Genomic DNA, 57,671 nt, shown 5'->3' on the forward strand with positions numbered 1-57,671 from the left:
ACTCCCGGGCCGATGTCCTTGAGCAATCATTACCGGCGTCCAGCCAGACCTGTTCTTGTGGTTCCATTTGTCGGGATCCGCACCCTGCGCTGTTAAAAATTCGACCACCTTGGGAAAATTCCGGTAGCCCGCGCCGTGCATGGCTGTCTCCTTATTCTTGTCGACTGTATTGACGTCCGCCCCCAGGGATATCAAGTACTTCAGCGTCTCGATTACTTCTGGTTCCAGTCCCGCTTCTTCGCCAACCGCTCGGACGCCGATCCCGGCACAAGCCATCAGTGGTGTGCAACCGTCAGCGTTACCTTTCAATGGATCCGCGCCTTCAGCGACCAGCAACTTAATCAGCTCGATGTCGGCAGTCTTGCCTGCCAAAACCAGCGGCGTCGCACCGGTGTGATTCAAAAACGCTTTGCCTGACTTTCCTTTCTTGAGCGTCAGATTGACGTCCGCACCTGCATCGATGATCGCTTGGATGAATTGCATCGAAGTCATATTTCCCGATCCGCGTCGTCGCGGATCACCATCGGGACCTTCGCCCCAGTTTGGTTTGCGAACCGAAACGATCGCATGCAATGGCGCAAAGCCGCTTCGCTGATCATTTACATTAGCTCCTTGTTCAACCAAGAACATCGCCAATTCAAAATGTCTACTTTCGATCGCCATGATCAGTGCGGAGGTTCCGCTGCGCGGCACGCGACCACCTGACTTCTTGGGCTTCATCACCGCATTCACATCGACACCGGCTTCGACCAACCGTTTTGCCACCTCCAAACGTCCTTCGCGTGCCGCAAACATCATTGCGGTAAAGCCCGCATTGCTGGTCGCATTCAGATCAGCACCACCGTCGATTAGCGCGCTGACAGCATCGAAGCTTCCTTCCGCTGCGGCCCACATCAGTGCGGTTTGATCATTGCGACCGTTTTCGTTTACTTTGGCCCCGCCTGCAATCAACTGCCGAACCGAGTCTGCGTTGCCTGTTTTTGCTGCGATCATCAGCGGTGTTTCGCCACTGGGCATCTTTGCGTTGACCTGGGCACCAGCATCAAGCAGCTTCCTCAAGATCGCAGCGTCACCGAGTGAGCAAACGATCGAGAGCGGCGTGACTCCGTATCGAGTCTGGGCGTTTACATCCGCTTTGTTGGCGAGCAACAGATCAACTGCATTGGCATGTTGATGGTAGACCGCCCAATGCAACGCCGTCATGCCATCGGCTTGCGGCTTGCTCGCGGCGGCATCGTCAATCCGTTTCGCCAGTGCTGACCAATCTTTTGCCTCCGCAAAATCTGCGATAGAAACAGTGGGTTCTTGAGAAATCCCAATCCTGCCTACCAGACAAGAAAAAAGCAGCAACAGAAACAAAGTCAAATAGCGGATCAAATAGTTCATTGTCGAAATAGTTTTGATTTTTCGTGCAAGGTTTCGCGTTGGCTTAAGATTATAGCCTCAGGAGACCCATTCAACGTGATCAGTCCAGAAACACGAGCGAGCTTGATCCTGCGATTAAGCGACCCAGCCGACGACTTGGCGTGGGCCGAATTCTTGCAGGTCTACGAACCCATGCTATTTCGGCTCTCATCACGGTGGGGGCTGCAGGAGGCTGATGCTCGAGAAGTCGTCCAAGAAACCCTGCTGGCGGTTTCAAAATCGATCAGCAACTTCGCCAACGACCAACACGACGGTAGTTTCCGCCGATGGCTAGCCACGATCACTCGCAACAAACTGGCTGATCATCTAGCTCGGCGGTCACGTCAAGAATCCGGCAGCGGCGACACAGATGTTCATCGATGGCTGGACCAGCAAGCCAGCGATGCGTCGTCGGCCAGTATTTGGGATTGGAACGAAAAGCGACAAGTCTTTGCGTGGGCAGCCGAATCAGTACGTTCGCAAGTGAGCGATCCAACTTGGCAAGCGTTCTACCGCACCAACGTCCAGGGCGAGAGCGTCAAACTAGTGGCAGAAGAATTGGGCATGCGTGAAGGGATGATTTACGTTGCACGCAGCCGGGTGATGTCGCGGTTGCGCAAAGCCGTCCAGCTTTGGACCGATTCCTCTGACGAGGTGTTGTCATGAAATGTGATCCTGACGTCCTGCAAACACTTGTCGCGCAGAGCATTGATCCCTCTGAAGATGTCGAAGCGATCGCAAGCCATGTCGAAACCTGCGTTCGCTGCCAACAGACTTTGGTGGATTTGGGTGGCAAAGCACATTGGTGGGACGACGCAAAAGAATGGTTGCTCATCCCTACCGATAGCGTTGCCGCGTCGGCACAGTCGCATCCCCTGCCGCCGATCGACCTGAGTTTTCTGGAATCACCAACACACCCCGAAATGCTCGGTCGAATTGGCCGGTACGAAGTCGAATCAGTACTCGGCCGTGGCGGTATGGGAGTCGTGCTTCGTGCGCATGACAGTGATCTTCATCGCACCGTCGCGATCAAAGTTTTGGCTCCAGAGTGGGCGGCGTCGATCCCAGCAAGACAGCGATTCGCCCGCGAAGCTCAATCCGCCGCCAGCGTCGCACACGAAAACGTGATTCCGATTTACAACGTCGAAGCCGACGCAACGTTACCCTTTTTGGTGATGCGATACGTGCCTGGAATGACTTTGCAACGCTGGGTGACTTCCAACGGACCTCCCGATGTCGCGACGATTCTTCGGGTCGCTGGGCAATTGGCCGAAGGCTTGGCGGCGGCTCACCGGCGAGGGCTGGTGCATCGTGATATCAAGCCGGGCAATGTGATGGTGGGCGAAAATATCGACCGCATTTGGCTGACGGATTTTGGGCTCGCACGCGCAGCGGACTCCGTCACATTGACGCAAACGGGCATCATCGCCGGCACACCCAACTACATGAGCCCCGAACAGGCTCGCGGCGAAAACGTCGACCATCAAAGCGATCTGTTCAGTCTCGGCTGCCTATTTTACTTCCTATCAACGGGGCAACCGCCATTCGAATCCGACAACACGCTGGCCGTCTTGCACCGAATCGTATCGTGCGATGCCGCACCACTAACGACGCACCGCGATGATTTGCCGCCCGCATTCGTCCGATTGGTTCATCGACTGCTCAGTCGCCCAAAATCCAGACGACCAACGGATTGCAATGCAGTGATCGACGAACTCAAGACAGCACAAACGGAACTGGAAGCGGGTCGAACAGCGAGAGCCCCCATGTCAAAACGAACGCGCCGTTTTCTAGTGGCCGGCGGGCTCGTTGCCTGCTTTGGGTTGGTCGTTTCCATGTCGCAATGGCTGACGTCAACCCAAGCCAACAATTCGATGCAGCGACAAACCTACTTCAGCGATCGAGAATCGTTTACCTCGTCGCGCCCGACCGCGATTTCGATCGACCCTTACATCAGCCAAGCCGCCAATCAAATCGAAAATGCAGCTTGGATTGATTCTCGCCAATTGGAGAGCCGCATCGAAACAATCGACGTTTTGGTGGATCGTTTGCGAAGAGCGGATCCCACATATGGCACACCAAGTGCCAAATTGAGCGATCATGCTTGGAAAAACGAAGTCGATCGTTTGGAGAGACTCATCAAACAATCCAGACAGAGATAGTGCTATCGCGTCGCGGGACTACGTTGTCTCACACCCCGGTTCGCGAGGCCAAAGTGACGTTGGCAACTTCACCACTCAATGGATCGTGCCATCTCATCGCGATTCAAGTCCCACTCTTCACCCATTTCATTTCAGGAAATACTCATGAAATTCCTACTCGCCGTTTGCCTGTGTCTCGCCACTTCCAGCGTTTGGTCGCAAGCACCTCCGGCCGATGCCAAAAAGCCAATTGCCAACCCGTTTGATCAACCCATCGGCGACGGCGGTCTCGGTGGTGGAATGGATATGGGAATGGGAATGGGAATGGATATGGGTATGGATATGGGAATGGGCGGCGGCATGGGCATGGAGGTGAAGCCGTCGCCGGATCAACTTTTCCGGGCCAACCTGCCGCGTGCAATTCAGCAACTCAAGAAATCCAAAACGGCCGAAGAGCGAACGGCTTTGCAAAAGTACATTCGCCAAGCCTTCGATCAACGCTACGATCGCATGATGGAAGATCGGAAAAAGGACATCGCTCGACTTCGCAAAAGCCTGACTGAGCTGGAAAGCGACTTACAACGCCGCACTGCCGCCAAAGACCGCGTCGTGGGGCTCCAACTTCAAAGCGTTCAACTGGCCGCCGAAGGCTTGTTGGAGCTAAATGACTTGCAAGGTGTTGGGGGAAGGGGCGGGATGGACAGTATGGGAATGGAGATGGGATCCAACTAGCCTCCGCGTAGCCGCTTGCCATTCGTATCAGATAGTTTGTTTAAACTATCGCCATGGCCCCAACTGAACTGACGAATGATGGCGAACAACCTCCCGGCGACATCAGCCAGCTGCTAGGACGTGCAGCTGCCGGTGATGACGCAGCTGCGTCCAAGCTCTTACCGCTCGTTTATGAACAGCTTCGCGCGGTCGCGCAGCAGCGAATGGCATCGGAAAATCCTGGCCATACACTGCAAGCGACGGCATTGGTCCACGAAGCATTCTTGCGGCTCGCCGGTCCCCGTGAGCTTCCTTGGCAGAACCAAGCTCATTTCTACGGGGCCGCTGCCGAAGCCATGCGCCGTATCTTGGTCGATCACGCCCGTAGCAAAAATCGCGTTAAACGCGGAGGAAATGCGGAAAAGGTCATCTTGAACGTCGTCGATCTGGCGACGGCGGAAAACCCACAAGAAATTTTGGCGCTCGACGAAGCCTTCCGACGCTTAGAACAGCAAGAGCCCGAAACAGCCCAAGTCGTCAGCCTGCGATTCTTCGCAGGACTGAGCGTCGACGAAACCGCTAAAGCCCTCGACCTTTCTCCCAGAACCGTCGATCGACGCTGGAAATTCGCACGTGCTTGGCTGTTTCGTGAACTCAATGACGATTCGTAAGACGTGTATTCGTCAGCCGCTGGCGATAGCCACGGGCACTTATCGGAAAACCCCAACCAGGGCCTGACCAAGCAAGAGCGGAAAGGCCCGTGGCTAGCGCCAGCGGCTCAAAGACAGCATCATCCAGAGAGAACCCACCAAATGAACAAAAAAACTTTCAATCAGATTATCCTCAAGCACAGTCTCCTGTGGGGATGGGCGTTCATCACACCTCCCGTCGTCATGGTCGTGCTGGATGGTTTTGACAAACACACGCCAAACAACATTGCATTGTTCAGCACGTTCATGCTGATGATTCCCTTCCTCTTTTCCACCAAACTGATTACGTCAGCGTTAAGCCCGTTGGTCACCAACGACGAGGCAGAATGATGCGAGGCGCAAAAGCAATCTTTGAAGAAGTCTGTGACTTGGAAGAATCTCAGCAGCGATCTGCTCTGGACCGGTTGTGTGGTGACAATGCCAGCTTGCGCAACGAGGTCCAGTCACTGCTGGCAGCCCAACACGACGCGGGCGAATTTTTGAATCAGCCAACACTTGGTTCCGCGGACTCAGGACTTGCTCCAACTCTCGATACCGTCGATATCGCTGAAACGGCAGGCAGCCAAGTCGATCGATACAAGCTGCTAGAAAAGATTGGCGAAGGCGGTTTCGGTGTCGTCTACATGGCCCAGCAAGACGAGCCGATTCGCCGCCGAGTCGCGCTCAAAATCATCAAACTGGGAATGGACACCCAACAAGTTGTCGCCCGATTTGAGGCCGAACGGCAAGCGTTGGCCATGATGGACCATCCTAATATTGCTCGCGTGATCGACGGTGGCAGCACGGAAACGGGACGCCCCTACTTTGTGATGGAGTTGGTTCGCGGAGATTCGATCACGGCGTACTGCGATCAAAAACGACTCCCGCTACGAGAACGGCTTCAGCTTTTTCAACAAGTGTGTCGTGCGATCGAACACGCACATCAAAAAGGCATCATCCATCGCGATATCAAACCCAGCAATGTGCTGGTGACGATTTCGGACGACCAACCGCTGGTCAAAGTCATCGATTTTGGAATCGCCAAGGCGACCAACGCAAGCCTGACCGACAAGACGCTGTTCACTCAGTTTCGGCAGCTGATCGGCACGCCACTTTACATGAGTCCCGAGCAGGCCGAACGATCCGGCGTGGATATCGACACACGCACGGACATCTACTCGCTAGGTGTTTTGCTCTATGAAATGCTGACCGGCCGAACGCCGCTAGATCCACAGAAACTGAACTCAGCTGCGTTGGGCGAACTCCAACGTATGATCTCCGAAGACGAACCCTCCAAGCCTTCCGTGCTAGTCTCTTCCGCGATCGGTGATTTTGCACAAATCGCGCAGGCACGATCGGTTGATGCTTCGCGGCTAGGCAACTCTCTGAGCGGCGACCTGGACTGGATTGTCTTGAAAGCTCTCGAAAAAGACCGCTCGCGCCGTTACAGCGGTGCCAGTGTCTTCGCGGCCGACATCGATCGATATCTCAACGATGAAGCCGTCGAAGCGACTCCCCCTAGCCGCACGTACCAGCTGCGCAAATTTGCAAGAAGAAACCGTGGCATGTTGGCAACAGCAGCAACGCTTCTGGTCGCCTTGTTGTTGGGCTTGGTCGGCACCAGCGTCGCCGCGGCTTGGGCCATCAAAGAAAAACGTCTCGCGACCGAAGCTCGCCTGCTGGCTGAACAGAATGCGAACACTGCCGAGCGAAACGAAAAAAGTGCCCGCCGGGCGGCTTTGTTGGCCGGGGCGTCACCGATGTTGCCCGAAGCCGATGCACGAGCGTTGGCGGGAAGCTGGAAAGCCGAGATCGCTGAATTAAAAAAGCGTGTTGGAGTGGAGCACGTTGATGCAACCAAGCTCCAAACGCAGTACACGTCCTGGTTTGCGACGTGGCTCTCGCAGCACCAAAAATGGGATGAAGCCAAGTCACTCATCGACGAAGTCTATCCGTTGGCAAAACAAAACATTGGCCCGGACGATCCTGCGTTCATGTCTCTGTGCAACTTAAGATACAAAGTTGGATTGGCCACCAACGCGACCAAGAACCAGTCTGCTGACACCTTTACCGATCTATTCGCGTCGATGACAGCGATTCATGGCAAAGACAAAGCCGCCGTTTTGCTGCCAGAATACGCGGGCGCCCTCGCGTCGGCAGGGCGCAATGACGAAGCCTCCAGAGCCATTGCGAAATTCGTTGCTTATCGATCCAAGCAGTCGACACCATTAACAATACTGGAAAACACGCGAATTGATATCGCTATCGAGCAGTTAATCGATTGGGGGCAAACGCATCCTAAACTTATGCAACAACTCAAAAGGATTCGGGACGTCGGCATCACCACGGACCAAAACGCATCCGTCGATAATGACGATGAGCTAGCCAGTGATCTGAAAAAGCTCCAAGGTCGCTGGAAGGAGATCACAACGTCCAGCACGAAGCTCACGATGACACAAGAATTCGACGGGCAAACGAGCACGACTTTTTTCGTCGACCAGGACAGCAACATCGATCGAGGGCACAGCGCCCGATTCGCGTTGACTCGCAGCGGCAGCGTGAAAGTCCTGACCAGCTACATCGGGAAGTCTAAAAACAACGGAATGTCGTTTGTCTACCATCTCGACGGTGACACGCTCAGTATCGTTTCCAAAATGTTGAGCAATCACAACAGTCTACCAGTCGTCGAATTCCACCAATGGAAAAAGACGAAGTGACAGCGAAACTCAATGTATCGATGATGCCGACTAGCTCGCTCCTGCTCCTCCCTGTCAGCCGCTGGCGCTAGCCACGGGCACGGGCACGTATTCAGCGTCCCCAAGCCCCCCCTGCCGTTCCAGATCAGCTCTGAAGGCAGCGTAAAAACGCCTGCGTCACATCCCGATCAGGGCAATCCAACACAGAACATCAAAACCACGCTCTCTCTAAAGCGTGACAGGCTCGAACAACTCGTCGCTGGTCCCGTTGCTGTCTGCAAAGGAATCCATCTCAATGCCAACCTTGTTCAGCAACGTCAGATGTAAGTTGGCCATTGGCGTTCCCTTGTCGTATTGCTTGTGCATTCCACCACGCATGTTGCCGGCCGCTCCCCCGGCAACCAGGATCGGTAGATCGGTATGGTCGTGCGCATCGGGATCTCCCATGCCGCTGCCATACAAGTACAGCGAGTGATCCAGCAGCGATCCATTGCCTTCGTTCGTCGCGGCCATCTTCTCCAAAAATTCCGCGAAAAGCGAAACATGAAACTGATTGATCTTGGCAAGCTTTTTCAGTTTGTCGGGATTGTTACCGTGATGCGAAATCGGGTGATGCGGCTCAGTAACACCGATCTCAGGGTAGGTCCGCGTGCTGGCTTCGCGCGCCAACTGAAACGAAACCACTCGTGTGATATCGCCTTGAAACGCCAACAACTGCAAATCAAACATCAGTCGGGCATGGTCCGCGTACGCCGTTGGCACACCAACCGGTCGATCCAAATCGGGTAGCGGATTGTCCTGGACACTGGCTTCGGCGCGTTGAATGCGTCGCTCGACTTCGCGAATGCTTTGAAAGTAATCGTCAACTTTGTTTTGATCGCCTGCGCCGAGTTGCTTCTTAAAGCGTTTCATTTCCTCGGTCACGCTGTCTAGCAAACTGGCGCGACGCTGAAGAGCCGCACGGCGATCATCTGTCGAACCACCTTCGCCAAACAAGCTTTCAAACACAATTCGCGGATGCGCCTCGGCAGGAAGCGGCGTCGTTGGCGAAGACCATGACAAGTTGTTTTGGTAAACACACGCGTATCCGTTGTCACATTGGCCAGCGTTGTTCAGCAAATCCATCGCTAGCTCTAACGATGGCAGTTGCGTTTGTTGACCGATTTTCTTGGCGGCGATCTGGTCCACCGTGGTGCCCAAAAAGTAGTCGCTGCTCTCCGTACGTTTAGCGGTCGCTGCGCTCAAGAAAGCCGAATTCGATGTGGCGTGGGATCCAGGATAAGCATTCTTTAGCTCCAATCCAGAAACAACCGCGACCTGTTCTTTGACATTCTCAAGCGGCTGGAGAGTGAAGGGCAGTTCGTTCAAATCATCACCGGCGGGCATCCATTCTTTCGGGTTAAAACCCATGGGAGTGTAGATGTACCCGATTCGCCGCAACCGCGAAGGCGCGGCGGCGGTCGCAGCAATGGCGGTTCCTGCGGGTACCATTGCATCGAGCAGTGGCAACGCAAACGCGACTCCGGCCCCTCGCAAGAGAGTCCGACGAGAAAGCGACTTTCGATTGTTCATGGCGGAGTCTGGCATAGCGTCGATTGAACTAAGTGAAACGGGATACTCGCGTCGTCCTACAGTGCTAATCGTTTTCGGAACGGCGTGCTTTGAACGATGCCCAGGACAATTTGGCTGAACTGATAGTCTTTATCGGCAGCTTGGTTAACGATCTTGCGGATTGCCGGAGCATCAGTGGGTTCGATACCGCGTCCGAGTGCAAACGTCATCAGCTTTTCGGTCATCGTGCCAACAAACATTTCCGGACGTCTCATAATACCTGCTTCCAACGCCGCGACGCTATCGATTTTTTGCCCGTCAGGCAGTGCGCCCGACGAATCGATCGGAATTCCGTCGTCAAATGTTCGCCAGCGACCAACCGCATCATAGTTTTCCAACGCAAATCCGACCGGGTCCATCAAGTTGTGGCAGCTGGCACAGGCCGGATCCTCACGATGTTGAGCCAATCGCTGTCGCACGGTGACCTTTTGAAAAGCGACCTTTTCCTTCAAGCTAGGTACGTTGGGCGGCGGGGGTGGCGGAGGCGTACCGAGAATGTTTTCCAAAATCCAATTGCCGCGAATCGTGGGCGACGTCCGAGTCGCATAGGAAGTCACCGCCAAAATGCTTGCGTGCCGAAGAAGCCCGCCGCGATGGTAGTCATTCGCTGCCAGAGAAACCGGACGAAAATGGCTGCCTTTGACATGAGGAATCCCGTAGTGCTTGGCCAAACGCTCGTTCAGAAAAGTTTTTTGGCTCGTGATCAAATTCAAAACACTCTGGTCTTCTTGTACAACGTCTTGAAACAGCAACTCCGTTTCTTGCCGCATTGCCTTTCGCAAGTTGTCGTCAAAATCGACGAAGCGGCGCATGTCGGGCCGAAACGAATCCAAGTTTCGTAGGTACAACCACTGAGCGGCAAAATTGCCGACCAACGATCGCGACCGTGGGTCAGCGAGCATTCGTCTTACCTGTGACTGAAGCACGTCGCGATGGCCAAGCTTGCCTCGTTCGGCTAGCTGAAGCAGTTCTTGATCAGGAATCGAACTCCACAAAAAGAACGACAGACGCGACGCCAAAGCAAGATCCGAAATCGGATACACATCGCCAGGCTCCGCCGAGGCCGGATCCTTTTCGGCGCGGAACAAAAAGTGCGGATTGACCAGTACGGCCGAAAGAGCCGTCTCGATCGCGGGCTCAAACCCGTCGGACTCAAACCGCTGGGCAAAGAACCTCAGCGGCACTTCCAAGTCACCGTCGGTAATTGGCCTGCGATAGGCCAATCGCATCAGGCGGCTGAGAATTCGTCGCGCACACCTGTTTGCTTCTTCCGGGGACTCCGTCTCTGGCCGGCAAGTAAAGACACTGCGGCGACTGGGCGTGTCCCCAGGTCCTTCGGGATTGAATGGACCGACGATGGAGACTTCAAAAATTGCGGGCGACTTTCGCGGATGGCGATGACGGTTAAAACTGGCATCGAATGGCTGCCGTCGTGTTTCGCTGAGCGAAGCGGATTTGATGGGAAAGGTAACGCCGATCGCATGCTGGCCCGCCGTCACACGAAACCGCTTTTTTAAATTCGCATCGACCAAAGTGTCGTCTTTCGACCACCCCTTTTTTGTTTTGGGAGGCGACACCGAGAACCGATGCACCAATTCTCGATCAACCAGAACATCGATGTCGTGCGAACCGTTCAGACCTTCGATATTCTCGTCGCGGTCTCGCATCAGTCGCAGTTGAATTTCGTACTCTCCGGCGATTGGAAACGATCGACGGATCAAAGTGCCGCCACGAGTCCCCAACGGCAACCCTTGGACATGGTGTTCTTGAGTTCGGTCAGGCGGCAAGCGAATCGTAAAGCCACCGGGACTCAGTTGCTGCCCACCGACAGCGATTCGACTGATTCGCTCAGCAGCACCTAGATATCGGTTTAACAACAGCGGTGACAGTTCGCCGACGGTCACGTTATCAAAACCATGGCTCAATTCGTCGGCAGGCAACAGATCGTTGACGTTGACTTCGACATGAAGCAGATCACGAATCACGTTGCGGTACTCGGTGCGATTTAGTCGACGGATCGAATCGGTCCGTCCCGGCTGCGGGTTGGCGATCGCTTTCTGATCCAGCATCGTTTCCAGCTCCGACAGTGCGGCGACGTACTGGGCCTCCGTCGGCCGCGACGTTGCTTCGGCAGGCGGCATCTGCCTACCGCGAAGTCGCTTGGCGATGATCTCCCAGGCGGAAACATCCCAGTCGACAATGCGTTTCTGAACATCGGTACCAAAACCTTCCAGGTCCAACCCTGCTTCCGCTTCGGCGGAGTTGTGGCAATCAACGCAATAATTTTCCATCATTGACACAAACGACGAGAGCGAATGCTCCTGTGCGCTGACGGGTCGCCCCCCCAAAAAAACAAACAGCAGCAGACAAACGGCAAAGAGCGGTTTCATCGTTAGGATCGAACTTGTCATGGAATGAAAACGGCTGCCAAGGGTCGCGGGAAAACCAATAGTTTACCTCAATCCCAACGTCCACGATTGGCCAAACGGCATTGACTCGGACTGGATGGACGGGAAGCCGGTCGCGACAATCGCACAGTGCGATCACAGCACCTAGAATGCTAATAGCCTATCGTCACCCCAAAACCGTCCTCCAAAAAGCGGCCAAACCCAATGCCTATCACCAAAATCCTCTTGTCCCTCTCGATTTTTGCATCGGCTCTGATGCAAGGTGAAGTCGCGTCGGCCGAAGTCTTCGAATTGCGAACTTACACGACCAACGAAGGAAAACTGGATGACTTGAACGCGAGATTCCGCGATCACACCGTCAAACTTTTTGAGAAACACGGAATTCGTTCACTCGGTTATTGGGTACCGACTGACGAGAAAAAGTCCCGCAACACGCTGATCTACATCATTGCCCACAAAGATCGTGCGGCAGCCAAGGCGTCCTGGAAAGCCTTTCTAAGTGATCCCGATTGGAAAGCCGCCCACGAGGCCTCCGAAGCCAACGGGCCTATTTTGGCCAAAGCTCCCGAATCGGTTTACATGAACGCGACCGATTACTCAAAGGGGGTTTCGAAGGGCGAATCCGATGACGATGCCGTCTACGAACTGAGGATCTACAAGACGGCCGAAGGCAAACTCGTGCCTTTGGATGCTCGCTTTCGCGACCATACGATCAAGTTGTTCGACCAGCATGGCATCCAGTCCGTTGGCTACTGGCACCCAGCTGATCAACCCGCAGCCAGCAGCACCCTGATCTACTTGGTCCGGCACAAAACTCGTGACGGTGCTAAAGTCGCTTGGCAGTCATTTTCCAAAGATCCCAATTGGCAAAACGTCGCGAAGGAGTCGCAGAAGAATCATGGCAGGTTGCTAAGCGAGCGGCCCACGTCGATCTACATGGTGCCAACGAACTATTCAGCGATGCAATAAGCATAGACCTCTTCGATAGCTGCAATGCGTGACGGATCGGCAAACTCCGTCTCGCATTTGCAACAAATTTGCAGGCAAGCCAACCTGGCTTGTGAATTGGTGCTCGCAAATTTCAGCAAGGCAAACAATGTTTAAGCGAAAACGATGGATCATTCTGCTGCTGGCCGTGCCGCTGTTGGCGTGGATCGCATTCATCAATTTCCCAGGTCGGCAGCACCCGTATTCGCCCTCGATTGATGAAGCGTCTGATGACGTATCCGCGAATCAAACTGAGCAAGCGGACGAACCTGGCACAATCGACCAAGTGCTTAAAGAGCCTGCGAGCACGCTACCGTTTAACATCAGCTTGGTCTATTCGCCCAGCTACCTGATCAATGTCGGTGGCCTTGAACGCATGCACCCCTTCGACATCAAAAAGTATCAAAGGATCTGCGACGCGTTAGTAAAAGACGGAGTTTGTGAACACAAGGATTTCTTGTCTCCGGAACCGCTTACCAATGACGACCTCTTGCTGGTGCATACTCCAAAGTATTTACAGTCACTGGCGTCGCGGACAAAAGTAGCCGGCTACTTGGAAGCTCCGATCTTGATGCTCGCGCCCGTGTCGTTGGACACGGCAATCTTGCAACCGTTTCGCCATGCAAGCGGCGGAACGTTATTGGCCTCGCGAGCCGCCATCCGATCGGGAATTGGGATCAATTTGGGCGGCGGCTATCACCACGCCAAACCGCATACAGGTGAGGGATTTTGTTTGTTCGCCGATGTTCCGATCGCTATTCGCCGTCTGCAAGCCGAAAAACTGATTCAACGAGCCGTCGTGGTCGATGTGGATGTGCATCAAGGCAACGGAACGATTCTATGTTTGCCCGACGACGACACGACGTTTACGTTTTCAATGCATCAACGTGGCATTTACCCGTTGCCAAAGGAAAAAGGCGACCTGGATATCGAACTGCCAAGCGGAATGAACGACGATGAGTACTTGAGAGAACTATCCGCACAGTTGCCTGCGGTTTTAGACCAGTCACAAGCCGACATCTGCTTTGTCGTCGGCGGCTGCGACACACTGGACGGTGATCCCTTGGCGTCGCTTCGAATGACACACCAAGGGATTGTTCGTCGCGACCAAATGATCATCGACGAATGCATCAAACGAAACATCGCCGTTGTCTTCACGCTTTCGGGCGGCTACAGCAAGGATGCTTGGAAAGCTCAATACGAAAGCGTCAAAAACTTAATCAATCGACAGACGCTAGCCGCGCCCTGAATCTGAAACAGACGCGTCCGTCTTAGACTTGGTACTCTCGATCCTTGACGATTCCCGGCTGTGGAATCGGATACTTGCCTTCATCATCGGACGTCACGGGCGCGGGTCCGTCAGGAGTCATTTTGTCGGCATCGGGAGCAAACTCATGCTCGCAGTTAAGCATTTGATCGTACGTGATTTCTTGTCCGGTGTGCGCGGCCATGCGTCCCATGCTGGTCACCAAACTTGCTTCCACTCCACGGGGCACTTCGTTGTACGGCTTGTCGTTGACGATCGCATCGAGTAGGTCGTCCCACTCCAGTTGGTACGGATTCTTTTCGGGCTGGGGGTACTTCCAAACGATATCTTCATCCACTTGATTCTGTCCGCTGAAGATTCTCACTTTGCCGGGTTTGTGGCCAGACATGCTCACAAACGCGCTGCCCTTGCTGCCGTGGACGACGCTGGACATGTTGTTTTGGCAACCTAACATCGTGCGACCGTCGAAAAAGAGTTTCGATCCGTCGTCGTAGGTGTATTCGACCGAGTAGACGTCAAAGTTTTGATCAACAAAGTCACGGCGATAGTGGCGTCCACCGACGGCTTGTGCTTTGACAGGCCAAGAATTTTTCATCCACGACGTTTCGTCAATTTGGTGAATATAAAAATCGCTGAACATCCCGCCGCTAGCCCAAAGGAAACTGTGGAAGTTCTGAATCTGGTGCATCACTTCGGACATATCGTCCGGCTTGGGCTTTGAAAACGCCGATGCCGATTGTCCCTGCATTCGGTAAGCTCGCATCGCGATGATGTCGCCAATTTGCCCATCGCTAATTCGCTTGTGCAACTCTTGTCGACCACGGCAATGGCGGACCATCAAACCCACAGCGCACTTCAGATTTTTCTCGTCGGCTTTCTTTGATAGCTCCAGCATTCGCTTGGCGCTGGGCCCATCGGCGATCAGCGGTTTTTCCATAAACACGTTTAGCCCAAGATCGATGGCGTGTTGGAAATGCACCCATCGAAACGCAAGCGGCGTGGCAAAGATGACGATATCGCCTGGATCAAGCGCTGCCATGGCTTCTTTGTAGGAATCAAACCCGATGTGCTGACGATCTTCGGGAACATCAACCTTCTCGGGCGTCTCCTCGAATTTGCCACGCAATGCTCCCAAACTTGATTCCATTTTGTGGGGAAACACATCCGCCATCGCGACCAACCGTGTTTGAGCATTCTTGACCGACAGGGCTTGAGAAGCAGCGCCGGTGCCTCGTCCACCACAGCCGATCAAAGCGACTTTGATCGTATTGGCGTCTTTCTTTTCTTGACCGTAGACGTAGGGTGCCGTCAATGTGCTCAGCGCCGTCGCGGCGCCGGCAGTCTTCATAAAGTTACGGCGATCAGAAGGTTGCATGGTGGGATTCCTTGAGGTGGGAATTGACTCGAACGTTCTAGCCTGCAAACGACAGGCTAGCGGTTCGCATTAATAAGATTGGTTCAGCGAGATCATCATTCTAGTACCGCATGCCACTGGCGCTGTTCCAGTAGAAGTACATTTCTTCGACCGAGGGGACTTTAAGTGGCCGGATGACGCGAAAACCTATCCAAGGCGCGTCGGTGTGGTACCAGATACTCTGCGGAAGCTGCGGATCGGTTTCCTTCCACGCTTCATCGGACCCAACACGGGCGGCTGAGCGCAGCTGGTCAAATTCATCGGCCCAACCGCCGCCGCGTGCCGAACGTGGATAAAGCTTGGAAGGTTTGACGTACGGATTGCTCGGATTGTCTTGGATCAGTTCAAAATAGTTTTCCGTGAACTTGTCTGCCGTCCATTCGCGGACGTTGCCGTGGATGTCGAACAAGCCCCAGGGGTTCGGTTTCTTCAAACCAATTTTCTGGTACTTCTCTTTGCTGTTGGCAGAGTACCACGCGTAGTCGGCCAGCTGTCCGTTACCGAAGGAATACGGTGTCGTGGTGCCCGCGCGGCAAGCGTATTCCCATTCTGCTTCGGTGGGCAATCGATAAAAGTGACCGGTCTGGGCACTCAGCCATTGGCAATACTTGTTGGCCGCGTGCTGAGTCATGCTGATGGCGGGATAGCCCAACTGGCCCATCCCAAAACTCATCTCCGTATACGGTGGTGTCGGCTGCGAAACGCCATCGACAATGGTGTGAACGTTGGCATCGTAATCTTTGCGCGCACCATGCTTTTCGCGCGAAGCTTCCGTAATCATAAAGGGTTCGTACTCGTCCCAAGTCACCTCGTACTTGCCGATCCAAAACGGATCGACGCTGACTTTCGTCTGCGGACCTTCGATCGGCGAACGAAACTTTTCGTCTTCGGGACTGCCCATCAAGAATGTTCCGCCTTTGATGGCGACCATCTGGAAAGGTGCTTTCGTTAGCGGCACGGCACTTTTATAGTCAGCCATGTCGGCTTCGGATTCGACCTTCGATGTCGCAAGGATTTTGGCGTGAATCTGTGCAACCAATTCGATGTCATCGACAGTCACTTGCGGCCCGACTTCTTTGGCCTTCTTTTCCAGCTTCAAATCAGCCGGCCAGATCGCACCTTGGTCAATCCACATTCGTAGCGTCTTAGTCATGCTGCTGGGCAACGGCCCACCGGAATTTTTGGGCGGCATCAGTGAATCGTCGTTTTTGCCCGCCACGGTTGTCGTATAAAGCGAACTATCAGCGGCATCAAACGCTGTGATCGCACCGCTATCGAACGCCATTTCACGCGTCGTCAAATCCAGCCCGCCTTCGGGATCATCACCGCTGTGGCAGGAAACACATTGTTGTTCCAGAATCGGCTGAATGTTTTTAACGAAGTCGATGCGCGGCTGAATCTTAATGGGTTTGTCACTGTCCCACTTTGCGCCACTAGCGACCCATTTGCGAAGCAATTCGATTTGCGATGGGTCAAGCGGTTCGTCTGGCGGCATGATGTCCGCATCATCATGTGCCAACATTGTGCTGGTCAGTAACGTGCTGTCGGTGGGATTGCCAGGCACGAGAGCGGGACCGCTCGCACCACCGGCCAAAGCACCAGCTAGCGTGTCCAACCGTAGTTCACCTTCGGCCTCCTTTTCCCCGTGGCAATGAACACACGCCGATGCCAGCAGAGGTTGGACAGGCGCAAAGTCAACGACCGGCTCCTGTGAATTCACCCGTGAAACAAAACAGAGAACGAGGATGCAGAAGGCAGAAAGCGATTTCATAGCGAATTGGCAGAGTGAATTAATTGAAGTTTGCAGTTTTGGGTGGGAAGCATTTATTCAAGAAGCATCGGACAACTGAATCCGAACGGCGGGGCGATCCCCATTGTAAACAAAGCGATGGGCAGAGCGGTGCTTTCCAAAAAAGCCCCTGTTCAATCCTTCAATGCCGCGTGCAGAATCTCGGCAGGGTGCATTGCTCGCTTGCTAGTCCCGTCGTGGATTTGATGTCGGCAGGAAGTCCCCGGTGCGGCAATCAGAGTTTCGGCATCAGCGTCCCGCAACGCTGGAAACAAAACTAGTTCGCCAATCTGCATGGACAAATCGTAGTGTTCTTTTTCGTAGCCAAACGAACCCGCCATTCCACAACATCCGCTCGGAATGACCGACACCGAGTAGTTTGCCGGCAAGCTAAGTGTATCAATGATGGACTGACTATCGGTCAGTGCTTTTTGAAAACAGTGTCCATGCAGCAGCACACTGCGAGACTGGTCGGTAAACGAGTCGCTGTTAATCCGGCCGTCAGCGAATTCGCGAGCCAAAAATTCTTCCAACGTGAAACAGTGTTCGGCGATTTGGATTGCCGAAGCTTTCAGTTCGTCGGTCGCCAGATCGATTGATTCATCCCGAAAGGTCAAGATCGCGGAAGGCTCGATTCCGACCAGCGGCACTGATTCGTTGACAAGATCCGACAGCTGCGTGGTATTTCCATTGACGATCTCCTTGGCTTTTCGCAGAAAGCCCTTGGACAACCAGGTTCGGCCGCTTTCTGAGATTGGCGACAGTTCGACCTTGTACCCCAAGGACTCCAATAGTTCGACGGTTTTGATCCCGATGTCGGCGTCAGTGAAATTGGTGAACTCGTCGCACAACAAAACCAGTTGGCCAGTCTTTCCAACATTCACGCTGGGTTGATGTCGATCGAACCAACGACGCAGAGTGGTGCGGGCAACTTTGGGTATCGTGCGTTCTGGGTGAAAACCAATCATGCGGTTCATCACTCGGCGCAGTGCTTTTGTACCAACGATCGCATTCCACGCCCACGGAACCACCGAAAGTAGACGTTGGGACTTGGCAAAGTTGGCGATCATCTTCGCTCGCAACGGGCTTCCATTGGCGTCGTAGTAGTGCTGCTGAAATTCCGCCTTCAACTTTGCCATGTCGACCGTCGACGGACATTCTTTTTTGCATCCTTTGCAAGACAGGCAAAGGTCCAGAACATCTTTCAACTCTTCGTTGTCAAACGGATTGTCGCTGGCCGCATGAGTCATCGCGTGACGCAACATATTGGCCCTGGCGCGAGTGGTGTCCTTTTCGTTTCGGGTCGCCATGTAACTGGGGCACATCACGCCACCGCTGAGTTGTGTTTTGCGACAGTCGCCCGACCCGTTGCACATTTCCGCCGCGCCCAGCACATCAATCGTCGACGACCAATCAAACACCGTCTTGATCGGCTTGACTTGATGTCCGGGGGTGTAACGCAACTGCCCATTCATGGGCGGCGTATCGACAATTTTTCCGGGGTTAAACACACCGGCCGGATCCCAGCTTTGCTTGATTCGTTTGACCAGATCGTAATTCTTTTCGCCAATCATTTGACACAAAAATTCACCACGCAGTCGACCATCGCCGTGTTCGCCAGAGAGTGAACCGCGGTACTCTTTTACAAGCGTCGCGATCGTCTGTGCAACCTCGCGAAACAGCTGTGTGCCTTCGGTTGTTTTCAAGTTCAGAATCGGACGGAGGTGGATTTCGCCGCTACCAGCATGAGCGTAATGGACGCACTGGAGCTGAAAGCGTTCGTTTAGTATCTCGTTAAACTCGGCGATGTACTGCGGCAAATCATCGACATCAACCGCAGTGTCCTCGATCACCGGCGCGGGCTTGGCATCACCGGGCAAATTACCCAGCAAGCCGAGGCCAGCCTTTCGGAGGTTCCAAATTTTGACCGTGTCACTTCCGAACAAAACCGGAAACGCCGTGCCCAATCCGGCGGATCGCAGATCACTTTCGATCTGGTTGGTCATCGACAAAATTTCGTCGCGATCTTGACCGCGAATATCGATGACCAGAATTGCCCCTGGGTCGCCCTGAATAAAAAACCGGTTTTCGCGATGCTCGATACTCCGCCGCGTGCATTCCAAAATGTAGCGGTCGATCAGCTCACACGCGTAACAATCGTGCTGCACCGCAATCTGAGTTGCCCGCAATGCCTCGTCGACGTCATTGAAGTGGACGCACAGCAAACCGTTCTCCGGTGGCGGCAGTGGCAGACAACGCAATTTCATCTCGGTGACAAAACACAAAGTCCCTTCACTTCCGGCGATCAACTTTCCAAAGTGAAACGGTTTGTCGCTGGATGAATCAATGCAATTCGCGTCCATCAACAAATCGATGGCATAGCCTGTGTTGCGTCGCGGGATACTTGGCTTGGGAAATTCCTTGGTGATCTCATCTCGCGTTGCTTGATCAGCAAGCAAATCACGAATGTCGCGATAAAGCTGTGTCTCGACCGAATCGGGTCCGTCACATTTGGCCGCGAACTCTTCAGCATTCAGTGGACCAAAGACAGCCTGACTGCCGTCGGACAGCAGCGCCGTGACCTCCAAAACATGATCGCGTGTGCTGCCGTATTTAATCGAATTGGAGCCGCACGAATTATTGCCCAGCATGCCACCCATCATCGCGCGGTTCTGAGTCGACGTTTCGGGACCAAACAACAAGCCATGCGGCTGCAACGCCAAATTCAATTCATTGCGAATCACCCCCGGCTCAACGCGCACCCAGGATTCGTCTGCGTTGATCTCCAGGATCGCGGTGAACTGCCGCGACACGTCGACTACGATTCCCGATCCGACCACCTGGCCAGCCAACGACGTCCCGGCCGTCCGGGGAATCAGCCCAACGTGCTGCTCGTTTGCAAAGCGGATCAGCTTGCGCAGATCGCTTTCGTTTTTCGGAATTGCAACGGCAAGAGGAAGCTCTTGATAGGCCGATGCGTCTGTCGAATAGATCTGCCGCATCAATTCGCCGCTATGAAGCTCGCCGTCCAAGTCACTGGACAGACGAATCAGCGCATCAGGGGTGACGTTCAATGGTCGTTCTTAAATTGAAAGGCGGGTTTGCCAGTGAAGTCGGTGCTAGTGATCGTGGGACACCAATGGCGTTCGATGTGCTGAGCGATCAAACGATTGCCATCGAAGTGACTGACATAAGGACTCATTCGTGAATTGTACATCGTGTCCGTCATGTCACGCATCAGGACCACATTTTGCCCCTGATAGATCATCTGTCGAATCGAAAACGGCCGCCCCAAAACACACATGTTGGTGTGGACGCCCAAAACGACAACGTTCTTGATTCCCTTTTGTTTCATCAGATAAAACGCTTCGGCGCTATCCGTGATCGCGTCTTGATCGTCGATGTCCAGCGTCGCGATTTGCCTTGACCAAGCGTTGTAGGTTTTGCACGGTGGATCACAGTCACAGCCGCCATCGGAATCATCGATCGGTAGCTGCGGTTCTTTGTCGGCGTCAATGTGACACCATCCCTGCAACGGGATTTGCGTCTGAATTTTCGGCGCCGACTGTGCCAGTTTGCGCATTGGCGTTTCTTTGTAAAAATCCAAACAGCTGCTGGGGCAATGAATGATCAGGCAACCTTTCTTGCGTGCCGCGTGCAGTACTTCGTTCATGCGAGGAGCCATTTCGCCCACTCGCCGCGTGGCCCCTTTGCACCAGTGCCGGTCCCACATGTCGCATACAACAATGGCAGTTTCGTCTGCGTCCCAAGCAAGCGTTTCGTTGACGGTTTTCCATTTCGATCGATCGCCGTCGTCGCTGATTCGCTGCGAGCGGGATGCCAACGAAAGATTCTCGGCCTGGGCGTCGCGAGCAACCATGCACACGGTTAACAACAGGCACAGGCTTAAGAGACGGACAGTGACGCGAACAAGAGATTTCATGGGCTCTCTTTCAAAAATGGTAAGGCGTAATCGAAAAACGCTCCGGCGATAGGGCCAGAGCGTTTCGTCGTAGTATCAAAACAGATCGGCAACTAAGCCTTTTTTCGTTTTTTCTTTTGCTTCTGTTCTTCCAGCCATGCGTCGCTGTAAGGCACGTATTGTCCTGGCACAGGAACAGGATACTTTCCGTCTTCACCTGGCATGGCTGGCGGGTCTGAATCCAACGTGTAGGAATCGATTCCCGGGCATAGATTTTTGCCGCCAGCGAGTAGATCGTCCCACTTCACGATCTTGCCACTGTAGCAAGCTTCGCGACCAAGGATCGCTGTGAATGTCGAGTGAGCACCGTACTCGCCTTCGTTGTAGATCTCGCCACGCATCAGAGCTTCGATCAAATCGTGCTGTTCTTGCTGGTGACCGTTGGGGTTCAGTTTCTTGTCGAACGACCAAGCGTTGGGGCCTTCGATTTTGCCGCCGGACAAGTCAGCCGTGCCTTTGGTACCGTGCGCGTATTCCGCGACGTGAGTCCAAGAGCCTTTCAGATGACGTCCCTGGCTGAACATCTTGGTTCCGTCGGAGAACGTGTACTCACAGAACGTGTGGTCAAAGATCTGCGACTTCGTAGCGTCGCCATCCATCCGCTGTCCACGACCACCCATGCCGTTACATTCGACGGGATACTCGCCTTTGACCCAGCAACCGACGTCCAAGTTGTGAATGTGTTGTTCACAGATCTGGTCGCCCGAAAGCCAGTTGAAGTGGTACCAGTTATTGGTCTGGAAACCCATTTCCGAGTGATCTTCTTGACGGTTGCGGTACCAAATTCCGCCACCATTCCAATAGACACGCAGTGCCAAGACGTCGCCGATCGCGCCTTCGTGAATCCGATCAATCGCTTGCATGTACATCGGTTCGTGGCGACGCTGCAGGCCAATGCCGACCATCAACTTTTTCTTCTTGGACTCTTCGACAGCGTCCAAAAATCGTCGTACGCCGGGAGCGTCCGAAGCAACGGGTTTTTCGCAGAATACGTGCTTGCCTTGCTGGACGGCATATTCAAACTGTTGCGGTTTGAACCCAGGAGGCGTCGCGATGATGACCAAATCGCAGTCGCTGTCGATTGCTTTTTTGTAGCCATCAAAACCTGCGAACTGACGCTCGGGTGGGCAATCGATCTTGGCGGCATTCTTGCGCGACAGGCTGGCGTGCGCACTTGAAATTTTGTTCTGAAAAGCGTCCGCCATCGCTACCAGTTTGACGTTGCCTTTGGTGTTAAAAATGTTCTGAGAAGCTCCGGAGCCACGGCCACCACAACCGATCAAAGCGATTTTGATTTCGTCGCTGCCCTGAGCGTGAGCAGTGCGTGCAATGGTGCTTGTCAGAGCGGCGCCGGCAGCCACTGCGGTTGATTTTTTCATGAATGAACGACGTGTTGTGTCTTTATCCATCAGTAGTCCTCAATAAGGGAGACTTGGAGGAAATTGGTAGGTTGTTTGCGGAACAAGATTGTAGCCGGAATTGATCGTGAATTGGAACAATCGACAACCGATTTGAGCTCGCAGCCGATAATTTCCGCAATCAATCGCTGCAATCCGACGTGCTGCATTGGCTACGAAGCGTTCGGTGGAAGTTCGCTGATCCCCACCAGGGTAGCCGTATCCAACGGCCGATCGATCCCTTTGACAGTCATCGGCTCGTTCTGGCTCCATTCGAACCGATCCCCAACGGCATCGACGACTTGTTGCGACACCACGACTTTGCCGCCATCCGCCCGATCGCACAAACGCGAAGCGGTGTTCACGGTGCTGCCGATCGCCGTGTATTCCATCCGCTCAGGTGTACCGACCGTCCCCACAATTGCATCGCCGGTGTGAATCCCGATGCCAATTTGCAGTTCACTGTTTCCGTAGTCCTCAATGGTCGCACCTAGTTTCTTTTGAATTGCCCAGGCAGTTTTGACGGCGCGCTCTGCATGGTCGGATTGATCCGTGGGCGCGTTGAAGAGGACCAAGATCGCGTCGCCAATGAACTTATCGACCGTGCCGTCTTGTTCGAACGTACAATCGACCATGACTTGCAAGAATTCGTTCAGCCTGTCCAAGACCGTTTCAGGCTGGTTACTCTCCGTAAAGCGAGTGAAGCCGCGGATATCAGCGAACATCACCGTCACGTCGCGTCGCTTGCCACCGACAGCAATGCTCTGCAATGCCCGTTTAGAAATCAAATCCGTTACGACGGCGCGAGGCACGTATCGACCAAACAGATCGGTCATTCGATTTCGCCATCGAACTTCGTAGCCGTAACGAACCACTCCAGTCAAAACTCCGGTCACGGCAATCACCGAAGGCGCGACCGCCATGTCGGTAAACCAATTGCCCCGATACGCGATCATCGCCACCCCCATGTAGCCCAGCAAAACGGCCAAGCCGCTTAGCACGGCAAACTTCACGCTCCCGCGCCCGACCAACAAACTCACCAACAGCGCCAGCACCAAGACGGTTGACCAGTAGACCCAAAGCGGAAACGGTTGCATGATGCGATCGTTGATCAAGGTTTGCACCGCTAAGGCCACCAAGGCAGTGATGTCGACCTGCGAGCGCTGGCTGGGCAATTCGAATTGACGTTCCGGGCGAACGAAGTCCGTGTCGACTCCGATCAGAACCAATCGGTCTTTTACCAGCGCTTCATCGAAGTCACCCTTCGCTACTGCTCCGTAGTCCAGAATGGGAAATGAATCCGCTCGCTGGGTATGATCAATCCAAAATCCAGCTGGCGATGCTTGAACCACTTCACCTTCGAACGGAACCCAGGGGATACTTAGGGAACCGACTTGGTACGGCAACAACTTGAACTCCATCTCCGACTCCGGCAGCAGGTTTTCCATCACCGGATGGTAATACAGCCACACATCAACGATTCCACTATCGCTGAGCGCTTTTGCGATTTCGTCTTCGGTGGCGATGGGCAGACCCTGTTGACGCCGAGCCAGCCATATCACCATCGATTCACGAAGCGCGAACAGATCGTGGTCCGCGAACGGTGACAGTCGACTTTGGTTTGTGACATCGATCGGATTGCGAAACCCAATGCTTTCGTGCCGTATGTAATCGTCGAATTTGCGGACGGACTCGTAGTCGATGGTGCTACTAAGAAGCACGTCTCGAACCAGCTTGCCTCGAGAGCCTTCGATTGCCGCCATCATTTCCAGTGCTGGTTTGCATTCGGCTTCGAATTGTTCCGGCAAGAGCGACGTGATGAGTCGCGGGTCGGCAACCGCTTTTGCGCCCGCAGCGAGGAGATTCTCGTAGACTTGTTTGTCCGTTTCGATGTTGGCGGCGGTCCCCAGTCTTTCGGCGCTTGCTCGTCCGTATTGCACAATGACGACGTCGCCAGGATCCGACCGCATTCCAAGCCGCGGCCCGGTATCCGAATTCATCAAATAGTCCGAAGCAGATCGCGTGACGCCGCGAGTCCACCGACCACCGAAATAGATCAATGAAGCGCCGATGCTTCCCGTCAGCAGCCCAATTGCAATCAATAACCAAGGAGCTGGCAGTCGTCGCGTTGAACCGGATGAAAACAGATTGAGCATGAGTACAGGGTCGCAAAGTGTCAGGCGAATCGCAAAAGCTGGCGTAAAGGGACCTTTATCAGACCCCGCGTGCACCCCCCATGCATTAGATGCACAAATGTACTTCCGTCGATAAAGCGAGCTTTGACACCATTGTGCTTGATCTGGACTCGCGGGCGATACCCTGCCTAAACTCCGCTTCAGTCCCTCATTCTTTAGTCGTCAAGCAAGGAAGCTCGATGTCTACCAACCAACATGCTCATCATGAGTCAATCGTCGTCACCGGAGTCGGCGTTGTAACGCCTGTTGGTTCCGACCGGGACGCTTTTTGGCAAAACGCTTGCAGCCAAGATACAAACTCAGCAGAAGCAGTATCCCTCCACGGGCGTGCTGATTTCGATGGCAAGATCGACGACTTTGGACCGCTGGCCAAAGACACGAAACGCGTGATTCGCAAATCGCTGAAAATGATGAATCGCGAGACGCAATTGGGTGTTGCCGCTGCCCAGCACGCCATTACCGAAAGCGGGTTGTTGGATGCAGGCTATGAACCTGATCGCGTCGGCGTTTGCTTTGGTGCGGGCAACGTCGAAATCCGCCGTAGCGACTTTCAAGCCGGCGTGGATGCTTGCCAAGACTTGATGCAGCAATTCGATCCTGCGGTCTGGGGACAACTGGGCATTCCACACATCGATCCACTTTGGATTTTGCGTGTGTTGCCAAACATGCCCGCATGCCATACCGCGATTGCAAACAATCTTCGCGGGCCCAACAACACCATCACGCAAGCCCGCGTCGCGACGAACATGGCGTTTGCCGAGGCACGAAACGCGATCCTCGATGGCGATGCCGATGCCATGGTCGTAGGCGGAACGGGTACCAACTTGCTGGAGACCATTCCAAGCGATGCGGATGAAATCAATCGACCAGCCGAAGCAGCGGCGGCCTTCGTGATCGAGCGACTCGGACACGCCGCAAAACGGGGTGCCCCCAACTACGGCGAAATTTTGACAACCGGCAGCGCCACCGCCATCGCATCCAACCACCAAGCCAACCTTGCCGAAGCGATCGCGGGTGCAATCAAAAACGCTCTGCACTACACACACTTAGATCCTCAGTCCATTGCTGCGATCCAGATGAACCGGCAAGAAACCCGATTGCGGCACTTTGTCGACGGTCTGGGTGATGCCGCAGCTGGCAGCAGCGCACTGAACATTGCCACGATGCTGCTTGCTTTTCAGCGCGAACAAAACGTTCCTCCGTTGGCTTGCAATATCGACACCCTCGAGAGCGGCCTGGCAAGTTGCTTGATCATTCGCAACTCAAAAGTTGATTCCTATCACAGGAGTGCGGCGTGAGCGCTACCAATTCCTACCGTCCCCGCGCCAATCAAGGTCGCCGCGTCGTTGTCACTGGCATCGGTGTCGTGACGCCGCTCGGTTCCACGATTGATACGTTTTGGAATGGACTGACGAACGGTCGGTCGGGCATCAGCACGATCTCCAGTTTCGACGCCGACAACTACCCGGTGCGAATCGCCGCAGAAGTAAAAAACTGGACTTTGCAAGACATCGGAGAAAGCCCGCGTCAGTGGCCACGTTGCCCCCGGCAAACCAAGTTTTCGCTCGGAGCAGGCATCAGTGCCGTCAACGATTCTGGCATTGCACAATCGATTGACAATCCCCACCGCTTTGGCGTTTACCTCGGCTGCGGCGAACCGTTTGTTCCCTTCGATTCATTCACGCAGTCGATGTCGACGGATGACGCACCAACCAAACCGCTGCGTGTTTTCGATCCTGACATCACGCAGCAGTATTCGCCCAACATGCCTGCCCTACAATTGGCAGCGCGTTTTGGTGCCCGCGGCCCCAACCTGAACTGTATCGCCGCCTGCGTGTCAGCCACCCAGGCCATTGGCCAGTCCATGAGAATGATTCGTCGCGGCGACGCCGACGTCATGCTCTGCGGCGGGGCACACAGCTGCATTCACGAATTTGGCGTAACCGGCTTTTCGCGATTGTCAGCGCTGAGCCAAAAGAACGACTCGCCAACCGAAGCGTCGCGGCCCTTTGATCGCGACCGAGACGGTTTTGTGATTGGCGAAGGGGCCGCAGTCTTGGTCGCCGAAGAGTACGAACATGCTCGCAACCGTGGCGCAATGATCTACGGTGAAATCACAGGCTATGGCGCCGCACAAGATGCTTACCGGGTGACTGATACGCATCCAGAAGGACGGGGAACGATCTCCGCGATGAAGCGTGCTCTTGCCGACAGTCGCTTGGACCCCAGCGACCTGGACTACATCAACGCCCACGGCACCGGCACGCAGCTAAACGACAAAGTCGAAACAGAATCCATCAAACGCGCGATCGGTCCGCACGCGTTTAACACACCGATCTCCAGCATCAAAAGCATGCTAGGACATTCCACAACGGCCTGTGGCGCGATCGAGTTGGCTGCCTGCCTACTGGCCATGCAAAGTCACGTGATCCCGCCCACGATCAACTTGCAAAACGCCGACCCAAACTGCGACTTGGACTACGTCGCAAATACGGCACGCGACCACCAGTGCCAGCACATCCTTTCCAACAACATCGGTTTCGGCGGCCAAAACGCGGCCCTGGTGATCTCCAACATCAGCCAAAGCGTCACCGGAACCGTCCGCCGCGCTGCCTAGCGTTCTTTCAGTGCGATTCGTCGGCCTGACCGACCGCTACTTTGTGTCAATTGTCTGCCCTACAATCTGCGCTTTGCACCGACTGCCTGCATTGCTGAGAGAGCACATGATTACGCGTGAAGCCACGGTTCTGTTGACGCCTGAGTCGGAAGACTTGCGTTTCCTGCCCGAGGGTCCCTACCGCAATCCAAATGGGTTGCTTTCGTGGGTGTCGATTCAACACGGCAAAGATTCCGTCGTCGGCGCTGTCAACTTGCTGGACCTCGACACCGGTAAAAACACAACGTGTCATCATCCAGGCCGTCCCGGATTTGCGTTTCCAACTGACCGCGAAGGAGTCTTTGTCGTCGGTGCAGAACATTCGCTTTGGCTCTTTGACACCAAATCAGGCGAAAGCAAAGCGTTTGTCGATGGTGTCGACGCCGGAGTTGACGGAACCGTGATCAACGACGGACTTTGCTACGACGGACACTTGATCTTTGGCTGCAAGGACTTCGCCTTCGAGGACCACAAAGGCGGTTTGTATCTGCTGCGTCGAGGCGAAACCGAACTGGTGCAATTGGACAACACACAGCTTTGTAGCAACGGAAAATTCATCGTCGCCGATGGCGATAAGCGAACACTTTTCGACATCGACACACCGACGCAGAAGATTACGGCTTGCGAAATCGATTTTGCGGCTGGCAATCGAGGCGAACAACGGACGATTGTCGACCTGACCGATGGCGAGGTTTACCCAGACGGCATGATCGCAACACCGGACGAAAAAAGCCTGATCGTCGCGATCTTCAATCCGCACGATGCGACGGTCGGTGAAGCCCGCCAGTACGGGATCGCCAGCGGTGAACTGGAGGCTGTCTGGCACACACCCGGCTCTCCTCGCGTGACTTGCCCACAGCTGATCGAGCACGACGGCAAAATCAAATTGGTTTTGACGACGGCGGACGAAGGCATGGACAGTGACCTCCGCGCTAAAAACCCCAACGCTGGTTGCTTGTTTGTTGGCGAGACCGATTTCACCTCGCTCAATGACAATCCAGTGTGGCCCGTGCCAGCGGAAATTTCCTAATGCCCGAAATTCCTATCAGCAGCGACCAACCGGCCGATGTGCCGACGTTTCGATGCATCGTCTATGTTTGGAAAACCGATTCCGGCACAGCTGCGCGAGTGATGAATCTAGACGGCATCGAATGCACGGCGGCAAGCGAGCGCGACGCGTTGAGCAAGATTGTTCCTGCATTTAAAAAGCGTCTCGGAGAACTGGTTCAAAGCGGCGAAGAAATCCAGTGGACCAAACCTCCGCCGCTCGCAGACGGACAGCAAAAACGATTCATCCCGGTGCATCTCTAGTCACCAGGTGTGCACTGCGACAGACGCTATCGAACAACTCGGCCCGATGCCTGTCCTGCTGCCAGCGCGTCGACTTCGGATCGACTGGCGTAGTTAAAATCGCCCGGGACACTGTGAGCCAAGCACGACGACGCGACAGCAAAGTTCAGTGCGTCTGCCGGCGAAACGTAGTCGTCGCACGTCAACGCAAAGATCAATCCTGCGGCAAACGAATCTCCGCCACCGACGCGATCGACGATGTTGCGGATTTCATAAGGCTCATATCGCCCGCTGTTCTGCGGGGCAAATTCCGCTTCGTCGCTGCCTGCGTCGTACAGCATGGCGCCCCACCGATTGTGGGAGGCGGACAAACTTTCGCGTAGCGTCGTCGCGACCATTTGCACGTTGGGAAACTCAGCCACGATCTTTCGAGCGACGTCGGGATAGCGGTCAACATCCAACTGTCCGCCATGAACGTCGCTTTGCCCGGCGCGAATCCCCAAAACATCGCCACAGTCTTCTTCGTTGGCGATTAGCACGTCGACGAAGGGCAGGATATTTCGCATCACGCGCCCCGCTAGTTCACGATTGGTCGCTGATTCATCCCACTGCCAAAGCTTGTTTCTGAAATTCAAATCGCACGAAACCGTCAGACCAGCATCCTTGGCCGCTGTGACCGAATCAACTGTGGCCTGCGTTGCAGCGGCCGAAAGCGCCGGTGTGATCCCGGTCACGTGAAACCATGTTGCTCCAGCGAAAATCCCTTGCCAGTCGTAGGCGGCTGGATCGGTCAAACTGATAGCCGAGTGATCGCGGTCGTAGATCACACGACTAGGACGTTGGTTTGCACCTGTTTCCAAAAAGTACAAGCCCAATCGCCCGTATTCAGTACGAATGATGTGGCTGGCCATGCCGGTGGCCTGGAGCGACGCGATGCACGCATCGGTCAGTTCGTTGTTCGGTAGCGCTGTCACAAACGAAGACTCACCGCCAAGCATCGCAATCGATGCCGCCACGTTGGCTTCGGCGCCCGCGAAAGAAACGTTCAACGTTCCGGGCAACCCCTGACGCAAACGCGTGAACCCAGGAGGAGTCAGCCGTCCCATGATTTCGCCAAACGTGACAATTCGATTCATTGTTTTGTGTTCCTCAAGTTCGGTGGTGACGCGTCAGCAAAAGGCACGCTCACGGCATCCGTGATGATGCCGCGGATTCCACTGGCCACGCCACAGATCGATACCGCTAAATTGTTTCCTGGGTTTCTTCTCGGAGTCGATCAACCTCGCGGCGTGCTTCTTTGGCATTGGCGGCAATCGATTCCCATTGCTGTTCCGCGATCAGTTGCCGTGTTGCGATCCAAGATCCGCCTACCGCCGGCACGATGGGTGATCGCAGGTAGTCGACCATGTTCGCTGCATTGATTCCACCCAGCGGCACGTACTGCAATCCCAGGTGATTGTACGGCGCAGAAATACTACCTAGATACTTCATGCCGCCGCTGGCCTGCGCAGGAAAAATTTTCAGTTCGCGGCATCCAAGCTCAACGGCCGCTTCGATTTCCGAAGGCGTCAAAATCCCAGGCGCAAAAGGCAGCCCCTGGTCCTGTGCACTCTTGACGACCCCTGGACTGAACCCCGGAGCAACACCAAAAGCAGCCCCCGCATCGGCGACGACTTTGATCTGATCAGCCCGCAAGATCGTTCCGACTCCCGCCATCATCTCGGGCACTTCGGAGCGAATTCGTCGGAGAGATTCGATCGCGGCATCGGTTCGCAGGGTCAGCTCCATCACGTCGATGCCACCGGCCAACAGTGACTTGGCGAGCGAAACTGCATGGGCAGCATCATCGATGACCAGGACGGCGATCACGCCGCAGGACCGAATTCGTTGGAGCGTATCGTTTGGAAATAGTGAGTTCATGCTACATTCATTGGATCAAGATTCTGCGACCACAGAGAAAATACCATGATTCGATATTCATCGCTGATCCCCAGTTCATCGACCGTGCGATATTCATCGCTGGCGGGCACACTCGCCATCGTTTTCTGTTCACTGCCTGGCTTTGGCTGGGCCCAAGAAGCGGACAAGGATCGACCGCAAATTATTGTGACAGGCGCCGCTCTGAAAATTCATGCTGCCAGCCCGGTCGTCGATGGACACAACGACTTGCCTTGGGAAATTCGCAAAACGGATGGCCGATTCAAACAATTCGATATCGCCAAATCTCAACCACAGTTCCACACCGACATTCAGCGTCTGAGAACTGGCGGAGTTGGAGCCCAGTTTTGGTCCGTTTACGTTCCGGTATCGACCACCCGTCAAGGCAGCGCGTTGTCGACCACGCTGGAACAAATCGCGTTGGTCAAAGAAATGTGCGATCGATATCCCGACACTTTTGAATTGGCCCTCAATGCGGCGGACGTTGACCGAATTCGCGAAGAAGGAAAAATCGCTTCGATGATTGGAGTCGAAGGCGGGCATAGCATCGAAAATTCGCTCAGCGTCTTGCAACAACTTTACAAGCAGGGTGCACGCTACATGACGCTGACCCACAGCGAGTCACTGGACTGGGCTGATTCATGTACGGGCGAGCCAAAGAACGGCGGACTGTCGGAATTTGGCGAAGAAGTCGTCCGAGAGATGAACAAACTGGGGATGCTGGTCGACATTTCTCACGTCTCGGCTGACTGCATGCGTCACGTGTTACGTGTGACCGATTCGCCCGTGATATTTTCGCATTCATCGGCTTTCGCGATCGCCAATCATCCTCGCAACGTGCCGGATGACGTTCTAAAACTGACGCAGAAAAACGGGGGTGTCGTGATGATCAATTTCTTCAATGACTTTATCAATCCCTACGATGCGATGCGGTCGACCGAACGGATCGCAGTCAAGAACGGGCTGCGAGCCAAGTTCCCGGACGACGAAGAAAAATCCGATGCGGAGCTCAAAAAATGGGAACTCGGAAATCCGCGAAGCGATCGCTGCACGGTACACGATGTCTTGGATCACATTGACCATGTCGTCAAAGTCGCCGGCATTCAGAGTGTCGGCCTAGGAAGTGACTTCGATGGCATCCCTGCCGTCCCCAAACAGCTTGAGGACGTTGCCAGCTACCCGGTCATCACTCAAGGAATGCTGGACCGCGGCTACAGTGAATCAGACATCAAGAAGGTGCTCGGCGAAAACGTCATGCGAGTTTTCCGAGCGGCAACCAAGTAGCGATCTGGCGACGAATGCGTCCGCCGTTTTACCCTTCGCAGCTCGCTTGGATTGCATCAACAACTTATTTTCGCGAGGGCAAAGTATGCCGCAGGCGAGTGGTCTGATGGTTTGTAAAACGACTTGCGCATCGCATGGTGGAACGGGAGATCGTCGCCTAACGCAACCAACCACGTAGCACGGCGAGGTCTTTTTTGATCGCAGCCAAGTGAGCCGGCACCAAATCGGGATCGCGGTGGTCGAGATACTCTTCGTGAAGTGAAATCGGCCCGGCGTAACCGGTCTTGGCGAGCATCTTGAAAAACGATTTGTCGACATAGCCTTCGCCTAAAGGCACGTTGGTGACCTTCTTGTTTTGGATGGCAAAATCTTTGACATACACCATCCCCAAGTTGGGCTGAATCGCACGAAAAGCGACCGGCCAAGTGGACGTGCCCTCAGCGGTGGCGTGGCGAATGTCAAAGGCAACGCCCAGATCGGTAGGCTCGATGTCCCCCATGACTTCGCGGAGATCCCAGATCGAGGCCCCAAGATATTTGGTGCCAGCGTGGTTTTGATACAAACCTTGCACGCCATATTCGTGGTTCATCGCGGCGAGCTGTTTCAGTTTGGGCCGCCACTCTTGCCATTGCTCCTCAAGGGACAGATCAAAATCGTAATGGAAGTATTTCATTCGATAACGCTGGATGCCTAACGTACCAAGCGTCCGTAAGAACTTTTGCGTCAAAGGGTCGTCTGGATCATTGATATCGGACGTCGCCAACGTGATCTCAAGATTTCGTTTCTGCAGGGCGTCGACCAGCTTTGGTAATTCATCCGCGATCGCCTGAGTTTCGATGTGGCCGCCTTTGCGAATCGGAGCTTCGATTCCGTCAAAACCTAACTCAGCGATCTTGTCGGCCAATTCGTCAAACGAAAGTGAATTGAACGGTTTGGTGAACACGCAAATTTTGTTCTTCGACGATGCATCTTCCGCCGTCGCCTGTTGCGGGCGGAGCAGGGTACTGGCCATCGCCGAAGCAGCGGTGGCGGCAAGAAATCGGCGGCGGCCAAGTGTGAACTGGTTCGATGGCACGTTCAGGCTCCCAGGGAAAGGTAGGCAAAAAGATCTTGAATTTGTTTGTCGGTCATGTCTTTGATGACATCGTCGGGCATCAGGGACGTTTTCAGTGCCCTAAGCTGTTCGATGCCTTCGCGGCTTATCACCATTGTTTGATTGTCCGCGTTACGCAATGTGACGGTCTTTGGATCTTGAGCGGCGATCATACCGGTCAGCGCACGACCGTCTTCGGTCAGCAACAGGTACGACTGAAAACCTTCGCGTATTTCTAAACTCGGTTCGACGATTCCGTTCAACCAAAAATCCACTTTGCCGCGTTCATATCCGTCCAGCGGCGGACCAACTTTTTTTCCTTCTCCGAAAAGCTGATGGCAAATCCCACAGCGTTTGGCAAACAGCACTCGCCCTGCGGCGACGTCGCCCGGTTCGGCAGCGACCACTGATTTCAGACGTTTCATCTCGGCAATCTTATCGGGCGAAGCGACTTGAAGCGCCTTTCCAAATACCTTTTCGACGCCAGCGACAATTTCCGGGTCGTCATAGCTGCGAACCTGCTGAATCACATCCGGCGGAATTTGTTCCCGCTTGATGCGCCACTCGGACAGTTCATCCAGCAATACCTTTGCCCACTGAGGTCGACTGGCCAGGGTCCGACACGCCGTCGCGCGCAGCCCATGTTCGGCAGAAATCTTGCTGCCCATCGCAGACACCAATGACCGGGGGATCGAATCGTTGTCGTACTGTCCTAAGGAACGAATCGCGACTCGCTGCAAGGCAGGCTCGCTGGTCCGACTACCAGTCGCCAAGCCCAACAGCGACTTGATCGCATCGGGTCGATTGACTTCGCCAAAAACACTGGCGAGCTCCAGTCGCAGTCCTAAATCAGCCGAGGGATTGGTGATGGCTGCGATTGCCTGTTTGATCGCTTTTTCGTCTCCCTGACGCAGCCCTAGCACCAAATTCGATTCACCCATTTCCGCTTGGTACTTCGATAGTTCGGTGGTCAATACATCGGGCAGTTTTGGAATCGCCCTTCCTTGAAAAGCACGGTTGAGCCCCGTGATCAGTTCTGCTTTGGATTGGTCATCGGGTGCTAGTTCCATCAATCGGGCGGCTTGCTGCAAATCAGCTTCGGTTCCGCTAGCTGCGTAACGCTGCATTAACCGAGCGATGATGTGACGCTGGACCATGGGCTGTCTCCAAAACACCGGATCGGAGAAAAGATCGGCAACGTGCTGGTACGACTCTGCATGCGCCTCCAATGCCCACCAATTCATCAGCGGCAAATGCGGATCGTCCGCTTGGTCGTCGCCTGCATTTTCGTCGCGACTGAAAAGCCCCGGCAGAATCCCGAACGCATCGTCGGCGTTCATTCGTTTTGCCGACGCCGCGAGCTGACTTCGAACCTGCAGGTCGGTTTCGTTTCTGGCCAGCGCAGCCAACTGCGGGTGACTTTCGTGGCGATCACCTAACAACCGTACAATCCAGCGGCGGATGTCTGCGTCGGGATGGCGGATCCACTTGCCAGCCCGATCGACTGACAATTCTCCGATTAGATTTAGCGCCCAAAGTGATTCCAAGGACGCGTCGTTGGTAATGCGATCATCCAATTGCTGGACGATTGTCTTGTCGCCTCGTGCTTGGTCGCTCTTTTCGCCCCGCCAGCCAAGCTCCAGTACCGCTCGCTGTCGCACCCATTTATTCGGATGATCAAACAGAGCAATCAGCTGGTTGCTGGACAACTGATGCAAATCGCCTTGGTCGTACGCGGGATTGGAACCACTTGGCATCACGCGATAGACGCGACCGCTTTCTTTGTGCCAGTCGTCGATAGGGCTAACGTGACTGAGCCGCGTGTCGTACCAGTCGGCGATGTAGACCGCGCCGTCAGGACCAACGCCGGCGTAGACGGGACGAAACCATCGATCAGGGCTCTCCAACAAATTCGCGTTGTCTTCGGTGCGATACGTGGATCCGTCTGCGATTCGCCGGCTGTCCCAAACCAAGTTGTGCATCGCATTGGGCGCGATGATGTTGCCATTGAACTCATCGGACAACAGTCCACCTTCATAAATGCAAAACGCTTGGGGAAAACGTCGCCCATCGCCTTTGAATTTCATCGGCGAAAAGTAACCGAAGGCGTAGGGATTGGTTAGCGGTCCGTGTTTGCCCCAATTCTTGGCACTGTAGCTTCCTTGCGGAAAGTACCAACCGCGCGTGTTGCCGCCATTGGTTCCTGTGAAAACGCGGCCTTTCGAATCGATGTCCAAACTGAAAGTGTTGCCACCGCCTTCGGCATAGATTTCAAACACTTTCGTCGTGGGGTGATAGCGCCAAACACACTGTCCTTGGAATCGAACTCCCTTGGTCACAGCCGAACTTACATCGCCGACCGTTGTGCTGCCATTGCATCCGTACAGCCAACCGTCCGGACCGAACATCATGCTATTGGCTACTGAATGGGTATCCTGCAATCCGAACCCGGACAGATGAACTTCGGGATCACCATCGGGAACATCGTCTCGGTCCGCGTCAGGATAAAAAAGCAGATACGGTGGATTCAGAACCCAGATGCCACCGCGGCCAACCGCAACGCTACTGGCGATGTTCAGACCTGTGATGACGTCTTTTTGGGTGTCGTATCGTCCGTCGCCATCGGTGTCGCTGTGCACGGTGATCTTGTCCAACCCCGGCGTGCCATGTGGCGGCGGATCGGGGACCCGATCAAAGACGGCTCGAAGATGTTGGTCGTAACGAACGACTTTCAGTCCAGCGGGAAATTGGTACTGCTTGTAGTGCACGACCCACATTCGGCCACGAGAATCCCAGGACAGAAACAGCGGCTGCGAAACATGGGGCTCGCTGGCAACCAATTCGATCTCCAACCCTTCACGCACGTCGAATTCACTTACTGCCTGGGAGGCCGCCGTCGGGTCGGATTCGTCGGCCATGACTCCGCGACCCCCGTAGGTCTTCATGATCTCGGCGACCTTTTCGTTGCCCGCACGCGTCAGATCTAGTTTTGTCAGGTCTTGCGACAACGATCGTCCCGCGACGAAAGAAACCACTGCGAGACAAAGGGCAAAGCGAAGCATTCAAAAATCCACGGAGATAGAGGAACTGCGACAAATTGTAGCTAGGCAAAATCTCCAGCGCGCAGCGACAACGATGTGAACTGCAAACCAGCGAGCTCCGACTAAGCTAATTGCCGGTTGTTGCCGATGGACTAAATGGGAACGCTGCGGCTAACCGCTTGGATCTCCCGGGCATGATTTTTATGCCACTTGTCGGGATGAAATTAGCGCCGCATTGAGATATCCTATGCCCGTCCGGTTCGGGATAATCCTGTCCTACAACCGATGAATGGACATTTTTTAACATTTCCGGAGTCACTCGTTAATGCAATTGGTAACCGTCGCGATGGTGTTGGCCAACACGATATTGGCTGAAAGCATAGCGGCGCGAGGCATTGCGATCGCGATCACCGGAATGGCGATTGTTGCTTTTGCTCTTTTGCTGATCATCGCGTTTATTTCGGCCTTACCGAAACTTCTGGCGATTGTCGAACGCTTCGTTCCCGAGAGCGAAGACCCGCATGTTCGGACTGCCAATTCGCAGTCGCATCCTGAAAGCCAGGTGGCCGACGACGATGCGGTATTGGCCGCGATCGGTTTTGTTCTGCACTCACGTCTGCAAAACAAAGATTGACTCGCTAACGAAATGAATTTTCCCGCTCGCCGCAACTCCGCCGCTATCGAATTTACCCATGGGTACTTGCCCATGCAGGCGCAAAGACTGGAACGACCCTGATGGAAATCCTGCTGGAATTTATCAAGACGACCGGATTCTTTTCGATTTCGTTCGGCAACGCCATCATGATTCTGATCGGAATCGTGTTTATCTTTTTGGCGATCACCAAAGACTATGAACCATTGCTGCTGGTCCCCATTGGGATGGGAGCGATCGTTGGCAATATTCCTGTGATCGAAGGCATGGGACTCAGTGTTTACGACGCGCATCATTGGATCACCGACGAAAACGGTGCCATCCAGTACATTCCCGGCAGCGTGCTGAGCTACATCTATTTTGGGGTCAGCCAAGGCCTCTATCCGCCGCTGATTTTTTTGGGCATCGGCGCGATGACCGACTTTTCCACGATGCTGTCCAACCCCAAGCTGATCTTGCTGGGCGCGGCCGCTCAAGTCGGCGTCTTTGCAACGTTTCTGGGGGCGCTGTTCCTTGACTTCAACTTCAACGAGGCCGGAGCGATCGGCATCATTGGAGGCGCGGATGGGCCAACGGCAATTTTCCTGTCATCAAAACTTGCACCGCATTTGCTCGGCGCGATCGCGATTGCGGCTTACAGCTACATGGCACTGGTTCCCGTCATCCAGCCCCCGATCATGAAACTGCTGACGTCACGCGAAGAACGTCGGATCAAGATGAAACCGCCGCGCAAGGTGTCCAAACGGGAGAAGATGATCTTTCCCGTTGCGGCGTTCCTGATCTGCGCCATGATCGCACCGGGTGCCATCGTCCTGCTGGGCATGCTGTTCTTTGGCAACCTGCTAAAAGAGAGCTTGGTTACAGAGCGATTGGCTAATACCGCGAGAACAGCCTTCGTCGATATCGTCACGATCCTGCTGGGATTCTCCGTGGGCGCGAGCACCCAAGCGAGTCAGTTTTTGCAGAAAGAGTCACTGTTGATTTTTGGATTGGGCGCTTTGTCGTTTGCGGTGGCGACCGCGGGCGGTGTGTTGTTTGCCAAGTTCATGAATCTGTTTTTGACAGACAAAATCAACCCACTGGTGGGAGCCGCCGGAGTTTCAGCGGTGCCCGATTCAGCACGCGTAGTGCAAATGGTCGGGCAACAAGAAGACCCGAATAACTTTTTGCTAATGCACGCCATGGCCCCAAATGTGGCGGGAGTGATTGGCAGCGCGATCGCCGCTGGTGTGCTGTGGGCCGAACTGGCGCGATAAATCTAGATGAGTGTGGTGGGATTTCGCCCACCGGTTTCGACAAGGGATAACACTGTGGCAAAGAAAACCGTCAAGTTCATGTGCACCGCGTTCCGCGACGGATTTCAGTCCGTTTTCGGCGCCCGTGTTTTCACCAAAGATTTCCTGCCGGCCGTCGAAGCGGCGCGTGATGCGGGCATCAATTGGTTCGAAGCAGGCGGCGGTGCCCGCTTTCAATCGTTGTATTTTTATTGCAACGAAGATGCGTTTGACATGATGGACGCGTTCCGTGAAACGGCCGGTCCCGACGCAAACCTGCAAACCCTTGCTCGTGGTGTGAACGTCGTCGGCCTGGACTCTCAGTCCAGCGACATCGTCAAACTGCATGCCGATCTGTTCAAAAAACACGGCATGACAACGATTCGCAACTTCGACGCGCTCAACGACGTCAACAACTTGGTCTACAGCGGCAAGTGCATCACCGATGCTGGCTTGAAACACCAAGTCTGCGTGACGCTGATGGAACTACCTCCGGGCTGTAGCGGCGCACACGATGCGGCGTTTTACGAATCAACGCTGCAACAAATCCTTGACGCCGACATTCCCTTCGATGCGGTCTGTTTCAAGGACGCATCAGGCACCGCCGCTCCGGCCAAAGTCTACGACACGATCAAGGCCGCACGAAAAATGCTGCCCTCCGATGCGTTCATCCATTTTCACACCCACGAAACCGCGGGTGTCAGCGTGCTGGCAAATAAGGCCGCAATCGATGCGGGCGCCGACGCGATCGATCTGTCGATGGCACCGTGTAGTGGTGGAACCTGCCAACCAGATGTTTTGGTGATGTGGCATGCACTCCGGGGCACCGAGTACGAATTGGATGTCGACGTCGAGAAAGTGCGCGAGGCAGAAGAAGTCTTCAAGGACTGCATGAGCGATTACTTCTTGCCGCCCGAAGCGACCGCAGTGGAACCGTTGATTCCTTGGAGCCCGATGCCCGGTGGAGCTCTGACGGCGAACACGCAGATGCTTCGCGACAACAACATCATGGAGAAGTATCCCGAAATCATCATGGCGATGAGCGACGTGGTCCGAAAAGGCGGCTACGGCACATCCGTCACGCCGGTTTCGCAATTCTATTTTCAACAAGCGTTTAACAACGTGATGTTCGGCCCATGGAAAAAGATCGCTGAACCCTACGGCAAGATGGTGCTGGGCTACTTTGGAAAGACTCCCGTTCAGCCTGACGCCGAGATCATCCAACTGGCCAAAGACCAACTGGGGCTGGAGCCAACCACCAGACCTGTGCTGGAAATAAACGACGCAGATCCAACCAAGGGCATCGCGCCTGCGAAAAAGGCTCTGAAAGAGGCCGGGCTACCCGTCACTGACGAAAACATTTTCATCGCTGCAGCCTGCAAAGAAAAAGGCATTCGATTCCTGAAGGGTGAAGCGGTCACCGGAGTTCGCAAAAAAGACCCCAAGGCGGATTCGGCACCTGCGGCGACCGCTGCAGCAGGTGGAACCGCGAAGTACAACGTCACCGTGAACAACAAAGAGTTTTTCATGGCGGTGGAAGACGACGTTGTCACGGTCGACGGCAAGGTCTATCGCGTCGGCATCAAACCCAGCAGTGGTGACGCCCCGTCTGCCACACCGGCCAGTTCGTCAGGACAAACGACCGACGTCGTCGCACAAATGCCCGGCGCCGTCTACAAACAGATTTTGCACCCAGGTGACACGGTCCACGAAGGCGATGCGATCTTGATCCTTGAAGCGATGAAAATGGAAATGGAAGTGCCGTCTCCCGTTGATGGCATCGTCGACAAAGTCAACGTCGGTGTCGGAGCACAAGTCGCGACGGGCGACGTTTTGGCCACGATACGCGTCTAGTCGCTCATGCTGGGTTGATGACTGCGAATTGACGCCAGCAACACGCGGTTTGCCTGCAATTGGAGGTTGCTGTGCAAAGTGCGAAGCCAGTAAATCTGGCTTTATCGCGAAACTGCTGCCTTTTGGGCGTGTTGTAATGAGCAGGGAAACGCGCTTCCCTTTCCGGCACACGCTCATCAAAGGACAGTCCATTGTCAATTTCCAGAACGCGCATAACGCGACTCTCTCTGATGCTGATGAGTGCGTTTTGCATCGCGACGACGCCTGCCTATTCGCAAGCAACTCGCACTCAGCGCGGTGGTGGCGAACTGTCAATCAAACCAGGATCAACTCTGCCGACGGTCAAGGTATTTGATGAAGCCGGCGATGCTTTCTCAACCGCATCGCTCCGCGGCAGCTATTCCGTCGTGGTATTTGGATGCCTTACCTGACCGCCTTTTCTTCGTAACGTTCCCAGTTTGGAAACGGTCTTTCAAGATTTTTCGACCAAAGGCGTCAAGTTTTTTTACGTCTACAAAGCACTCGCTCACCCCGAAAATAACGGCTATGTCGCGCCGTTCAATTTAGAAGAACGCTTGATGCACATTTCCGAAGCCAAGCGAACGCTGGGAACAAAAATTCCTTGGGTTTGCGACTCGATGGAAAACGATCTGAAACATGCTTTGGGTGACCGCCCCAACTCTGAATTTGTGATCGACCAGAACGGCAAAGTCATCATCGCCAGAAGCTGGAGCAACCCAACGCAACTGCGAAGCGATTTAGAAGACTTGGTCGGAAAAGTTGCCCAACCAACTCGTGTTGCTGATTTGGAAATGAAGAAACTGGCGCCGATCACCAAACCCGCGTCTGGCGTGGTTAAACGCTTGACGCTGCCAAGCCAGATGCAGCCGTTGAAAATGGAGACGATCACAACTCCCGGCGTCCCCCATTACGCAAAACTGCGCGTCGAATCATCGGGCCAACAGCTGTACCTTGGATTTTTCCTTGATCCGCTCTACAAGGTTCACTGGAACAACAAGGCCGCGCCACTGGAGTATTCGATCGAAGTGCCCGATGGCCTTACGATTTCGCCATCGTCGGGAAAGGCGTCCCCGGTCAAAGTCGATTCGGATTCCGATCCACGAGAGTTTCTGTTGGACGTGTCAGGCAATACGCAGGGCGTACTCAAAATCACGGTAAAGTACTTTGCTTGTGACGATGCAGAGACCTTTTGCAAGCCGGTCACCCAAACATACATCGTGACAGCCGAACGCGATCAGGATGGTGGCAGCCGACGAAGTGGCGGAGCAGGCCGCTCGCGAGGTGGCCGATCTCGAGCGGGCGCGAGGCGCGGATCGCCTGAGGGAACATCACGCAGCTCAGAGATGTTTGACCAACGAGATCGAAATGGCGACGGCGAACTATCGGCAAACGAAGTCCCGCCGCCCATGCGACAAATGCTGCCGCGTGCGGACAAAAACGGCAACGGCTCGCTGGACCGCAGTGAATTTACGCAGATGATGTCGCGGCGCAGGTAACGCGTCGACTACAGATCGTTGCTACGAAGTTCACGCAATTTGTCGGCCAGTTTCACTTTGAATTCTGCGACCAGATCCGCGTGTTCGGGATCGTCCGCCAAATTGGTGTACTGCTTTGGATCGTTCTTGCAATCGAACAACTCAATCCCCTTGGACGCGTCTTCGCGGTATTGAATGTAGGCCCACCGGTCTTCACGAAGCAAAAAGCCTTTTCGCATCGGCGCGACACTAAAAGCAGCATCACGAACTTGGAGCATCGAATCGTCTAGCAACGGCGAGATATCCTTGCCTTGCAAACGATCAGGCACTTCCAAACCGCACAGCTTAGCGGTCGTGGGGTACAAGTCGATCAGTTCAGTCAGGCTGTGGCAAACCGCGGGTTCTTTCCCCGGCACACTGATGATGAGCGGAACCGCGGCGGACTCGTCTCGCAACGAAACCTTGGCCCAAAAATCATGCTCGCCCAGGTGATAGCCGTGATCGCTTGTAAAGATCACGATCGTGTTGTCAGCCATGCCGGATTTTTTCAGCGCCGACATCACTTTTCCAACTTGTGCATCCATAAAGGCGACCGAAGCGTAGTAGCCGCCGACCGCTTTTCGCTGCCTACGAAGATCCATCTTCATGTTCACGCTGGTTTTGTAGTTGATGCCTGCTTTGGGAATATCATCCCAGTCGCCGGCAACTTTCCCGGGCAGCGACATTGATGAATAGGGTTTAAATGGCGGATAGTATTTTCGGGGCGCCACGAAGGGAACGTGCGGTCGCACAAAACCGACCCCCAACCAAAACGGTTGATCGCCATTTCTTTCGCGATGCGTCAAAATCAATTCCGAAACTTTCGCTGCGGTCATGCCATCAGAGTGAACTTCGTCGTCTCCGTCCGCTTCGACGACCACAAACGTGTTGCCACCGACAACTGGCCGCTTGCCATCCGGATTGCTTTCCAACGTCTCACCATCGCCAGGCGCTTTCCATTCAGGTCCGGGGCTATTGAAACGTTCCGTCCAAGAAAGAGCATCGTCGGCGCCGTTGTATTGATTGTGATCCCGACCGTCGCCGCCGATTTCAACGCCGCCAGGGACACCCATGTGAAAAATCTTGCTGACTCGCGCCGCGTAGTAGCCGTTGTCTTTGAAGTGCTGAGACCACATCGCGCGATCGCCAATCTGCGGACGGGGGTTCTTGTAGCCCAACGTTCCCGTGGCGTGCGGGTAGTAGCCCGACATAAACGATGCCCGCGACGGTCCACAGTAGGTTCCCTGGCAATACGCCCGCGTGAATCGCGTTCCCTTCGCAGCAATCGCGTCAATATTGGGTGTTTGGCAAACCGTGTTGCCGTAGCACGAAAGCGCCGTCGCGGTCAGGTCATCGGAGATGATGAACAAAACGTTACGTTGGCGGTCCACTTTGGCATCAGCCGCCAGCGCAGTTTGGGTTGAAACCCATGCCCCAACAAATAGCAAACAAACTAGCAATCGCGTGCGATACATCATGGAGATCTCGTTAACGGCTGACACGGACGAATTCGGGGCCATTCTAGCGTAGAGGATGCCCGAGTGATCCCACGAAAATTGCCGGTCGATGACCCGAAACGTCCCACTCCAACTCCCCGCGAACTATCCTAAGGTCCACTGCCGGGAAATGAAAAACTGCAAGGGGGAAACATGCGGTCGTTGGTTCTATTGATGTTCGCGATTACGCTTGGCTTGATCCAAGTCGCGAGTGCGCAAAGTGATGTCGCCGCCAAGCCTACCGAGGGTCTGCGCGACAACCGTCCACAGAAGTTCGCGTTGACCAATGCGCGGGTCGTTGTTCAGCCTGGTCAAGTGATCGCAAACGCGACCGTCCTAATTCAAGACACCGCGATCATCAAAGTCGCCGAACAGGCTTCGATTCCAGCTGGGTTTCTAACTATTGATTGCAGTGGTCAAACCATCTACCCCGGATTGATCGACGCGTACAGCGAGCTGGAGGTCCCACGTCCGAACGAGAACGAATCGGGCCATTGGAACAGCAACGTTACACCGCAACGAAGTGCTCATGTGGTGGTTGATGAAGCAAAGAAAGAATTTGAAAAAACTCGCTCACAGGGAATCACTGTTCGCGTCGTCGCCCCTGAGCATGGGATCATCAAAGGCAGCAGCTCCATTGTCCTGGCTGGCGATACCGACAGCGGGCGACTCTTGATGCGGAGCGCACCTTGGCAGCATGTTTCGCTAACCGTCCCCAAGAATCGGCCTCGAAGCAGTTATCCCAATTCACCCATGGGGGCAGTCGCGCTGCTCCGACAAACGCTCTACGATGCGACCTGGTACGGCGACGCATGGAGGGCTTATCGCGCGAACCCGATTCTGCCGCGTCCGGAGACCAATCTAGCCCTGGCCAGTCTTCAGAACACGATCACGAACCAAACTTTCATTGTCGATGCCCCCAACGAGCGCATGGCACTACGCGCTGATGCGATTGCAAAGGAATTTTCGCTCAGCATTGCACTTCGAGGGTCCGGCCGCGAGTACCGGGACCTGGACGCGATTGTTGCGGCTGGCCATCCGATTCTTTTGCCAGTTAAGTTCGCCGACAAACCCAAAGTCTCCGATGCAGCGGCGGCACGCAATGTTTCTCTGCAAGAACTGATGCACTGGGACTTGGCCCCCGAGAATCCCGGTCGGCTTGCAGCTCAAGGCGCAGTCATTTGTTTGACGACCGACGGACTAGAAAACGTCAAAGACTTCTTAAAGCAAGTTCGGCTTGCTGTCTCGCGTGGCTTGGATCCTGACACCGCATTGGCTGCGATGACGACGACCCCGGCCAAGCTGCTCACCATTGACGATTCGGTGGGACAAGTTCGCGCTGGCATGTTGGCAAACTTAGTCATCACCGATGGCGACTTGTTCGACAAAAAAACCAAGGTGCTTGAAACTTGGGTCGCAGGCAAACAATTTCGCATTTCACCGCCCAAACCTAAGTCCAGCGACAGCCTAATCGGTCGTTGGTTGCTTACCTTCGACGCAGGCGACAGCCAAGTCGAAGCACATCTCAACATCAGTCAAAAGGGCGAGAAACTTGCCGGACAGCTCGCCAAAATCCTGGCCACCGGGCAAGACGGTGACACGGAAGAAGTCGCCGAAAAGAACGACACGGACGAAGATGAAGATACCGACGACGCGGATGCCGTTGCCGAAAGCGACACCGACGCTGAAAAAGCGTCCGCAGAGAGTTCCAAGGCTAAATCAGCAGAATTGAAACAGATCGTTCGTCAGAAGGACCGACTCCAGGCGAGTGTTCGGCTCAGCGATCTAAGCGATGCATTTGAAAGCGGCATTTCGCAGCTTTCGATCATCAGCGTGGACGAAGGAGATGACGTCATGACGGCGTTCGGTTCGATCCGATTGCCTGACGGAGAAACACAGACGCTGAAAATTGCGTTCGTCGATCCAGAAGCAGATGACAAAACCGATTCGGAAAAAGACACAAAGAAGCCGGACGAAGACCCCGATGAAAGCTTGGCAAGCCACACGCCACTGTTGTACCCGCTGGGGGCTCATGGTCGATCCGAACCGATTGCCGCCGCCACGACCGTTTTATTTCGCAACGCGACGGTATGGACCTGCGGCGAAGAGGGGATTCTGGATTCGGCCGACGTTTTGATTCGTGACGGAAAGTTCGTCTCCGTTGGCCGGAAACTGGCTGTGCCCGACGGCTGCACCGTGATCAATGCCAACGGCAAGCATCTCACTCCAGGACTAATCGACTGCCATTCGCACATGGCGACCGACGGCGGCGTCAACGAATCGGGGCAAGCTGTCACAGCCGAAGTACGCATCGGCGATTTCATTGACCACACCGACATCACGATCTACCGGCAACTGGCGGGCGGTGTGACCACGTCCAACATTTTGCACGGATCCGCCAATCCGATCGGGGGACAGAACCAAGTCATCAAACTTCGCTGGGGGCAGGGGATGAATGATCTGCGAATGACTCAGGCTCCCGCCGGAATCAAGTTCGCTCTGGGCGAAAATGTCAAACGTAACCAGAGTCGCTACCCCAACACTCGGATGGGCGTGGAACAGTTGATGCGAGATCAGCTGCTTGCCGCTCGCGAGTATGACCGGGCAAAACGTGACTACCGCAATGGCAAACGTGATGGCCTGCCGCCACGCCGCGATTTACAACTCGACGCGATGTCAGAAGTCCAACGCGGCGAACGCTGGATTCATTGCCACAGTTATCGGCAAGATGAGATCGTCGCAACGCTGGATTTGCTGGAAGAGTTCGGCATTCGGATTGGAACACTGCAGCATATTTTGGAAGGCTACAAAGTGGCTGACCGCATGAAACGCCATGGTGCGATGGCGTCTTCGTTCTCGGACTGGTGGGCGTACAAGTTCGAGGTGTTCGACGCGATTCCGTACAACGGCGCATTAATGCATGACCAAGGAATCGTCGTTTCATTCAACAGCGACGACCGCGAGCTTGCTAGGCATTTGAATACCGAAGCGGCCAAGGCGATGAAGTACGGCGGCGTTTCGGCCCAGGAAGCTCTGAAATTTGTGACGCTCAACCCTGCAAAACAACTGCGAATCGATGAATTCGTTGGCTCGGTGGAACCAGGAAAGCATGCCGATCTGGTGATCTGGAGCGGGCCGCCAATGTCAACGACCACTCGCTGTGAACAAACATGGATCGACGGAAGGAAGCTCTTCGATTTGGAAAGTGATCGCCAAATGCGGGAGCGTGACGGGCGACTGCACGCAACCTTGGTTCAGAAAATCCTTGACGACAAAAGTCCCTCCAAATCGGACACAAAGTCCAAAGACGTGGATGAAGAAGACCGCTGGGCGCGACACGACGTGTACTGCACCGCCACCGGTCAAAACTACCACAACCACACACAATCGGAGCGACGTCAATGAGAACCACAATCTACAGTCAAGTGCGACTCGCTATTGCCGTCTGTGTCGTGATGACAGCTCCATCGCTGTCGGTCGCCCACGATCAAGTTCCCGGCAAACAGCAACAACGCCCGATCGTTATCAAGGGAGCGACCATTCACACGGTCGACGGTCCGACGATCGAAAATGGCAGTGTGTTATTTGAGCAAGGCAAAATCACCGCGGTCGGAAAAGCGGTCGTGGTACCAGCCAAAGCGATCGAGATCCAAGCCGGCGACATGCACGTCTACCCGGGATTGATCGAACCGATCACGGATCTTGGACTGCGAGAAATCAATGCCGTCGAGGAAACGTCCGATACGACCGAACGTGGCGAGCGCAATCCAAACGTCAAGTCTTGGGTGGCGGTGAATCCCGACAGTGAATTGATTCCAGTGGCGAGAGCCGGTGGCGTTTTGACGGCAATGACTGCGCCACGCGGCCGATTCCTACGCGGCCAGACAGCCGTCATCAATTTGGACGGATGGACGGTCGCCGACATGACACTGCTTTCGCCAGCGGGCTTGTACGTTGACTGGCGATGGATGGAACCGACTGATCAAGATGACAAGAAACGAATTGCCAAGCGAACTGAACGGCACGAGGAATTTAGTGCATTGATCGCCGAAGCCACGCGGTACGGTGAAGGTCGCCAAGCAAATCCGTCAGACACGCCAACCGACGTACGATTGGAAAGCTTGCTGGCCGTGATCGCGGGGAAGTATCCGCTGATTGCTCAAGCAAACGATCAAGCGACCATCGAATCAGCGATCGCATGGGCGCAAAGTCATCAGCTGAAGTTGATTATTTACGGTGGCTACGATGCTCCGCACTGCGCAGAACTATTGATCAACTACGACGTGCCAGTGATTGTCGGCAGCGTCTATCGTCTGCCGATGCGTCGAAATGATGCTTACGACACTGCCTATACGCTCCCGGCGCGACTACAGACTGCCGGCATTCGTTACTGCATCGGCGGCGCGGGAGCCGGTTCGCCTGGCGGCGCAGCGGCAGCACGGAACCTGCCCTATCACGCTGGCAACGCTGTCGCATACGGATTGTCACGCAATCAGGCCGTCCGCAGCATCACACTGTCGGCTGCCGAAATTCTGGGCGTTGCCGATCGGATCGGATCGATCACCGTCGGCAAGGACGCGACATTGGTGATTGCAGATGGCGACATCCTGGAGACTTCGACCAACATCGTCCAAGCATGGATTGGTGGCCGCGAAGTCGACTTAGGCAGTCGACACAAAACGCTGTACGAAAAATATCGCAAGAAGTATTCCCGCTAAGCATCGACGTCCCTTTGACCCACCGGGCGAACTCCCTGTGAGCCCCAGGCAAATCGTTCTCAAAGGCGTGAAGCGGCGTGATTTCTTGAATTTGCCGGATTCAGACTTGTGAACTCAATGGCGTCGAATTAGCGTCCGTGCACAACTTGATGCCAGTTACCTGACTGGCTGTACAGCATGCACACGGGATACATCATGAAATTCGACCGCTCTTTTTATAGGGCCGCCTTCATCGTCGGCATTGCCGTCGCGGCCACGATCACCGCCGGACAGGCCAGCGCACAGATCATCTACTCCAACGACTTTGATCATCACCAGTTCACCGGCACCTATCGCGAGCACCACTGGGAAGCGGACTGGAATGATCCACAGTGGGAAGACGGCATCAAAGAGAAACGAGTAAAAATCGTCGATGGCTACCAAGCCTACGGAGGATCCGGACGAAGCTTGGCAGTGAAGTACCCCAAAGGCAAATATGGAACCAAGAACACTGGCGCTCAGTGGATCATGGAACTGAACGATTCGTATGACGAAGTTTTGCTCAGCTACAGCGTGAAGTTCAAACGCGGGTTTGATTTTGTCAAAGGTGGCAAACTGCCGGGACTTGCTGGCGGCACGGCGCCGACTGGCAACGTCGCTGCTAATGGATACAACGGCTGGACGACACGCATGATGTGGCGCACCACTCATACCGGAAATCCCGGCAGCCCCAAACAGAAAACTTCGCCGGCCATTTCGTACGCAAAGTATCGCCGATCCGGTCCCGACAATGATGGCCGCATCGAAGACGAAACACCTTGGTTAGATCCCGACGGTGATTTGACGATGTTAAAATCAAACAAGTGGTACGACATCACCCAGCGCATCAAAATGAATGATGTCGGAACCAGCAACGGGGTTCTCCAAATTTGGCTAAACGATGTTTTGCTCGTCGACAAACAAGACGTCGAATATCGCAAGACGAATTCGATCGGAATCGACAAACTCTACTTCAGCACGTTCTTTGGTGGTGGCTACAGCTGGCGCACATCAAAATACGAGACCGCGTACTTTGACAATTTTGTTATCGTCGCCGTTGATTGAGCCACCCGGCCGAGCACGCTCCGCCTGCTGGCCTGCAGCGTAAAAACAAAAGATTCACGAGTATATTGCTCGCGAGTCTTACGACAGCGATCATCTAAATGTCGATCCAATTCGCGAATGCGTCTTGATCGACATTGCGACCGCTGATGACCAGAACCACGTCGCCTTCACCGGACAGATCCGTTTTGCCGGTCAGCGCGGCAGCGACTGCAATGGCGCCAGACGGTTCGGTTCGCAGACCGTGATGATCGTAAAGCCACTTCATGGCTTGGCGAGTTTCCATGTCCGCAGCACAAACGCTGTGCGAAACATATTGCTTCAAAATCGGCCAGTTGTATTCGCCTACGTCATACGACAGCAGACCATCGCAAATGCTTTCGGGACATTCCAACCGGACGCGCTCGCCAACGGCAAGTGACTGACCAAAGTCATCAGCCCCCGATGGTTCCACGCCGACAATTTTCGCAACGGGAAATTCGTTGCCAATCGCCAGTGCGTGCCCGGCCATCAATCCGCCGCCACTAATCTGACAAAGGAAATGCGAAAGGCTTCGTCGTTCGCTGCGCAACTGTTCAACAATTTCTAGCCCGCCGACACCGTTACCGGCAATCACGTGCGGATCGTTGTACGGAGACGCTTGCACGCCGTTTAGTTGCTCAGCGATCTCCTTTGTCATTTGTTCGCGGGCACCAGTCACATGATCGGTCGCTTTTTCGTAAGTGCGAACCTCAGCTCCAAAGCTGCGTGTCAGATCGAACTTCGTTTGCGGAGCATCATCAGGCATCACGATGATGACACGCTTGTTGTATGTCATCGCGGCGTAGGCGATGCCTGACGCAAAATTGCCCGACGAACTTGCAGCGACGGGTCGATCACCAATTGAACTGGCATGATGCGCCATCCAGCACAGCGCTCCCATCAATTTGAAGGATCGAACAGGTGTCCAGCCATAGTCTTTCAGCCACACGCGGCGACCATCGGCAAGCCCAAGTTCTTTTTCCAAAGCGTAGGAGCGAATCAGTGGAGCCGGAGAAAAATGCTGCCGGATGATGGGCTGTGCGGCGCGAACATCGTCAATCGTTGTGATTTTCAACATCATTGTCATTCAAACTACAAAAAAGAAGCAACCAATCTTTGGAGGTCTACAGCGTATCCGTTAGACTGGAGCAGTGGTGTCCGCCACCTCCCACCTTAATCCTGCCCCCGATTCTACCCTCATCGACTGCGTGGCCCCCGGCTGCGCTTTTTGAACGGTTGCTGGAATCCGCCCCTCCTTTCCGTCCATTTTGAGCGTGAACGAATCTCTTCAACTGCGTGCGAGTCTGCTGATCGCTGCCTGCTTGATTGGCTGCGGATCGTCGGTTGCTTGGTCAGGGGAGGCTCCCAGCCAAGAAGACCTCGCGTTCTTTGAAAAAGACGTTCGTCCCTTGTTGGTCAAACACTGCTACGAATGTCACAGCGGTAATGAAACCGACGGCGGCCTGGCCCTTGATTCGCGCGACGGACTGTTCACAGGCGGTGACTCGGGAACGGCGATCACGTCCGGCGATCCCGATGACAGCCTGCTCATCGAAGCGGTCAGTTACAAAAATCACGATTTGCAAATGCCTCCTTCGGGGCGACTAGACGATCGCGAAATCAAAACGCTCAAGCAATGGATCAAGATCGGCGTTCCTGATCCCCGCGAAGCAAGCACGCCAACTGGGCATGAGCCGAACGGGATGAGTGTTGAAGATGGGCGATCGTTTTGGGCTTTTCAGAGTGTCGGCAATCCGTCGCCGCCGACCGTCGCTGACAAAGATTGGGGCCAATCACCCATCGATGCCTTTGTGTTGGCAAAACTAGAATCTGCCAACCTATCGCCGGCAACAAAAGCCGATCGCCGTACTTTGATCCGCCGTGCCACGTTCGATCTTACAGGACTGCCGCCGACTCCCGCAGACATTGATGCCTTTGTGAGCGACGACTCGCCAAACGCTTTTGCCGATCTGGTCGAACGACTGCTCGCTTCGCCTCAATACGGTGTCCGATGGGGACGGCATTGGCTGGACGTCGCACGTTACGCCGATTCGAATGGCTTGGACGAGAATTTGGCATTCGGCAACGCTTGGCGTTACCGTGACTATGTCATCGACGCACTGAACAATGACAAACCGTTCGACCGTTTCCTGATTGAACAAATTGCAGGTGACTTGTTGCCTGAATCCAACCAAGAAACCAAGACCGCGACAGGCTACTTGGTGTTGGGCGCCAAGGTGCTTGCAGAACCCGATCGTGAAAAACTGGTCATGGACACGATTGACGAACAGCTAGACGCGATGGGTAAAGCGTTTCTGGGCATGACGTTTGGCTGCGTTCGTTGCCACAATCACAAATTTGATCCGATCCAACAGAGCGACTACTACGCGTTGGCGGCAATTTTCAAAGGCACCAAGACGTTTGGAGACTCCAAACAAGGTGCGATCATGCATTGGAACGAACACACATTTGCCAATGACGAACAGACCGCTCAGATTGCCAAGGTCGACGCATCGATTGCGGAAAAGAAAAAGGCCGCGAGCTCGTTCAAAAACAAAGTGATCGCAGAAATACGCGCAAGTGCTCGAGACGCAGCGGTCGAATACTTGGTGGCCGCCACTCAGTTTAAATCGACCGCTTCGCTAAACGAAGTTGCTTCCATCGCTGAACCGCACGGGTTGCATCCGCGGATCTTGCACCATTGCCGCTTGCATCTGGAGTACCACCGCAGCGACGCTGTCTTGGTGAAATGGCATGACCTAGCGTCGCAGAGCCAATCGGTTCGCGTTCATTACACCCGCCTCTTCGCCGATGCGACGACTGCACTGGCCAGTGCCCGCAAAAAGGATCCCAAAGCAAAACGCACCGGCGACAAACTTTTGAATGAAGTCCTGGCCGTCTTAGACGATCCGTCCGGGCTGTTGGCTGTTCCGGCAAAGCCCGAATTTGCTTTTAATGCCGACCAACTGCGTCGCTATGACGAATTGATGGAAGCAGCCCGTATCGCCGAAAGCAACGCGGACGATCTACCATCGGCGATGAGCGTCACTGACGCGACGGTCGTCAGCGAACTGCCCATCCACATTCGCGGCAGCCATCGTAATTTTGGCGAACCCGTTGCACGCGAGTTCCCCGAAGTGATGCGTACCAGTAGCGTGCGTCCAATCTTTCCAGCGAACCAAAGTGGACGTTTACAGCTCGCGCGGTGGATGGCTAGCACGCAGCATCCCCTCACGGCCCGCGTGTATGTCAACCGAATTTGGTCGTGGCATTTTGGCCGTGGCATCGTCGGTTCGACCGACAACTTCGGACTCCTGGGCGAGCGTCCATCGCATCCAGAATTGCTGGATTACTTGGCACGGTATTTCATGCAGTCTGGCTGGTCCACCAAAGAAATGCACCGACTGCTGATGAATTCCAGCGTCTACCAGATGGAATCTACCGGCAATGAGGAATCGGGAATTGCCGTCGATCCAGAGAACCATCTGCTTTGGAAATTTCCGATGCAGCGTTTGGATGCCGAACTGATTCGCGATTCAATCCTGGCCGTTTCTGGCCGACTGGACGCTACTTTGGGTGGCAAAACGGTGCCACTTCGCAATCGGCAATTTGTATTCAATCACACGTCGGTCGATCACACCAAGTACGACTCACTTCGGCGAGCGGCTTACTTGCCAGTGATTCGCAACAACCTGTATTCGTTCTTTGCGCAATTTGATTTCCCCGATCCAACGATGCCAACGGGCACACGCAGCGCAACAGTTGTGGCTCCGCAAGCGTTGCTGATGATGAACGCCGATTTGGTGGCCGATTCAGCTGACGAATTTGCGACGCAATTGATTTCGTCACGAAGCACCGATGCAGAACGAATCGATCTGGCTTACCAAACCGCGTTTGGACGTGCTGCGACGAAAGACGAAACGAATCGAGCGATTCACTTTGTCGACGACCTCACATCACGATCATTGACGAGGTCGGATAGCGTTGATGCCAATGCACTGCATCAAGCTTGGTCGCTTCTCAGCCAAAGTCTTTTTGCCAGCAACGAATTCATTTTCATTAGGTAGTCATCCGTGAACACCCATGAATTGCAATCGCGACGAAGACTGCTAAAAACGTCAGCAATCGGATTTGGCCATCTAGCGCTCAGCTCGCTGCTGCACGAACAGGCACAGGCTGAAGCTCCGGTCGAATCGCCGTTGGCGGCGAAGATTCCGCACATCGCGGCACGCGCCAAGCGAATTGTTTTCTTGTTCATGAAAGGTGGTCCGTCGCACGTTGATACGTTTGACCCCAAACCTTTGCTGACTCGTGACGATGGCAAGCCGCTACCATTTGATTTGCCTCGAGTCACGTTCGCCAAGCAATCCAATTTGCTGAAATCGCCTTGGAAATTCAAGCAGTTTGGTCAAAGTGGTTTGCCGGTCAGCGAACTGTTTCCGCACGTCGCAAAACACGTCGACGACCTCTGCGTTTTGCGAAGCCTGCATGGCACCAACCCGGCTCACGGTGGCGCACTTCTGAAAATGCATACCGGTAGCGACCAGTTTGTCCGCCCCAGTCTTGGGTCGTGGGTGACCTACGGACTGGGAACCGAGAATCAAAACTTGCCGGCATTTGTCACGATTTGTCCAACGCTGGCTCATGGTGGTGTAAACAACTGGGGGTCAGCGTTTTTGCCGGCATATTGCCAGGGCACGCCGATTGGCAACGCCAGCTTGTCCGCGTCCAAAGCAAAGGTCAAACACATTCGCAACGAGCGAATCGATCCCCAGATGCAGCGACGTCAGTTGGATCTGATCGCTGCAATGAATCGCGATCACTTGTCGGTCGCCGGTCGCAATGCAGCGTTGGAAGGGCGACTCAATGCATTTGAACTCGCGTTTCGAATGCAATCGACGATGCCCGAGGTACAGGACTTGGAATCCGAAACCGAACTCACTCAGCGGATGTACGGGATTGATGACCCGATCACCGAAGACTTTGGACGACAATGCTTGCTCGCTCGCCGATTCCTGGAACGCGGCGTGCGGTTTGTGCAAGTGACGCACAGTGATAGCGAAGTGCAGTGGGACCAGCACAGCAATCTGTACAAAGGGCATACCAAAAACGCGGTCGAAGTGGACAAGCCGATCGCTGGCTTCTTGGCTGATCTGAAAGCTCGGGGGCTGCTGAAAGACACACTGGTTCTGTGGGGCGGCGAGTTTGGCCGCACCCCCACTGCGCAAGGCAACAATGGACGGGACCACAATCCGCACGGCTTCACGATGTGGATGGCTGGCGGAGGCGTCAAAGGTGGCTACGCGTATGGCGCAACCGACGAATATGGTTACTACGCCGTCGAAAACAAAATGCATGTCCACGACCTTCATGCAACCATTTTGCACTTGCTGGGCATGGATCACGAACGATTGACCTATCGATACGCGGGTCGCGATTTTCGACTAACGGATGTCGCTGGTGTCGTCGCCGATGACATCTTTGCGTGATGCCGCTGTATTTTCCAACAAGAGAAACCTGAAGTGACGAAAACCTCCGTTGCCTGGCTAGGAATTTGCCTCCTCACGACTTGGTGTGCCGCGACGTCCGATGCCGTCCCTCCCAACGTTTTGCTAATCGTGTCCGACGATCAGGGATACAACGATCTGGGCGTTCTGGGAAACGGCATCATCACTCCGAATCTAGATCGGCTTGCCAAAGAAGGCACGCGGTTGACGAATTTTTATGTCGCATGGCCTGCCTGCACGCCGTCGCGTGCCGCGCTGTTGACGGGACGTTACCCACAGCGCAACGGGATCTACGACATGATCCGCAACGAAGCGCCTGATTATGGGCACAAGTACACGCACGAAGAGTATCAAGTTTCATTTGAACGCATCGGCGGAATGGATTTGCGAGAGACGCTGTTGCCGGAGGTCTTGGGGACCGCCGGGTATAAAAGCGGCATCTTCGGTAAGTGGGACTTGGGCACACTCAAGCGATACTTGCCAACTTCGCGTGGCTTCGATGATTTCTACGGGTTCGTTAACACAGGCGTCGACTACTACACGCACGAACGGTACGGCGTGCCAAGCATGTATCGAAATTTGACGCCGACGACCAAAGACAAAGGCACTTACTGCACGGAGCTGTTTGAACGCGAAGCACTACGCTTTCTGGATGAACACGCCGGCACGGCGCCGTTCTTTTTGTACCTTCCGTTCAACGCACCTCATGGCTCATCGGCCCTGGATCCCAAAATTCGCTCCTCTGTTCAGGCTCCCGAGAAGTACAAGGAGATGTACCCGCCTGTTGAAAACGAGTTTCGCGTCCGAGATCGCTATCGCTATGCCGCCCCCGCGACCGTTGTGACGCAGGAGGCCCGTACGCGCGACTACCGTGCTGCCGTGACATGCATGGACGAATCCATCGGAAAAATCATCCAAAGCATCGAATCAAAGGGGCTGCTGGACAACACAATTGTCGTGTTCTTTTCTGACAACGGAGGCGGCGGCGGAAGCGATAATGCGCCGCTGCATGGAAAGAAGGGCGACACCTGGGAAGGCGGTATTCGCGTGCCGTGCTTGGTGCGTTGGCCAGCGGGCAACGTTCCGGCCGGAGGGGTTAACGATGCGTTCTTGACCAGTCTGGAGATCGTCCCGAGCCTGGCGTCTGTGTCGGGCGCGGAATTGTCGTCGCAAAATAAACTGGACGGTTTCGATTGGTGGCCGACACTGCGAGACGGCCAGCCTTCGCCACGCACCGAGATGTTTTGGAAACGCAAAGATTCAATCGGTGCCCGCGTGGATAACTGGAAATGGGTCGTCGTGAAAGGACAGTCCAAAGGTCTGTTCAATTTAGACACGGACATTGGCGAAACGAACGACCTGTCGCAACAGCATCCCAAAATCCTCGACCGACTCAAAAAACGATACCACGCTTGGCTCAGTGAAATGGACGACGCTGAACCGCGCGGTCCGTTTCGCGACTTTTAGACCTTCCTGTTTTTGAACCTTTAAGCTGATCAATGCAAATGCCTACCAAGATCCTGCTTTTGTTGCTCGTCGTATGCTGTGCGGTGCCATCACCAGCCGAAGACAAACGTGCCTTTCGAGCCGGCGCTGCCATTGCCGATATCACGCCACCGCTGGGCGAGAAAGTCGTCGGCAGCTTTTCACCTTTTCCGGCCAGCAATATCCACGACGCACTGCATGCCAGGTGCTTATGTCTGGACGACGGCGAAACAAAACTGTTTTTCGTCCTATGTGACAACGTTGGAATTGTCAAAGAGGTCTACGACCAGGCTCGCTCGGAGATTGCAGCCAAAAGCGATATCGACGCGGAGCAAATACTGATGGCCGCAACGCATACCCATTCGGCATGCGTGTCGACGTCGCCGAAGTACTCGCCCATCATCGCCAAGGGAATCGTCGAGGCTGTTTTGGCGGCGAACAAAAACCTACAGCCAGCACGTATCGGCTGGGGCGGTATCGACGAGTCATCAGAGCTGAACAACCGACGTTGGTACATCAAAGAAGCCAAACACCGAACCAATCCCTTTGGTGGCGTCGATACCGTTCGCATGAATCCGCCACGCAACCATCCGACACTGGTCGCTCCGGCGGGGCCCGTCGATCCTGAAATTTCATTCATCAGCGTGCAGTCCACCAACGGGACGCCGATCGCGCTGTTGGCGAACTATTCGCTTCACTATGTTGGCGGCGTGCCGCGAGGCGATGTTTCGGCGGACTACTTTGGTGTATTTGCCGATTCGATTGGCCCCATGATTGGCGCTAAAGACGATTCGCCGTTCGTGGGAATGATGTCCAACGGTACCAGCGGCGACGTCAACAACATTGACTTTCGCTTTAGTTCTCGCGACCCGAAGCAAACTTATGAGAAGTATGAGAAGATTGACGAAGTCGCCCAGAAGGTCGCAAAGAAAGTCGCCGAAGCACACGCGAATATCTCGTTCAGAGACTGGGTGCCACTTGGCGTACGACGCAGCGAACTAACGTTAAAGGTTCGTAAGCCGGACGAAGCCATGCAGGCGTACTTTGCAAACTTAAAGGTCCCCGAGAATGAAAAGTTTGCCTACCACCGCCACGAAAAAACCTATGCCGATCGCGTTCAAGCTCTGCTGGAAGGCCCCGATGAATACGTCGTTCCGTTGCAGGCGATGCGAATCGGAGATCTAGCGATTGCGTCGATCCCATTTGAAGTGATCACGGAAATCGGACTTGAGCTGAAGACGCTTGCTCCCTTGGAAGACATGTTCACAATTGAACTGGCCAACGATTCCCGCGGTTACCTACCAACGCCAAGGCAGCACAAACTAGGTGGTTATGAAACATGGATGGGAACGAATCGCGTGCAGAAAGACGCGTCGGAACTGATCGTCAAAGAACTGCTCTCGATGATGCAGCAACTGGCTGAGTAATCAGTTACCGAAGGATGCCGTACATCACACCAGCGACGCAGGCGGTCATGCAGCACGCAAGCATGCCGCCAATCATGGCTCGCAGACCTAATTGCGCGATGTCGTTTTTGCGATTAGGCGCCAAGGGACCGATGCCTCCCATCTGGATTCCAATGGCTCCAAAGTTGGAGAACCCACACAGTGCGTAGGTCAGGATCACTTTGCTTCGTTCGCTCAGACTTTGCGAATCTTCGCCTAGCAATTGCAGATACGCTACGAATTCGTTGATGACCATCTTCTTGCCCAGGAGGTCGCCAGCGATCGAGCAGTCTTTGGATTCGATCCCCATGATCCAGGCGAGAGGATAAAAGACCGTTCCAAAGATTTTGGCCAAGGATACATCGAGGCCGACGAGCCCGCCTGCGCCTTGCAGCAGAATGTCAATGAACATGATCAGCGCCAAAAACGCGATCAACATGGCAGCAATATTCAGCGCCAACTGCAAGCCTTCGCTGGCTCCGTTGGCGGCAGCTTGCAACAGGTTGGTGGCGTTCTGTTCCATCTTTGCTTCGGCGGCGTCGACCGTTTGAGGCGTTTCGGTTTCGGGCTGAAGGATCTTTGCCAATACCAAAGCTGCTGGCGCGGAGATG

41 protein-coding genes (2 of these 41 cut by a window edge) are annotated in these 57,671 nt (G+C 54.6%); 25 read left to right on the top strand and 16 right to left on the bottom strand.

Going from position 1 to position 57,671, the window contains the following annotated elements; translation table 11 throughout:
• Positions 1–1,386: the 5' portion of an ankyrin repeat domain-containing protein gene (locus tag K239x_RS29010; protein WP_419189463.1), read on the bottom strand. It extends 978 nt beyond the left edge of the window; 1,386 of the gene's 2,364 nt are visible here — the first part of the coding sequence; its start codon is at positions 1,384–1,386; its stop codon lies off the left edge, out of view.
• 75 nt (positions 1,387–1,461) lie between these two features.
• Here K239x_RS29010 and K239x_RS27560 point away from each other — a divergent pair, with 75 nt between their 5' ends.
• From K239x_RS27560 to K239x_RS27585, 6 genes are all read left to right on the top strand, one after another.
• On the top strand, positions 1,462–2,070 hold the full coding sequence (locus tag K239x_RS27560) for an RNA polymerase sigma factor (protein ID WP_419189464.1): 609 nt from the start codon (positions 1,462–1,464) through the stop codon (positions 2,068–2,070).
• Complete coding sequence (locus tag K239x_RS27565; RefSeq protein WP_145421652.1) at positions 2,067–3,566, top strand: serine/threonine-protein kinase; 1,500 nt, start codon at positions 2,067–2,069, stop codon at positions 3,564–3,566. Before K239x_RS27560 ends, K239x_RS27565 begins: the two co-directional genes overlap by 4 nt.
• 144 nt (positions 3,567–3,710) lie before the next feature.
• Entirely contained in the window at positions 3,711–4,277 is a 567-nt protein-coding gene (locus K239x_RS27570; RefSeq protein WP_145421654.1) for a hypothetical protein, read from the top strand.
• A gap of 53 nt (positions 4,278–4,330) precedes the next feature.
• Positions 4,331–4,927 carry a sigma-70 family RNA polymerase sigma factor gene (locus K239x_RS27575; protein ID WP_145421656.1) on the top strand — a complete coding sequence of 199 codons (597 nt, stop codon included), beginning with the start codon at positions 4,331–4,333 and terminating at the stop codon, positions 4,925–4,927.
• Positions 4,928–5,068: 141 nt separating this feature from the next.
• A complete protein-coding gene (locus K239x_RS27580; protein ID WP_145421658.1) occupies positions 5,069–5,296 on the top strand; it encodes a hypothetical protein in 228 nt (75 codons plus the stop codon).
• Complete coding sequence (locus K239x_RS27585) at positions 5,293–7,662, top strand: serine/threonine protein kinase (RefSeq protein ID WP_145421660.1); 2,370 nt, start codon at positions 5,293–5,295, stop codon at positions 7,660–7,662. Before K239x_RS27580 ends, K239x_RS27585 begins: the two co-directional genes overlap by 4 nt.
• 207 nt (positions 7,663–7,869) lie before the next feature.
• Here the strand turns inward: K239x_RS27585 and K239x_RS27590 are convergent, their stop codons facing one another.
• Positions 7,870–9,213 carry a DUF1552 domain-containing protein gene (locus K239x_RS27590; protein ID WP_145422623.1) on the bottom strand — a complete coding sequence of 448 codons (1,344 nt, stop codon included), beginning with the start codon at positions 9,211–9,213 and terminating at the stop codon, positions 7,870–7,872.
• A gap of 56 nt (positions 9,214–9,269) precedes the next feature.
• Entirely contained in the window at positions 9,270–11,663 is a 2,394-nt protein-coding gene (locus K239x_RS27595; protein ID WP_145421662.1) for a DUF1592 domain-containing protein, read from the bottom strand.
• A gap of 201 nt (positions 11,664–11,864) precedes the next feature.
• On the opposite strand from K239x_RS27595, the gene K239x_RS27600 reads away from it, so the two are divergent.
• Positions 11,865–12,629, top strand: coding sequence for an NIPSNAP family protein (locus K239x_RS27600; protein WP_145421664.1), 765 nt, complete (start codon positions 11,865–11,867; stop codon positions 12,627–12,629).
• A gap of 127 nt (positions 12,630–12,756) precedes the next feature.
• Positions 12,757–13,896 (top strand): histone deacetylase family protein, encoded by a 1,140-nt coding sequence (locus K239x_RS27605; protein ID WP_145421667.1) that lies wholly within the window; start codon positions 12,757–12,759, stop codon positions 13,894–13,896.
• A gap of 22 nt (positions 13,897–13,918) precedes the next feature.
• Here K239x_RS27605 and K239x_RS27610 read toward each other — a convergent pair whose 3' ends face one another.
• From K239x_RS27610 to K239x_RS27635, 6 genes are all read right to left on the bottom strand, one after another.
• On the bottom strand, positions 13,919–15,289 hold the full coding sequence (locus tag K239x_RS27610; protein WP_145421670.1) for a Gfo/Idh/MocA family oxidoreductase: 1,371 nt from the start codon (positions 15,287–15,289) through the stop codon (positions 13,919–13,921).
• 100 nt (positions 15,290–15,389) lie between these two features.
• Positions 15,390–17,048 carry an SUMF1/EgtB/PvdO family nonheme iron enzyme gene (locus K239x_RS27615; protein WP_419189465.1) on the bottom strand — a complete coding sequence of 553 codons (1,659 nt, stop codon included), beginning with the start codon at positions 17,046–17,048 and terminating at the stop codon, positions 15,390–15,392.
• A 203-nt stretch (positions 17,049–17,251) separates the two neighbouring features.
• On the bottom strand, positions 17,252–20,191 hold the full coding sequence (locus K239x_RS27620) for an FAD-binding and (Fe-S)-binding domain-containing protein (protein WP_419189466.1): 2,940 nt from the start codon (positions 20,189–20,191) through the stop codon (positions 17,252–17,254).
• Positions 20,188–21,060, bottom strand: a complete 873-nt coding sequence (locus tag K239x_RS27625) for a cysteine hydrolase family protein (protein WP_145421676.1) — start codon at positions 21,058–21,060, stop codon at positions 20,188–20,190. The genes K239x_RS27620 and K239x_RS27625 overlap by 4 nt, the downstream gene beginning before the upstream one ends.
• A 92-nt stretch (positions 21,061–21,152) precedes the next feature.
• Positions 21,153–22,508 (bottom strand): Gfo/Idh/MocA family oxidoreductase, encoded by a 1,356-nt coding sequence (locus K239x_RS27630; RefSeq protein ID WP_145421679.1) that lies wholly within the window; start codon positions 22,506–22,508, stop codon positions 21,153–21,155.
• 161 nt (positions 22,509–22,669) lie between these two features.
• Entirely contained in the window at positions 22,670–24,652 is a 1,983-nt protein-coding gene (locus K239x_RS27635) for an adenylate/guanylate cyclase domain-containing protein (protein WP_145421682.1), read from the bottom strand.
• A 218-nt stretch (positions 24,653–24,870) separates the two neighbouring features.
• Between K239x_RS27635 and K239x_RS27640 the strand changes: the two genes are divergently transcribed.
• The 4 genes from K239x_RS27640 (at position 24,871) to K239x_RS27655 (ending at position 28,658) form a co-directional block, all read left to right on the top strand.
• Positions 24,871–25,989 carry a beta-ketoacyl synthase N-terminal-like domain-containing protein gene (locus K239x_RS27640; protein WP_419189467.1) on the top strand — a complete coding sequence of 373 codons (1,119 nt, stop codon included), beginning with the start codon at positions 24,871–24,873 and terminating at the stop codon, positions 25,987–25,989.
• Positions 25,986–27,308, top strand: a complete 1,323-nt coding sequence (locus tag K239x_RS27645; RefSeq protein WP_145421688.1) for a beta-ketoacyl-[acyl-carrier-protein] synthase family protein — start codon at positions 25,986–25,988, stop codon at positions 27,306–27,308. Before K239x_RS27640 ends, K239x_RS27645 begins: the two co-directional genes overlap by 4 nt.
• A 106-nt stretch (positions 27,309–27,414) precedes the next feature.
• Positions 27,415–28,377, top strand: a complete 963-nt coding sequence (locus K239x_RS27650; RefSeq protein WP_145421691.1) for an SMP-30/gluconolactonase/LRE family protein — start codon at positions 27,415–27,417, stop codon at positions 28,375–28,377.
• Entirely contained in the window at positions 28,377–28,658 is a 282-nt protein-coding gene (locus K239x_RS27655; protein WP_145421694.1) for a hypothetical protein, read from the top strand. Before K239x_RS27650 ends, K239x_RS27655 begins: the two co-directional genes overlap by 1 nt.
• A gap of 26 nt (positions 28,659–28,684) precedes the next feature.
• Here K239x_RS27655 and K239x_RS27660 read toward each other — a convergent pair whose 3' ends face one another.
• On the bottom strand, positions 28,685–29,773 hold the full coding sequence (locus tag K239x_RS27660; protein ID WP_145421697.1) for a sugar kinase: 1,089 nt from the start codon (positions 29,771–29,773) through the stop codon (positions 28,685–28,687).
• Between the two features lie 106 nt (positions 29,774–29,879).
• A complete protein-coding gene (locus tag K239x_RS27665) occupies positions 29,880–30,557 on the bottom strand; it encodes a bifunctional 4-hydroxy-2-oxoglutarate aldolase/2-dehydro-3-deoxy-phosphogluconate aldolase (protein WP_145421700.1) in 678 nt (225 codons plus the stop codon).
• A 45-nt stretch (positions 30,558–30,602) separates the two neighbouring features.
• Here K239x_RS27665 and K239x_RS27670 point away from each other — a divergent pair, with 45 nt between their 5' ends.
• Complete coding sequence (locus K239x_RS27670) at positions 30,603–31,859, top strand: dipeptidase (protein WP_145421703.1); 1,257 nt, start codon at positions 30,603–30,605, stop codon at positions 31,857–31,859.
• A 157-nt stretch (positions 31,860–32,016) separates the two neighbouring features.
• Here K239x_RS27670 and K239x_RS27675 read toward each other — a convergent pair whose 3' ends face one another.
• Complete coding sequence (locus tag K239x_RS27675) at positions 32,017–32,934, bottom strand: sugar phosphate isomerase/epimerase family protein (RefSeq protein WP_145421706.1); 918 nt, start codon at positions 32,932–32,934, stop codon at positions 32,017–32,019.
• A 2-nt stretch (positions 32,935–32,936) separates the two neighbouring features.
• Entirely contained in the window at positions 32,937–36,014 is a 3,078-nt protein-coding gene (locus K239x_RS27680; protein ID WP_145421709.1) for a DUF7133 domain-containing protein, read from the bottom strand.
• Between the two features lie 304 nt (positions 36,015–36,318).
• Here K239x_RS27680 and K239x_RS27685 point away from each other — a divergent pair, with 304 nt between their 5' ends.
• The 5 genes from K239x_RS27685 (at position 36,319) to K239x_RS27705 (ending at position 41,290) form a co-directional block, all read left to right on the top strand.
• Positions 36,319–36,627 (top strand): OadG family protein, encoded by a 309-nt coding sequence (locus K239x_RS27685; protein ID WP_145421712.1) that lies wholly within the window; start codon positions 36,319–36,321, stop codon positions 36,625–36,627.
• A 101-nt stretch (positions 36,628–36,728) separates the two neighbouring features.
• Positions 36,729–37,901 (top strand): sodium ion-translocating decarboxylase subunit beta, encoded by a 1,173-nt coding sequence (locus K239x_RS27690; protein ID WP_419189468.1) that lies wholly within the window; start codon positions 36,729–36,731, stop codon positions 37,899–37,901.
• Positions 37,902–37,955: 54 nt separating this feature from the next.
• Positions 37,956–39,773 carry a biotin/lipoyl-containing protein gene (locus tag K239x_RS27695; protein WP_419189469.1) on the top strand — a complete coding sequence of 606 codons (1,818 nt, stop codon included), beginning with the start codon at positions 37,956–37,958 and terminating at the stop codon, positions 39,771–39,773.
• Between the two features lie 191 nt (positions 39,774–39,964).
• The gene (locus K239x_RS27700; RefSeq protein ID WP_145421721.1) at positions 39,965–40,204 is read left to right on the top strand and encodes a hypothetical protein; all 240 of its coding nucleotides are present in this window, start codon (positions 39,965–39,967) and stop codon (positions 40,202–40,204) included.
• Positions 40,205–40,231: 27 nt separating this feature from the next.
• Positions 40,232–41,290: an EF-hand domain-containing protein gene (locus K239x_RS27705; protein ID WP_145421723.1), complete on the top strand. Its 1,059-nt coding sequence runs from the start codon at positions 40,232–40,234 to the stop codon at positions 41,288–41,290.
• 8 nt (positions 41,291–41,298) lie between these two features.
• Here K239x_RS27705 and K239x_RS27710 read toward each other — a convergent pair whose 3' ends face one another.
• A complete protein-coding gene (locus tag K239x_RS27710) occupies positions 41,299–42,810 on the bottom strand; it encodes a sulfatase (RefSeq protein WP_473163555.1) in 1,512 nt (503 codons plus the stop codon).
• Between the two features lie 147 nt (positions 42,811–42,957).
• On the opposite strand from K239x_RS27710, the gene K239x_RS27715 reads away from it, so the two are divergent.
• From K239x_RS27715 to K239x_RS27725, 3 genes are all read left to right on the top strand, one after another.
• Positions 42,958–46,209, top strand: coding sequence for an amidohydrolase family protein (locus K239x_RS27715; RefSeq protein ID WP_145421729.1), 3,252 nt, complete (start codon positions 42,958–42,960; stop codon positions 46,207–46,209).
• Positions 46,206–47,522, top strand: coding sequence for an amidohydrolase family protein (locus tag K239x_RS27720; protein WP_419189470.1), 1,317 nt, complete (start codon positions 46,206–46,208; stop codon positions 47,520–47,522). The genes K239x_RS27715 and K239x_RS27720 overlap by 4 nt, the downstream gene beginning before the upstream one ends.
• Positions 47,523–47,717: 195 nt before the next feature.
• Complete coding sequence (locus K239x_RS27725) at positions 47,718–48,605, top strand: polysaccharide lyase (protein ID WP_145421732.1); 888 nt, start codon at positions 47,718–47,720, stop codon at positions 48,603–48,605.
• A 94-nt stretch (positions 48,606–48,699) separates the two neighbouring features.
• On the opposite strand, the gene K239x_RS27730 is transcribed toward K239x_RS27725, so the two are convergent.
• Positions 48,700–49,704 carry a threonine ammonia-lyase gene (locus K239x_RS27730; protein WP_145421735.1) on the bottom strand — a complete coding sequence of 335 codons (1,005 nt, stop codon included), beginning with the start codon at positions 49,702–49,704 and terminating at the stop codon, positions 48,700–48,702.
• Positions 49,705–49,897: 193 nt separating this feature from the next.
• On the opposite strand from K239x_RS27730, the gene K239x_RS27735 reads away from it, so the two are divergent.
• Genes K239x_RS27735 through K239x_RS27750 form a run of 4 tightly spaced genes read left to right on the top strand, consistent with a single transcriptional unit; the run spans position 49,898 to position 57,042 of the window.
• Positions 49,898–52,690 (top strand): PSD1 and planctomycete cytochrome C domain-containing protein, encoded by a 2,793-nt coding sequence (locus tag K239x_RS27735; protein WP_419189471.1) that lies wholly within the window; start codon positions 49,898–49,900, stop codon positions 52,688–52,690.
• Positions 52,691–52,696: 6 nt separating this feature from the next.
• A complete protein-coding gene (locus tag K239x_RS27740; protein ID WP_145421740.1) occupies positions 52,697–54,112 on the top strand; it encodes a DUF1501 domain-containing protein in 1,416 nt (471 codons plus the stop codon).
• A gap of 33 nt (positions 54,113–54,145) precedes the next feature.
• Complete coding sequence (locus K239x_RS27745; protein ID WP_473163556.1) at positions 54,146–55,597, top strand: sulfatase-like hydrolase/transferase; 1,452 nt, start codon at positions 54,146–54,148, stop codon at positions 55,595–55,597.
• Between the two features lie 38 nt (positions 55,598–55,635).
• Complete coding sequence (locus tag K239x_RS27750; RefSeq protein WP_419189472.1) at positions 55,636–57,042, top strand: hypothetical protein; 1,407 nt, start codon at positions 55,636–55,638, stop codon at positions 57,040–57,042.
• Positions 57,043–57,046: 4 nt separating this feature from the next.
• Here K239x_RS27750 and K239x_RS27755 read toward each other — a convergent pair whose 3' ends face one another.
• Positions 57,047–57,671 carry the 3' end of a NupC/NupG family nucleoside CNT transporter gene (locus K239x_RS27755; RefSeq protein ID WP_419189473.1) on the bottom strand. The gene runs 842 nt beyond the window's last position, so 625 of the gene's 1,467 nt are visible here — the last part of the coding sequence; its start codon lies off the right edge, out of view — the gene reads right to left on this strand; its stop codon occupies positions 57,047–57,049.

Origin of the sequence: Stieleria marina, assembly GCA_007741555.1 — a bacterium.
Lineage (GTDB): Bacteria > Planctomycetota > Planctomycetia > Pirellulales > Pirellulaceae > K23-9.

Bases quoted from the DNA above. Each gene is read 5' to 3' on its own strand.
- K239x_RS27600 (WP_145421664.1), top strand. From the start codon at position 11,865: ATGCCTATCACCAAAATCCTCTTGTCCCTCTCGATTTTTGCATCGGCT.
- K239x_RS27610 (WP_145421670.1), bottom strand. From the start codon at position 15,289: ATGCAACCTTCTGATCGCCGTAACTTTATGAAGACTGCCGGCGCCGCG.
- K239x_RS27590 (WP_145422623.1), bottom strand. From the start codon at position 9,213: ATGAACAATCGAAAGTCGCTTTCTCGTCGGACTCTCTTGCGAGGGGCC.
- K239x_RS27750 (WP_419189472.1), top strand. From the start codon at position 55,636: ATGCCTACCAAGATCCTGCTTTTGTTGCTCGTCGTATGCTGTGCGGTG.
- K239x_RS27565 (WP_145421652.1), top strand. From the start codon at position 2,067: ATGAAATGTGATCCTGACGTCCTGCAAACACTTGTCGCGCAGAGCATT.
- K239x_RS27605 (WP_145421667.1), top strand. From the start codon at position 12,757: ATGTTTAAGCGAAAACGATGGATCATTCTGCTGCTGGCCGTGCCGCTG.
- K239x_RS27580 (WP_145421658.1), top strand. From the start codon at position 5,069: ATGAACAAAAAAACTTTCAATCAGATTATCCTCAAGCACAGTCTCCTG.
- K239x_RS27715 (WP_145421729.1), top strand. From the start codon at position 42,958: ATGCGGTCGTTGGTTCTATTGATGTTCGCGATTACGCTTGGCTTGATC.
- K239x_RS27630 (WP_145421679.1), bottom strand. From the start codon at position 22,508: ATGGATAAAGACACAACACGTCGTTCATTCATGAAAAAATCAACCGCA.
- K239x_RS27725 (WP_145421732.1), top strand. From the start codon at position 47,718: ATGAAATTCGACCGCTCTTTTTATAGGGCCGCCTTCATCGTCGGCATT.
- K239x_RS27570 (WP_145421654.1), top strand. From the start codon at position 3,711: ATGAAATTCCTACTCGCCGTTTGCCTGTGTCTCGCCACTTCCAGCGTT.
- K239x_RS27640 (WP_419189467.1), top strand. From the start codon at position 24,871: ATGTCTACCAACCAACATGCTCATCATGAGTCAATCGTCGTCACCGGA.
- K239x_RS27720 (WP_419189470.1), top strand. From the start codon at position 46,206: ATGAGAACCACAATCTACAGTCAAGTGCGACTCGCTATTGCCGTCTGT.
- K239x_RS27585 (WP_145421660.1), top strand. From the start codon at position 5,293: ATGATGCGAGGCGCAAAAGCAATCTTTGAAGAAGTCTGTGACTTGGAA.
- K239x_RS27660 (WP_145421697.1), bottom strand. From the start codon at position 29,773: ATGAATCGAATTGTCACGTTTGGCGAAATCATGGGACGGCTGACTCCT.
- K239x_RS27685 (WP_145421712.1), top strand. From the start codon at position 36,319: ATGCAATTGGTAACCGTCGCGATGGTGTTGGCCAACACGATATTGGCT.
- K239x_RS27730 (WP_145421735.1), bottom strand. From the start codon at position 49,704: ATGATGTTGAAAATCACAACGATTGACGATGTTCGCGCCGCACAGCCC.
- K239x_RS27655 (WP_145421694.1), top strand. From the start codon at position 28,377: ATGCCCGAAATTCCTATCAGCAGCGACCAACCGGCCGATGTGCCGACG.
- K239x_RS27575 (WP_145421656.1), top strand. From the start codon at position 4,331: ATGGCCCCAACTGAACTGACGAATGATGGCGAACAACCTCCCGGCGAC.
- K239x_RS27625 (WP_145421676.1), bottom strand. From the start codon at position 21,060: ATGAAATCTCTTGTTCGCGTCACTGTCCGTCTCTTAAGCCTGTGCCTG.
- K239x_RS27650 (WP_145421691.1), top strand. From the start codon at position 27,415: ATGATTACGCGTGAAGCCACGGTTCTGTTGACGCCTGAGTCGGAAGAC.
- K239x_RS27680 (WP_145421709.1), bottom strand. From the start codon at position 36,014: ATGCTTCGCTTTGCCCTTTGTCTCGCAGTGGTTTCTTTCGTCGCGGGA.
- K239x_RS27595 (WP_145421662.1), bottom strand. From the start codon at position 11,663: ATGACAAGTTCGATCCTAACGATGAAACCGCTCTTTGCCGTTTGTCTG.
- K239x_RS27635 (WP_145421682.1), bottom strand. From the start codon at position 24,652: ATGCTCAATCTGTTTTCATCCGGTTCAACGCGACGACTGCCAGCTCCT.
- K239x_RS27665 (WP_145421700.1), bottom strand. From the start codon at position 30,557: ATGAACTCACTATTTCCAAACGATACGCTCCAACGAATTCGGTCCTGC.
- K239x_RS27690 (WP_419189468.1), top strand. From the start codon at position 36,729: ATGGAAATCCTGCTGGAATTTATCAAGACGACCGGATTCTTTTCGATT.
- K239x_RS27670 (WP_145421703.1), top strand. From the start codon at position 30,603: ATGATTCGATATTCATCGCTGATCCCCAGTTCATCGACCGTGCGATAT.